Source organism: Paraburkholderia fungorum (assembly GCF_900099835.1).
Classification (GTDB): domain Bacteria; phylum Pseudomonadota; class Gammaproteobacteria; order Burkholderiales; family Burkholderiaceae; genus Paraburkholderia; species Paraburkholderia fungorum_A.
Map to the genome: position 1 here is coordinate 1,840,292 of NZ_FNKP01000002.1, position 56,232 is coordinate 1,896,523.

Sequence of the window (56,232 nt, forward strand, 5' to 3'; positions counted from 1 at the left end):
CAGAACATGGCACTTGCCTAGTGCGTGTGGGGGACGCGGCACATTATATTTTTTGCCGGTATCGCGTTCCCACCCGCATCGGTCATTTCCGTTACTGACCGAAATACACCTTGCATTGAGGCGCGGAACCGCACGGCTGACCAGGCCGGGTTCCCGATTCCGATTGCCCCGCCGCCACGCCTCCATACGACACGTTGCGGACCTGCTGGCCCTGCCCGGTGTCTCCCAACGGGATATCGGTCGTCGCCTGCGCCGATTCGTTGGCATTCTGCTGCATCATCGCGCGTCCCGACGCAGCCGCTCCTGGCTGGCCGTCAGATTCGGACGCGCTAACTGGCCGGGGCGCGAGAAACAGAACGGCGCTCGCCATTACCATCAATAAACGTAGTTTCATGGCCAGACTCCTCGAATCCGGCGCAGCAGTTCTCGCCCCCTGAAAAATTGATCCGCGAAAAAATTAGCTCGCCCAATCGGGTTGCCCGACGAGTTGATGCCGATGCGCAACTGCTGCGATGAGTCATCGAACTAAACAAGTAAGTAATTGACCAACCTGTAACCGATGGAGATACGTCCTTGCGGGTAACCGGAATCAGTCCCTCAGGTTGGCAACGCGGATTTCTGTTCCGCAATTTGGTTATAGTTCGCCGGCCTGGGAATTCAATCTCCGGTGCCGGGGCGTGTCGCATGAACCCCACATCGTTCGATAAACCTCATTTGCAAAGAAAATCCGTTAATCCGGCGCGTGCATTATCCGCACAGTGCGTTATGATGTTGCTATAACGTAAAAGAGCGGCGCGCAAGACACCGGCGAGAGACGGAAGGTGGACGTGAAACCAGCCAGTCGCAATCAAAGCAATGTCATCACAGTATTTCCCCCTGCAGCCGTGAGGCTTATCCAGCCTTACCCGGCACGCGGCGAAGTGCTGCCAGAGTGTGGCGGGCGTGGCATTACTCACTGATTGTTCCCGATTGGCGCATTTGGCACAGACTGTATTGCGATTTATGGAGCAACGTTTTCTAACGCGGCTCATGAAATTACCTTCAATCGATAACACCACCGCGAGCCGGCCCCAGTCAAATGGGCTCGATGCATCGCGACTTTCCCTTGCAATCTGTAATTGACAGAACGCTGGACGCTTTAGAAGGACGAATATCTTATGGACGAAAGGAAGCGAGATAGCATCATTGCGTATCTCCGCCATCGCATGGAAGAGTTTGGTATCGAACCAGAAGACCTTGCTGCCGTGCTGGCGTCCGAGCCATCTGCGCAAAAGGCGGAACGTTACCGCAGCGCGACCGGCGACAGTTGGGACGGCCAGGGCGAAATGCCGCAATGGCTTAAACAGGCAATCAGTGCGGGTCAATCAATTGACCACTTTGAAATGTCTGCTAAACCGGCCCCTGCCCCGCAGTCCAAAAAACAGGTCGACTGGAAAAACGATCCGTTTGCCGGCAGTCCGTTAGCGCGCCCGACCGGTCGCTAAAGTGCGGTATGGCGGAGTCCGTAATGAATTGCGACTGAGTTGACTGATTCGCTCAGCGTAAAAAGGTTTATCCCTGCATTCTCCGGTGCGATCCCTCTGGTCTGGCGTGTCCGTCAACACGCTTGCCGGACAGTGACTCGTGCGCGCCGCCAGTTTGCATCCATATCTTCTTGCTCGCCGTATATCCGGTAAGAGCAGCGCAATGACTCGCTGCTTCCCGAGAACCGGTCATGATTTCATGAGCGGCTTACGTCCAGCTCGCGGCAGCCATTACGCCCGATGAGCTCGCAAGGAGAATCGTGATGCGTCTATCAACGCTAAAAATCATCGCGGGTTGTGCGGCCGGTCTTTCCGCATTGTTATTCGCAAGCGGTCCGGCATTCGCGCAAGGCGGCGGCAACGGCCAGGGCGGTAGCGGCGGCGGCAACGCACACAGCGCAGCGACAGCGGGAATGACCCATTGGGGCGACCCCGCTCCGAGTCCGATGGACGCAATGCCGGGAAGCGGAATGAAGAAAATGGATTCGCCCGACAACAGCATGCCGTCGATGTCGCCGGGCGATCCGATGAATGGCGCTAAACCCGCACAATAAAAATAGTCCGATTTTCGTGGGCTAAACGCACGGATTTGAATCGGGTTCAGGCGCGGCCGGGTCGATCAAACACCGGTGACGCCGACCCGTCGCGCTTCATGACCGGCGTTGTCCTGATACTCGCCCACGCGGGCGGTGTCGCGCATGAGCAGCGCGTATTGCGGCAATTCGATAAAGCCGCTCACCTGCCGCACGATCTGCCAGAACACCTTGGCAAACAATCGCACGCGTTCCGCTTCGTCCAGATCGCCGGCGAGCGGATCGGCAAAGGTCCAGTTGCACAGCTCCGGTTCCCCGGGAAATGACGGCGCGTGATTAGCGTCGACGGATTCGTGCATGGAAATGACGAGATCCATGCGCGGCGCCCACTCGCCGGTGAATTCCAGCCAGCTCTTCGGACTGAGCACGCCCTGATCCGACACACCCGGCCGCAATTGCGCGATTGCATGCGGATGAACTCGCGCGGCCGGCTCCGGCCCCGCGCTGAATGCTTCGAACCGGTGTCCTGCCAGTTCTCGCAGCAAAGCCTCCGCCATGATGCTGCGCGCTGCGTTGTCCCTGCAAAGAAACAGCACTTTATATTTTCTGGTCACGCTCACCCCGTAGCCGTATTTTTTTGCTTCTGGGCGCTATTCTGCCGGCCCAGTCTTGCGACCCCGTGACACTACGATGTCTAAATTCCTCGCGCCACGGGAATTTCCACCAGGGCACTCACGCTTCCACTTACAGGCAGGACTTGCCACACGCGGCGGATCACGAAGAGGCCGAAGTGTACCAGCGCGACGCTGAGCCTTACATTTCGCTGTCTTTCACGTGGACGAGCGGGCACGCGGGTGAGCGAGCGCGCGCCGGCAGGTTGAGTCAGGTCGCACTTTCGCTATCGTGGCGCTCCGACAGGATCCGGTTGGCGGCATCGCTGCCATAGGCTGGCGTCGCCGGAGCGGGGTCGGACGATACGGCTGCGGGCGCGGGCGAGCTGATCGCCTTGACGCCGTTCACAATGCCCGGCGCGGCGACGTACGGAATAAACGCAGCAACCGCAACTACAACGATGAAGGTAAACATGGCCGTTGTACCTCTCGGGGAATCGATGCGTGGAGACGAGGCGAGCCAAAGCGTTCGCGGAGAAAGATGAGAAGAGAGCTCGCGGGAAATCGCCAGTCAATCGCGGGTAAATTAGCTGGGGAACAAACAGGAGAGAACGGTCGATAGCCGGTATTCAGAGTCGCCAGTTGCGCAAATCCGGGCCTCATGCAGAAGCGCCCGGCATCTGCCAACGCAGCGGCAAATGAAGCTATCTGGCAATCAACTGACCACGTTCGACCGACATCCATCGCGAACGCAATACTGATTCTAGAAGCGCAAAATCGAACGCTAAAGACTACGGTCTATATCAATTCGGTCTAGGTCTATGGTCTACCGGCCAGGCGCTTATTCGTCACACGGCTGCGGATTGCACGACTTTGCGCGGCGATTGGTCGGACTGATCGTCCTTCGAGCCCGTACGACTCAGAAACGCAAAAGACGCGAGCGCCGACATAAGCGTGATCGCGATCAGCACATGTAGCAGGCGCGTGAACGCATGCGTATAGCTCAGCACCAGTTCGTGCCGCCCGATTTGCGGCAGGCTCGCGGCAGCTTGCGCGAGGTCGCCGGTGGTCAGACGCTGCGATGCTTCGGCAATCCGCGCGATCGTCGCGGGTCCGGCGTGCGGCACGATGCGCGCGAGACTCGCGTTGACGAGGCCGGCAAGAATCGCCATCGCGATGGCTAGCGCAATGCCCTCTCCCGCCACCCGCGTCGTGCTGAAGATGCCAGATGCCATGCCCGCCCGCTCCTTCGGCACGACGCTCACGGAGAGTCCGTCCATCAGACCCCAGGGCACGCCCGCGCCGATGCCGACGACCAGCATCGGCGCAATCACCGACGCTCGCGATGCGCTCATGTCGACGAGGCTTAGCCAGTAAAGCCCGGCTGCGGCGACCAGAAAGCCGATGCCCGACAGGACGCCGGCCGATATCCAGCGGGTCAGCGACGCGGCCAGCATCGGCACGACGAGCATAGGCGCGGAGAGCGCGATCATCAGCAAACCGGCGTCCATTTCGCTCAACCCTTCTGCACCGATAAAACGCAGCGGCAGCATCACGATGAGCACGATATAGCAGTAGCAGGTGCCGACCGGCAGCATCTGCACGCCGACGAAGCGCGGATAGCGGAACAGGCTCAGCGTCAGCATCGGCCGCGCGACGCGCGCCTCCACCACCACGAACGCCACCAGCAATCCCGCCGACGCAGCCAGCAGACCGACCACAGTTGCACTCGACCAGCCGTCCTGCGGCGCCTGGATCACGGCAAACGTGAACAGCGCGAGCGTGCCGGTGAAGGTGATCGTCCCCGGCCAGTCGAGCCCGCTGGCGGCCGGATCGCGGGTTTCGCGCATACGCGGTACGCCGAAGACGAATGCGATCGCGCCGATCGCCGCGATTGTCCAGAAGATCGCCCGCCAGCTCGAATTTGCGATCAACGCGCCCGCCATCAACGGACCGAACGCGAGGCCAATGCCGAAGCTAGTCCCCAGCAGACTGAACGCCCTGGTGCGCGCGTGGCCGTCGAATTCCTGCGCGAGCGCGGCGGTGCCGCTCGCCAGCGACGCAGCCGCCGCAACGCCCTGCAACGCACGCAGCGCGTCGAGCCAGGCCACCGACGGCGCGAAACCCAACGCGAGCGACGTCGCGATAAAGCCCGCCAGTCCGCACACGAAAATCCGCTTGCGACCGAACTGATCGGCGAGCGCGCCTGCGGCCATCAACAGACTGCCGAAGCTCAGCATGAATGCATTGGTGATCCACGTCAGCGCCGCCGCACTGCCGCCAAGGTCACGGCCGATTGCAGGCGTAGCGACTGCGCCGCCGGAAAATGCCAGTGGCAAGACGAGCGCCGACAGGCACACGGCGGCGAGGATAAGCGGCTTGTCGTGCTGCGCGTCGTGCGGCGTGGTGGTTTTCATTTTTCGAGCCCTCAGGTGGAGTTCCAGCGTTCGACGCGCAGTGGACAGGCATCACGCCAGCCGCGCGTCGCGACACACTCAGGCCGCTATTCTGTTGATGGATTCCTCGTGGATAAAGAGCGCGCATGTCGCGACTGAACGGCCTGAAACGCGGCAATCACGTCATGACGGCGCGCCAGGCGCCGATTGTCGCCACTCGGGCGACACACCGTTTCTGTCCGGCGGATTTATTCCCGCGATGCACTCGCTCATACTGCAAGCTGATTTTTGGCCCGCGCGAAGCCGTTCAACGACGGACGACGCGCGCCGCGCACCATGACGGGGCTTACCGGATGCTGAACAGAAACGCCATTTGCTCTGGCGCATACCTCGAAAGTTTTGATTCGCTGCCGGGCGAGATGCTGTGGACCCAGGCGCGGATCGACGCATCGCTCGCGCAGACGTTGCGGCAGCGTCCGTGCGACGGCGACATCTGGGTCTTCGCTTACGGCTCGTTGCTGTGGAATCCGGTCTCGGAGTTCGACAGCCGCCGCATTGCGACGCTGCATGGCTGGCATCGCAGCTTCTGTATCCGGCTGATCGCCGGGCGCGGTACGCCGGAGCAGCCGGGCCGCATGCTCGCGCTTGAATCGGGAGGCAGCACGGAAGGCGTCGCATTGCGCCTGGGCGGCGCCACGGTCGAGGAAGAGCTACGGATTCTCTGGATTCGCGAGATGGTGACGGGCGCTTATCGTCCGACCTGGGCGCCGGTCACGCTCGACGACGGCACGCAAGTGTCCGCAATCGCCTTCGTTGCCGAACCCGAGGATTCGCAATACGAAGGCGATTCACGGGCCTCGTCGATTGCTCCGTCGATGGCCGTCGCCACCGGCCTGTTCGGCACCAACGCCGACTATGTTTTCAAGCTGCAAAACGCGCTGGCGGAGTGTGGCCTGAGCGATCCCTACATCGACGAGATCGCGTCCGAACTGACGCGGATCGGCAGCCACCCCGCGTGACGCGTTAAAACCGCAAGCCGTTCAGAAACTGGAACCACAGGCCGCCGAGTGCGCCCGCAGGTTGGGCGTCGGCGGCGGGTTCGTCGCGCTTGCCTCTCGCGCGGTGCTCTGCAGCGTCTTCTTTCTTCGCCGACACGTCGGCTTGAGCCGAAAGATCAGGCGTGTCGGGTACGTCAGGCGTATTCGTCGTTTTTGCCGCTTCGCGGCGCGACGCCTGCAATGCCGCCACGCTGTCCGCGATCTGCGCGGCTCGCTTCGCCTCGCATTGCCGCCCCAGCAACACGCCGAACAGCACGTCGCGATTGTGGCCTTCGTCGGCGAAACGGATTGCGACCGAGACCATCTCCGCATACGCCGCCTCGTCGGCTGCGCGCGCCGCCGCCTCGCGTTTCGCCCGCGCCTGCTGCGCGCGCGTGCGTTGCGCCTCCCAGCCGCGCATCTGCTCGGCGTAGACCGCGTCGTACACCTTGCGCTGCTCGGGATCGGACAGGATCGCGTACGCGTCCTTGATCTCCTGGAAAGTGGCGCGCGCCACTTCCTCGTGCGCACCGTGATTGCGGTCGGGATGCCACTTCATCGCGGCCTTGCGGTACGCGCGCTTGATTTCTTCTTCGGTGGCGTGCGTTTGCACGCCGAGCGTGTCATATAGGGTTGCCATTTACTTGCTGACCTCGCCGGGAATCGTCGCGGACCATCGTAGCATGCACAAAACGGCTTTAGCGTGTCGGCCGGCGGGTCGGCTCGAGTGTCGCCCGATCACGCGCGTCGGGCGCAAAAAAAAGCCCCACCGCTTGCGCGGCGAGGCTTAACCCATGTCAAGGAGATGTCATGGAGGAGACGATTCGATGATAGCCACCTGTCATCGCGAGTCCAACCAATGGTTCGCCATATGCTTATCTGACACGGGGTCAGGTACATCGCATGCTGCGCGTCGAACAGCGCCTGGTTATATCGTTAGAACAAAAAGTCGCTTAGGTTCGTGCGCACGGGTCATTAAGATGACACTTCAAAGTCCGGTTCGCCCCGGCCCGTCGCTCACCTACCCGCATCAGCAGGCCGTGAGCCGCTACCGAAGGAGCATTTCGTTGACCCGATTCGATCATCACCGCCGGCCTCTCGTCATCGGCATTGGCGGCACGACACGCGCCGCTTCGTCGACCGAGCGCGCGCTCGGCTTCGCATTGCGCGGCGCGGAAGCCGCCGGCGCGAACACCCGCCTGTTCGGCGGCACGTTTTTGCATAGCCTGCCGCACTACGCGCCCGAACAGCCCAACCGTACCGACGAGCAGCTCGAACTGATCGAAGCCGTGCGCCATGCAGACGCGCTGATCATCGCCACGCCCGGCTATCACGGCGGCGTGTCGGGCCTCGTCAAGAACGCACTCGACACGCTGGAAGAACTACGCGCCGACGAACGTCCGTATCTCGACGGCCGCGCGGTCGGCTGCATCGTCACCGCCTATGGCTGGCAAGCCGCCGGGTCGGTGCTGACGTCGCTGCGCTCGATCGTCCACGCGTTGCGCGGCTGGCCCACGCCGTTCGGCGCGGGCATCAACACGCTGGAAACGCGTTTCGATTCCATCGATACCTGCTCCGACGCGAAGGTCGTCGACCAGCTCGCGACCGTCGGTCAGCAGGCTGCGCAATTCGCGCTGGCGTTCAACGCACATCGCGCCGCAGAAAGCGACTCGCTGAACGCGTCGACGCTCGCTTCCACACAGCCTGCCCGTCTGCTGCACGCGGTGTAATCCGCGTATCACGCGCTTCTTTTTCAGCGTTTTCCCCCGCTCCTGACACACTCGCGTGGCGCCGCTTCGGCGGCCCACGCGAGTGGCGTTTGCACGAACCGTGCGGCACATAACAGACTCGCCGCGCGAGGCTGGATAGTGTGATCGAACACAGCGCATATGATCCGATCCGGGCATCTGAATATCACTCCCGAAACCCGCTGATTTGCTTACGACGAAAGATTGGTTCACCCGCTGCGCAGCGCGCCCTACGCTTGACCCTGTCCACCGATTCGCCGCTTTCCAGACGCACGGCGCTACAGGGTTAGTCGCACGCACTGGATTTTCTGCAACGCACACGGGCACCTCTGTCGAGACCATGAATTCACATATTCGCTACAAGGGCTACGAAGTCGCGCCGGTTGCGCAACTGTTGCCCAACGGGCTGTTTGCCGCCAACCTCACGATCGAAAAAACCAGCGCGGACCACGGTAAGGCGTACTCGTTCGACGCGCTCGATTACTTCTTCGACGAAGAACATGCACTCGCCTACGCATTCCGATGGGGACGTATGTGGATCGATAATCATCAGTGAGTTTTTGATGGGCCTCTGGTGGCCTTTCAATAACCTGCGGTCGTTGAGAATGCGGTTGCGTCGAGCGCGGCGAGAGGGGTTTGACACCCTGCGTGTCGCGTTCGCCCGACTGCCGGTGCAGGTCTGCGCGGCCCAACCATGCGTCTGAAGCGGATGTGCCAGAATAGTCGGCACATCGAGTCCGCTCCCCCGACGCCACCATGCCCGACACCGATCTCCGTTACGCCCTCCCTGCAAGCGCACATTGCGCGAATACGCAACGACAGGGAGGCGCCCAGTCATGACATGGACCGTCGATGAACAACTCGCGCTGACCGCCACGCAAGCGGTCGATGCGATCCAGTCAGGACGTCTCAGCGCAACCGACTACGTCGCCACATTGCTCGCGCGAGCCGCATCGCTCGCCAATCTGAACTCGCTCACCACAATCGATCTCGACGGTGCGCTCGCGGCCGCGAAGCGCATCGACGCGTTGTCGCCCGCGCAGAAAGCGCAATTGCCGCTGGCCGGATTGCCGGTCGTCATCAAGGACAACATCAACACGGCAGGCTTGCAGACGTCAGCAGGTACACCCGCACTCGAAGGCTTCGTGCCGGCGACGAACGCACCCTCCGTGCAGCGTTTGATCGACGCCGGGGCGATCGTGCTCGGCAAAGCCAACATGCACGAACTCGCGTTTGGCATTACCAGCACGAATCTCGCCGCGCATGCAGGCCCGGTGCGCAATCCGTACGACCCGTCGCTGATTCCCGGCGGCTCGTCGGGCGGCACGGCCGTGGCGATCGCCGCGCGCATCGTACCCGCCGGTCTCGGCACGGACACGGGCGGCTCGACCCGCATTCCGGCCGCGCTGACGGGCATCGCGGGGTTTCGTCCCTCGGTCGGCAATGGCGGCAAGGAACGGCGCTATCACGATCCTGACGCGGTCGTGCCGATCAGCCACACGCGCGACACTGTGGGCCCGATGGCACGCACCGTCGCCGATATTGCGCTGCTCGACGGTGTGATAACAGGTGCCGGCGGATTGCCCGCAATCGCATTGAGCGGCCTACGTATCGGCCTGCCCGAGCCGCTTTGGGAAGGGCTCGAACGACAGGTGGAAGATGTCGCGCGTGCCGCGTTGAATCAGCTTGAAGCAGCGGGCGTCGTGTTCGTACCGGTAGCAATGAGCGATCTGGATTATCTGAACGCGATGGTCGGCAGTCCGATTGCGGTCCATGAAGCGCTCGGCGACGTGGGTGCCTGGCTCGTCGCCAATCACGCACCGGTCACGACGGTGGCGGAACTGGCCGCGCGCATTGCGAGCCCGGATGTGCGCGAGATTTACGACGACGTCCTCGCAGGAGTGCTCAGCGGCGAGTATCAAGCCGCGCTGAACCACTGGCGGCCGCGCTTGCAGCAATACATTGCCGCGACGTTCACCGATCAGCGTCTCGACGCACTGCTGTTTCCGACCACGCGCCTCGCCGCGACACCGATCGACGACATCCACGGCTCGTCGACGGTTTCGATCGACGGCTCTGCGCCGATCCCCACGATGAACGCTTACCTGCGCAACACCGATCCGGCCAGCACGTCCGGCATTCCGGGCCTGTCGCTGGCGGCGGGCATGACGGCGAGCGGCTTGCCGGTCGGTCTCGAACTGGACGGTCCGCTCGGTGAAGACCGGCGGCTGCTGGCTATTGGCGTCGCGTTCGAACAGTTGCTCGGCCTATTGCCCGCGCCCGTGCTTTGACGTTTATCCCCCTCTTTCGAAACCCCACGCCAACGTGCCGATGACCACACCGACACCCGCCCGCCCCGCCCAATCCCGCAGAAAATCTTTTCATTCGATTGCCCGTTTTGCCGCCGCAGTCACGGTCGTGTTCACGGCCACGGCCTGTGCGCGCCTTGCTACCGTCGATTCCAACGCGCTATGGAAGATCGTCGACATACGCTGTGTGCCGTCGCAGCAGAGCACTGGGACGCCCGGCCAATGCACGGTCGTGGATCTCGATAAACGCTATGTGATCCTGAAGGATATCGTCGGGCGCTCGCAACATCTGCTGATTCCGACCGACCGTATCACCGGAATAGAAAGTCCGTTGGTGTTGGCGCCTCGCGCGCAGGACTACTGGGTCGATGCGTGGGATTCGCGGCATTACGTCGAGAACGCAGTCAAACGTACGTTGCCGGACAATCAGCTCGGCCTCGAAATCAACTCGCCGTATCGGCGCTCGCAGAATCAGCTGCATATTCATATCGACTGCATGCGCGCCGATATCAGCGAAGCGCTCGCGCGCCACGCGAAAGATACGCCTGACAAATGGCGCTGGGACACGCTCGACGGCAATCGTTACCGGGTCATGCGCGTGACGTCCCTCGCTGACGCAAGCAATCCTTTCCGCATCGTCGCACGGGATAACCCGGATACGGTCGCGATGTCGCGGCAAACCATTCTGGTCACAGGTGCAGGACCTTCCGCCTCTGAAGACGGCTGGCTGATCGTGAATAGCGACATCGATCTGAAGAATGGCAGCGGCACGGCCGAAGGCCTGCTCGATCACGCTTGCCGCGTGGCGGACGCTCAATGAGCACCTGAAAAAAAGCGGCGTCCGCGTATTTGAGGCGGCCTATGCACGATTGCGCAGAAGCATTGCTCAACAAAATGGTTCTGGCATGACGCAATGATCCTTAGGATCGGTCCTGAACTTGCATTTTTCCGACCGATTCTATGGCTATTTATCTCGACGACACGCAGCGCAAGACTCTAGCCAGACTTGCGACTAGCTGGGCATGGCGCACGCAATGGCCGACGTGGTTGCTGATCGTCGTCATATACGGCGGGTGGTTTGGTGTGGCGTTGCACGTCCGCATGTTGGGGTTGCCGCTCACTGCGTTTCTGCTCGCGATACTCAGCACGTGGTACATGTCGTTGCAGCACGAACTGCTGCATGGGCACCCTACCCGTTCGCCATTCATCAACGCGCTGCTCGGTTTTGCGCCACTGGCCGTGTGGTTCCCCTATCGTATCTATCGCGATTCACATCTCCGCCATCACGACGATCCGCATCTCACGCACCCTGAGCAGGACCCCGAAAGTTATTTCGTCAGCGAGCGCGAATGGCAACGGGCCGGTTCGTCGATTCGTGCGTTGCTCGCTTTCCGAAATACGTTTATCGGTCGACTGCTGGTCGGGCCTGCGTTCTCGATTGCAGCGACCGCCGCCGACGCGCTCAACAAGATCAGACAAGGCGATTTGCGCGACGTGCCCGCGTGGTTCGCGCATTTCGTCGCACTGGGGATGCTCGCGGCATGGCTGCAGCAAGTCTGTGCGATACCGGTGTGGGTCTTTATTATCGGCGTCGGGTATGGAGCACTGTCGCTGGGTTCGATCCGCTCGTTTCACGAACATCGCGCCGCAAGCGAGCATGCGCACAGGACGGTGATCAACGAAGCGGCGTGGGGCTGGCGGATGCTGTTTCTGAACAACAACTACCACCTGGTTCATCATGATTTGCCGCATGTGCCGTGGTTCGCGCTGAAGGGTGTCTATCAGACATCTCGCCAGCAGTACATTGAACGCTCGGGCGATTTTCTGGTGGAGGGTTACAGCGAATGGATCAGACAGTATATGTTTGCCGTTGTAGCTCATCCGGCACATAGCGGCACTGCTGCCGGCGTGGATTTTCTTCCGGCGACTGGCGACGATTTTGCGGGTCAATCGCGAGGGAAACTCAGAGCGGCCGGATGGTTTGGCGACGTGACTAAAACTCACGTACCGACTATTACCGAACGCTAGACACCGGATTTATTTCTCTAACACAGACGTTCGGAGCGGGACCAGCGAACTTGCCGGTCCCGTTTAACGCCTCGTCTATAACGGTTAGCGCGGCCGGTCGCTACGCATCATCGCCGCCAGAATATATCCGGCGATTCGCGGATTCTCCTTGATTCGACGGGTACTGTAGCCATACCAGTCATGTCCGTATGGGACGTAGACGCGCACATTGAATCCCTGCGCCAGCAGTTCGTCGCGCAGCGGCTCGCAGACTCCCAGCAACATCTGGAACTCGAATCGCGATCTGTCGATGCGCTCGTGTTGCAGCCAGCCGATCAATGTATCGATCAGTTGTGCATCGTGCGTTGCGATACCTACAAACGATCCTGCCTGTATCGCGGTCGAAACGTGTCGAACGAAATGCGCGTTGATCGCGCTCCGGTCTGCCGACGCGCCGTCGACCAGATGCTCTTTTGCCTCGGCATAAATGCCTTTGCAAATACGCATGCGGCTCTTGCGAGTCTGCAACGAAACGATGTCATCGTAGGTACGCGTCAAATACGCTTGCAGCGCGATTCCGACTGGGTATGCATCGGCTTCGAGCATCGAGAACGCATCGAGCGTTTTCTGTGTGCAACCAAGGTCTTCCATATCGATGCACGCGGTGATCCCATGTGATGTCGCTGCTCGCAGGATCGCCGAGACTCGCGCCATGCAGGCCTTCTCGTCGAGATGCAAGCCTAGCGCGGTGAGTTTTATCGACAGTTCGGTACGCTCATTGTGTGAGCCGAGTGTCTCGACGAGATCGAGATAACTGCGAGTCATCGACTCGGCCTGAGCCGTCGACGAAGCCGTCTCGCCCAATACATCGATAGTGGTTCGCAAGCCTGCTGCATGGAGCACGTGCATGCGCTCGCGGACATCGCAAAGCGTTTCGCCAGCGATATAGCGGCGGGAGATCTTACGAATCAGCGAACGGGGAACGAGCGGGATGGCGTGAACCGCCATCGTATTGAGAATACGCATGTTGTGGTCTCGTGAAAATGCAGTCGCGCGAATCGGAATGCGAGATGAAGATTCGTGCGACATCGCCGGACTGTTGTGAGAACAGGCCCGGGAGGAATGCGAGCGTGGATGCAGTGGCTGCATCGACACAGGCTTTCAGTGCGTTTTCGAGGGAGGCCAGGCAGCTGCGTACATGGTTTGGGTGGAATCTTTTGTCTTGACTACGGGATGAAGCTTGCGCTTGTCGTGTCTCTCTTCAGGCGCTGCGCATCGTAGCATGAATGAACGAGGTTGGAGCTGGGGCGCGCTGCACTGTGATGGGACAGATTTCCTTCGGCAGCGCGGCGACATCAAAGCACGCGATAAGCGCGAAGCAGTCACTCAACCTGCTCGAAGGCGGCCTTGAGAAAAGAGGCAACTTCGTCAGGCGACTGCGCTTGCGCCTGAGCATCACCTCCCAGGGTGACGCCCCTCGTCAGGCAACGTTTCGATTCAGCGACAGCAGACGAACCAGTCAGCGCCTGACCATTCCGCATCATCGTGAACTTTCTGGTATCGAGATCGTACGATCCATGGCATTCGCGTGCGCTGGTCGCGAGTGGCATCGTGCGTAGAGGTGTGGGTCTGTCGAAACCGTGGTATGCATCCGGGTACTCTTTCAGCGTGACCTGGGCGCCTTTTGAACTTAACTTGTCGGCATAGGCAATGCACGGCGGCGCTGGCGTGTAATTGTCCTTACCGCCGACTAACATCAACACGGGTCCGCCATCCACATGCGCCGAATCATAAGAGATACCGCAAGACGGATAGAACGCGACATGCGCGGCGAAACGCAGATTGCCGTCCGTTGCGGCAATGTGAAAAGGCTCCAGCGATGAATAAAGGGCGGCGACACCGCCTCGCGAAAATCCCATGACGGCAATCCTCTGTTTATCGATGCGAGGATCCGTCGCCAACAAGCGCAGCGCGGCATAAGCATCGGCGATATCTGCTGTCATCGAAAGCTGTGCCTGGTCGTTTTCAGTATTTCTGATGCCACGCCCCGTAAAACTGTCGACGACAAAGCTGGCGTAACCCTGCGCATTCATGCGTCGGGCCCACACCCGCTCTCCCCGATTCACGCCGCTGCTTCCGTGCAGGATGATTACAGCAGGTACGGCGTGTGGATGGTTATCGGGAAGGGTGAGGTCGCCTTTAATGATTACCTTGTGGCCGGTGGCGTAGTGCGACAGAAAATCTGAAGTATTGACGGGCGTCACCGATTCGAAAGCGAGGACACCGCTGCGACCGTCCGCCAGCGAGGTCGTGACCGATGAACTGACCGGGATCGTCGAGGTACACGCCGCGACCAGGGGAGCCGTCATAACCGCAGACAGATTTCGAATGATGTGACGAAGCATCTTTTGCTTCATTGCTTGCGTTCTCCACCGCAATCATCCAATTGCGCAACGAGCGCAAACCACAACGCGTAGATTTTTCGCATGCCTCGAATATAGCTCGACCCTGCGCCGGAACTCGCGCTATCTGGCCCCGCCATCAAGCCTTTTATGCAGGTAGTGACGCTGATGTTTTCCGCTGAATTCATCGAGCTGGCCAAACTCGCTATATCCCAGCTTCTGATAAAAACCCAGCGCCTGAAAACTGAACGTATCGACAAGTACGTGCTTGCATCCCCGCAGACGGGCTTCGTTCTCTGCCGCCTTCAGCAGTCGAGAGGCGTGTCCCGCGTTGCGATACGCCTCGCTGACCCAGAGTTTGTGGACTTCGAGATATTGCCAGTACGTATCGGCCAACAAGCCACCGATGATGCTGCCGTCCGCGTTGCGTGCATACACCCGCAACGGTTTAAAGTCCCTTACCGCAAACGCGGCGTTATAAGCACCGAGTTGCGATGCTATGAAAGCATCATCGTGCTCATTGCGCGTGTCGGTGACTTCAATTTTCATGATTGTCCGATCGAAGACCGTACGCCAATTTTTCGTACAGCGACCAGACATAGCCGCCGGGCTCTGGCTCCGGATACAGTCCCACGCGGATAAAGCCGAGCGACTCATAGTAGCCACATAGCTTCGCGTTGTGGACAGCACAGTCGAGTCGAACCAGAGCCCGGTTCAGACTACCCGCCATTTCAGCGCACCAATCAAGCATGAAGCTGCCGAGTGCACGTCCGTTGAAGCCTTTCCGCACAGAAATTCCATGCACATAAACGGCGATGGGTTCTTGTGGTCCCCAGTGTTTTTCATCGTCGAGATCGAGCGAAAAGGTGCCGACCGGAGTGTCATCCAGGTCGAGGACATACACATCTTTTTGACAGACATGGTTTCGCACCCACTGCTCGGAAAAGCCGTCCCCTTGCTTGCCCCAAGCGTAATCGCGGTGCGCGACCTTCTTCGCATGCGCGTCGTTGCGAATCTGTGTCAGCGTCGGTACATCATCTGCCGTAGCGCGGCGGATGCTTCTGGAGGTCATCGCTTATTCCCCGTCGTGCAGCTTTCATGGACGACAGAGAAGATTAGCAGCGTGCCCTTACGTTGCGCCAACCAATCGCCAGAGTTCTAACTAACGATGTTGGAAAATTGAAAGACTGACCCGACCCGAACGCATTGGGCGACGAGTGCTGTTTGAGTGCTGTTTGAGTGCTGTTTGAGTGCTGTTTGAGTGCTGTTTGAGTGCTGTTTGAGTGCTGTTAATTCGCGCAAATGGTAACGACGTCGCACTAAACAGGCCGTGTGATGCCGGTCGACCTGTCACGACGTCGCTACCCGACTTAAAGGCTGTTACTGCCCCGCAGGCGACATTGTGGACGGTGTAGCCAGGGTGTTATGACTTCCGGGAAGGTTGGTAAGGGAAGTCGCACTGTTGGAGCTATTCTGCGGATTCGTATTCGACGCCCCGGCGCTCGTGCCGCTCTCCGAGTTGTTGGCGCCAGGTGTTCCGTAGCCGCTCGTTGCAGCGGCCGGCGACACAGTGGACGGAGTCGCCAACGTGTTGTTTTGTGCATAAGCACCGGCCGACAGCGTGAGTGCGGCAACTGCCGCGATTAATGTGCTGGTTGCCTTGATCATGACTCGCTCCTCCTTGATTGGACTGAAATTTCAACGCAAAACGGTCCATTGATGCTTCCGCATGGCGGTCGTTTTGCGCGTCATTCGTGACGATCAGACTCGCTCGCCCCTTCGCGGTGGCGCACGTGCAGCAATGCAGTGATCTCCACTCGGCAAGTTTAGAAAAGTGGTCGCTGATAATTAAGCGCCTTATTCGCAAGGATGAATTTCTATTTTTGAATCGCCGCTATGGGCCTGCTTGCGCAACTGTCACGCGTACTCATATCTTGAGACGGTCGACAACATCCCCCTGCTCCGATAACACCGGTTTCGCACTGCGAGTCACGAGTTCGTCCATCAGATTTAAGGCGAAGTAGTCCGGCGCGAAGGAAGATCAGAACTTCAAACAACTTTATTCATTACAAATTTTTTCAAACGGTTGCCGAGCACGATTAACTCCACCTGTCGATCGAAGAATGAATGTTCAAATCTCAAATTAACGATTGAAATCGCATAAGGCGTAGAACCTGGTATTACCGCACTCTTCGCGATTACTGACAGAACAAGGGCTCCCTGCTGACAAACGCTGTTGAAATGAAAGAGTTTTCAGCACTTCACCACGGGTGGCGTTGTGATTAACAAAACGCGATATTTATTCATCCCGCATTAATTTCAACAATTCCAAACTTTATTGCAGTCTTATTCTCACGAATTGAACAGCACGCGTAAAATCACAGCCTGTCTGAATAGAACAAAACATTTAGGAGATAGCAAAGTGCAAGCCGACGGAAAAGGTGCGGATGGGTCAGTGCTGTTTCCATTCAAGTTCGAGCAACCAGAATTCATCGGGCCACCGGCTCCGCGATATCGCAATCCATTCGCGTCGACACTGCTGTTTTTGTCCGGGGTTGGCCTGTGGGGTTCGGCGGCGCTTGGGGCAGGTGCACTGCTTTTTGGAGGCACTGGCTTCGGTGCGATCAACCAGCTGACCGATCTGTTCACGGTGGCAGCACCGGCTGCGGCAGGAGGCGTCGTTCTCCTCGTGCTCTACACGTTGATCCAGCAACCGTGGCGGGCGGGTCGCGGATCTCTCGCGTTTGCGCTGCAGGTTCCGTTTGCGCTATTCGTGTTGCTGATCGTGGGTCTTTTCGAACTCGATGCGCATCGAAGTGCAGCGCAAACCGAGCGGGAAGCCGCGCACCAGATCAGGCTCGCCGCCGACACCGACACCATGAACCGGGCCATTGCGAAAGACGATGTAATGGCCTTCGCGCCCGCCTATGCCGAGTGTGACGACTCTAGCATCTGCGGCGACTCGTGGGTGACTCAGGCGATACTTCTGAACACGCCGCGCATCGCCGCAGTGACCCTGCAAGGCGTCACGCCCGCCACCTACTCCCAATTCGACAATCACAACATTCCGAAGATTTGCCGGTCAGGCGTGCTTTACAACGGGCAGGATTCATTGGCGTACCTGGTGGGGTTCAGGAACAGCCCTGCGATTACCGCACTCTTCGCGTCGCTGTGGGGACCGGCGGATCGCGACAAGGCGTTTCTGGGCGCCGTCACGAGTGGATCGACCGATCTGATGGACACGCTCGTCACTCAGGGCGTCGACCCGCGCGCAATGCAGGCGAAAACGCCATCTGACGATCCCTATGCGAGCGCGGCTGCCGGCGGTGCATTCAAATCGATCCATTGGCTCGAGTCAGCGGGCGTCAAGGTGCAGACAGCCGCGTCGGCCCAAAATATGTGGACTAGTTTCGCCGACTGGGCAACTCGCGCGCCGCCCGAACTCGGAGCAAAAGGTATCGACGAGTGGCTCGCCGAAAGCAGCCGCATTCCGTACGCGCCGGGCGCGAAGCTCAGCCCTTCGGATGAACTGACGGCAGCGGTGCAGGCGCGCAGTCCGGCACTCGTCGCGGCGATGCTTCAGCGGGGCTATAGCGTCAAGGATCTGGCCGCCGGGGATCAGGCAAGCCTCAAGAGCGCTCAACCGCTGGCGATGCTGAAAAACCAGTGGGACCGGGGCCGATATTGCGACGAAGGAGACTGGAAAGCTGCGTGGTCGCTGAACTAGCGGTAACACAGGGGGCACGAACTTTCAGCGATACCGGCTGATCTCCAGACCCGCGCCAACCGCCAGCGATAAACTCTTCAGTCCCGGTTTCGCGCGCACGGTCGTGAGATAGCGCTTCGCGTCGTCATCGTGTGGCCAGTTCATTTTGGCCGCCACGATAATCGCGCCTGAATTGAGCTTCGGATAAACCGCCTCCAGGCACGGCTCATACAGATTCTTCCAGACATCGATCAGCACGAAATCAGGCTGGAATCGTAGATCCTCGATCAGAACGACCGCGTTGCCGATCTGGAAATCGACATACGCGGCGAGACCTGCCTGGGTGGACATGTCGCGTGCGTATGCCGACTTGTAGTCGTGTAGCTCGATCGTCGTGAGCCGCCCACCGGCCGCTCTTGCGGCATCCGCGAGCCAGATCGTCGAATAGCCGAACGACGTGCCGAGTTCGAGGATTTTCGGCGCACGCTGGCTTCTGGCCAGGATGTTGATCAGGCGCCCTGTTTCCTGCTCGGTTGAATACCGGCGGCGATTCGATTCCACCCGCGGCTGCTGTTGCAACTGCGAAGACTGCAACTGCGCCTTGCGCTGGGGCCGCGATGTCTTTCCGTCCGCATTCGCGCTGTCGATGGGCCCGTGATACGCGTCAAGCACAGCCAGAACGGCCTGCTCCATCTATTGCTCTCCCGCTTCGCTCACCGGCAACTGATCGCGCAGGTCAGCAGCCCGACCGCACCGGCAACGCCGATCCCCGCTCCAAGGCCGAGCGTTTCGAGCGACGTCGCGCAGCCCTGCAGACTGCCGACACATACCAGGGTAATAGCCAGTAAGAAGTGCCGGCCACGGTTGCGCATCGCCGTTCGGGGTCTACTGTCAAGGATCATTTTTTCGCCGTCCATCGTGGGTCTATCGTTTGTTCTGAGCCAGGTAAAATTGCTGGAGCGAGTGTAGCCAGCACCCTCACGCTCAAAACGGACGAATACCGGGGCGAAAAGCGAATCCACTTACCAAAGGTTCCCCCTTGTATTCATTTGCCAGAAAGGCGGCTCTGCACGCCGCGCGCGGCTTTTTATCGCCAATGCCGGTTCTCCCACATACCTGATGCTTACAACTCGTCATCCTGTGGACTTAGACGTGCGAGGGGAGATCGCCATGTCGGTTTATGTCGATGAAGGGTTCCGGCCCTGTGTTACCGAGTGCAGGACGGTTGCGTTCCGCGTGTGCTGCGACGATCGTGCACAGATTTTCGAGGTCAGCGCCGAGGCGCTGATGACCTTCTGCGGCGCCGCGAGCCAGCGCAAGCAGGACCTGCTGGTCGCGTTCGAAGACGCGCAGCAGGAAATTCTCACCGTGGCCGCCCGAAAGTGGACCTTCAGACCGACCGAGCCGGTGCGGCTCGATCTGGATGAATTCCGAATGGTCAGACATTAGGTATGCAAGAATTGCGTCCATGACCTGGATCGCCGCGCTGCCGATGTACAACGTGACGCCCGCCCTCGCGCTCGAGTGGCGCGGGTGGCTCAGCGACGTGCTGCACGCGGTCAAGCCAACGTGCCGCATCGTCGAGCCGGATGAAGAACTGCACGGCTTCTGGCGGCGGCCCAATCTTCTGATTTCGCAAACCTGCGGCTTCCCGTTGATGCACGGCTTGCACGAGCAGGTTCAACTGATCGCGACACCGCGTTTCGACGCGCCTGGCTGCGAAGGCGCGCACTATTCGAGCGTGCTGGTGACGCGCGCGAACGCGCCGTTCGATTCGCTGGCTTCGTGCCGTGGCGCGCGCGCCGCCTACAATCAGGACGATTCGAATAGCGGTATGAACGTGTTTCGTCACGCGGTCGCGCCGCACTCGCGGGCGGGGATGTTTTTCAGCGCTGTGCTGCGCACCGGTTCGCATCTCGGTTCGCTACAGGCCGTTGCCGGTAATCGTGCGGACGTGGCCGCGATCGACTGCGTGACGTTCGCCTTCGTCTGCGATGAATTGCCGGAACTGGCCCGCCAGGTTCGGCCTATCGGCATGACGGCGACGTCGCCTGGATTGCCTCTGATCGCGTCGGGCACGGTGCCGCAAGCCACGATCGAAGCGTTGCACGACGCGCTGAACGAGACGCTCGAAATTCGTCCCGAGCGTGCAAAACGCCTGCGTTTGCAGGGCTTTTCCGTTCTCTCACTCGCCGACTACGAGCGGATCCGGCAACTCGAAAGCGAAGCGCGCTCAGCCGGTTATCCGCGCCTCGCCTGACCGGCGCTTCAGTGCTGCACGTCGAGCACCAGAAGCTGCGCACCGTCGCTGACCTGATCGCCAACGGCGTACAGCACCTCCGACACCGTACCCGCCGTCGGCGCGCCGATCGTGTGCTCCATTTTCATCGCTTCCATCACGATCAGCGGCGTGCCTTTCTCCACGACGGCGCCCGGTTCGACCAGCACTGCGATCACCTTACCTGGCATCGGCGCGGTTAAACGGCCCTCACCGCCTTCCACGTCGGCCGCATGAGCGAGCAGGTTCTGCCACTCGAACGCGAGCGCCTGCCCGAGACAGAACACGTGGAACGTATCGCCATCGACGAACACGCGGCCGGTTGCCCGCGCGTCGCCTATCGTCGCGCAGAACTCGTGTTTGCCCGTGCCGTTCGACCAGGTGAAGCCTTCGCTCAGGCCGTCGTGTTCAAGTGTCTGCGAGCCGCCGTTGCGCGCGAATGTGACGGTAAACACGTTGTCATCGTCGAGGTTGCGCCAGCCCAGTGTCTGCGTGTAGCCGCCATTCAGACGCCAGTGCGATAGCGCATCCCAAGGCGAAGCACCGTGTGTGCTGCCGCCCTCGCGCGTGAGCAACGCGGCGCAGGCCAGCGCGAGCGCCTCCCTGAAGGGCTTTTTTGCCGGCGCGAACAGCGCGTCGTGATGACGTTCGATCAAGCCCGTGTCGAGATCGCCGCTCGCGAACGGCTCGCTCGTCACGATACGCTGCAGGAATTCGACGTTGGTATGCAGTCCGACCACCTCGCACGCGTGCAGCGCGCGACTCATGCGCGCCAGCGCCTCTTCGCGCGTCGCGCCGTGAACGATCAGCTTGGCGATCATCGGATCGTAGAACGGCGTGATCGCGTCGCCTTCGCGCACACCGCTGTCGATCCGCACGGGCGCCTTGCGGCCCGATTCGCCCAGACCGGCGGCATCGATTGAAAATTCCACGCCTTCAGGCATGCGCAAATGCTTGAGTGTGCCCGTCGACGGCAGAAAACCGCGCGCCGGATGTTCGGCGTAAATGCGGGCTTCGATCGCGTGTCCGTCGAGTTTCAACTGCTGCTGCGTGAGCGGCAACGGTTCGTCCGCGGCAACCCGCAATTGCCATTCGACGAGATCCTGGCCGGTCACCATCTCCGTCACCGGATGCTCGACCTGTAGGCGCGTGTTCATTTCCATGAAATAGAAATCGCCGCTGCCGGTCATGATGAACTCGACCGTGCCCGCGCCGACGTAATCCACCGCGCGCGCGGCAGCGACCGCCGCCTCGCCCATTTCACGTTTGATTTCAGCAGAAAGTCCCGGCGCAGGCGCTTCTTCCAGCACCTTCTGATGACGCCGCTGCACCGAGCAATCGCGATCGAACAGATACACCGCGCCGCCGTGACGATCCGCGAAAACCTGCACTTCCACGTGACGCGGCCGTGTCAGATACTTTTCGATCAGCACGCGATCGTTGCCAAAGCTGCTCGCAGCCTCACGCTTGCAGGACATCAGCGCGGCGGCGAAGTCCTCGCTGCGTTCGACCACGCGCATACCCTTGCCGCCGCCGCCGGCACTCGCTTTGAGCAGCACCGGATAGCCGATTGCGTCGGCCTCGCGATGCAGCAGTTGCGGATCCTGATCGTCGCCGTGATAGCCGGGCACGAGCGGCACTGCGGCTGCATGCATCAGCGCCTTGGCCGCAGCCTTCGAACCCATCGCAGCGATAGCCGCCACCGGCGGTCCGATGAAGACGATACCGGCCGCCTCGCACGCGTGCGCAAAGTCTTCGTTTTCGGACAGGAAGCCGTAACCCGGATGCACCGCCTGCGCGCCGGTAGCGCGCGCGGCTTCGATGATCCGTTCGATGCGCAGATAACTTTCCGCCGCCGACGAGCCGCCGATATGCACCGCTTCATCGCACGCGGCGACGTGTTTCGCCTTGGCGTCGGCGTCGGAATAGACGGCCACGCTGGCAATGCCGAGCCGCTTGCAGGTCGCGGCGACGCGGCACGCAATCTCGCCCCGGTTCGCAATCAGGATCTTGTTGAACATGAGTGTCTCGATGAATTGGGCCGTACGGAGTGGTTGTTCTGATGTGAGGGCGACTCGCGTTTCAACGTCGGCTTTCGCGTCAGTTGCGCCAGCCTGGTGCGCGTTTTTCGAGGAACGAGGCCACACCTTCGCGGCCTTCCGCGCCGGCCCGCGTACGTGCGATGCGCGCGGCCGTGTCTTCGATCAGCGCATCGTTCAACTCGCGGCCCGCGACATCCTGCACGAGTTGCTTGCAGGCTCGCACTGCTTGCGGTCCGTTTGCGCAAAGCGTCCCGGCGATCTGCTTCACAGTCGCGTCCAGTTGATCGACCGATACCGCTTCGCTGACAAAGCCGAGACGCAACGCCGTCGCGCAATCGAAGGCTTCCGCCGTGGTGAAATAGCGGCGCGACGCCTGCTCGCCCAACGCGCGAATCACGTACGGCGCGATGGTTGCGGGGATCAACCCGAGCCGCGCTTCGGACAGGCAAAAGTGCGCGCTATCGACAGCGACCACGATATCGCACGCCGCGATCAGGCCCATGCCGCCCGCGTAAGCGTCGCCGTTCACGCGGGCGATCACCGGCTTGTTGCAGCGATAAACCGACGACAACATGGTCGCCAGCCGCATCGCATCGGCGCGATTTTCATCGTCCGAATAGGCAGCCATTTTCTTCATCCAGTTCAGATCGGCGCCCGCACAAAACGCCTTGCCATTCGCCGCGAGCACGACCGCGCGCACGTCGTCGCGCGAGTTCAGCGACGTGAACGCCGAGGTCAGATCGGCGATCATCATTTCATTGAACGCGTTGCGCACGTCCGGGCGATTCAGCGTGATAGTGGCGACCTGTGCGTCGAATCCGAATTCCAGCGTCTCGTATTGCATACGTTGCGGCTCCTTCGAATGGCGCGCAATCACATTCTGAACACGCCGAAGCGTGTGTCTTCGATCGGTGCGTTCATGCTTGCAGAAAGGCCTAAACCGAGCACGTCGCGGGTTTGCGCGGGGTCGATCACGCCGTCGTCCCACAGACGCGCGCTCGCGTAATACGGGTGCCCCTGGTGTTCGTATTGCTCGCGGATCGGCTGCTTGAACGCCTCTTCTTCTTCGGCGCTCCACGAACCGCCCTTGCCTTCGATGCCGTCGCGCTTGACCGTGGCAAGCACCGACGCGGCCTGCTCGCCGCCCATCACCGAGATGCGCGCGTTTGGCCACATCCACAGGAAGCGCGGCGAATACGCGCGGCCGCACATGCCGTAATTACCCGCGCCAAACGAGCCGCCGATGATCACCGTGAACTTCGGCACCTTCGCCGTTGCCACAGCCGTCACCATCTTCGCGCCGTTGCGTGCAATGCCTTCGTTTTCGTATTTGCGACCGACCATGAAGCCGGTGATGTTCTGCAGAAACACGAGGGGTATCTTGCGCTGGCAGCACAGTTCGATAAAGTGCGTGCCCTTTAGCGCCGACTCCGAAAACAGAATGCCGTTATTCGCGACGATGCCGACCGGGTGTCCCCAGATATGCGCGAAGCCGCACACCAGGGTCGTGCCATAACGGGACTTGAATTCGTCGAACGCGGAGTCGTCGACGATACGCGCGATGACCTCGCGGATATCGAAGGGCTTGCGCGTATCGACGGGAATCACGCCGTACATGCTTTGCACGTCGTAGCGCGGCGGCTTCGGTTCCTGCAACACCACCGGCACCTGCTTCGCGCGATTCAGATTGCCGACGATACTGCGCGCAATTCCCAGCGCATGCGCATCGTTCTGCGCGAGATGATCGACCACGCCGGACAAACGCGTATGCACGTCGCCGCCGCCGAGATCTTCCGCGCTCACCACTTCGCCGGTCGCGGCTTTGACGAGCGGCGGTCCGCCGAGAAAAATCGTCCCCTGATTCTTCACGATGATCGACTCGTCGCTCATGGCCGGCACATACGCGCCGCCCGCCGTGCACGAGCCCATCACGACGGCGATCTGCGGAATGCCCGCAGCGGACAGATTCGCCTGGTTGTAAAAGATGCGGCCGAAGTGATCGCGATCGGGGAACACGTCGTCCTGATTCGGCAGATTCGCGCCGCCCGAGTCGACGAGGTACACGCACGGCAAGCGATTTTCCGCCGCGATTTCCTGTGCGCGCACGTGCTTTTTAACGGTGACAGGATAGTAAGTGCCGCCTTTGACCGTTGCGTCGTTGCATACGATCACGCATTCCTGCCCCGCGATCCGGCCAATGCCTGTGATGACGCCCGCGCCGGGCGCATCGTTGTTGTACATGTCGTACGCGGCGAGTTGCGAGAACTCGAGAAACGGCGTGCCCGGATCGAGCAGTTGCGCAATCCGGTCGCGCGGCAGCAGCTTGCCCCGGCCCGTATGTTTGTCGCGCGCCGCCTGGCCGCCGCCGAGCGACAGTTGCTCGACCTTCGCCCGCAGATCGGCGACCAGCGTTTCGAGCGCCGCCGCGTTAGCGCGAAAGTCGTCCGAACGGGGATTCAGCTTTGATTCGATGATCGGCATTTGGGTAACGTCTCCGGTTCGCCGCTTTTTATAGGCCGGTTTTTTAACGCGTGTTCTATGCGTGTTTTGCGCGTGTTTCTATACATCAAGCCGTTTCGGCAAACAGTTCGCGTCCAATCAGCATCCGGCGAATTTCGCTCGTGCCCGCGCCGATTTCATAGAGCTTCGCATCGCGCCACAACCGGCCGACCGGGTACTCGTTGATATAGCCGTTTCCGCCGAGAATCTGGATCGCTTCGCCCGCCATCCACGTGGCTTTTTCAGCGGTGTAGAGAATCACGCCCGCGCAGTCCTTGCGCACCTGGCGCACGTGCTCCTTGCCGAGCGTGTCGAGTTGACGGCCCACCGCGTACAGATACGCGCGGCACGCCTGCAACGTGGTGTAGAGATCGGCCACCTTGCCTTGAATCAGCTGGAATTCGCCGATGGACTGGCCGAACTGCTTGCGGTCGTGGATATACGGCACGACCGCGTCCATCACCGCGACCATGATGCCGGTCGGGCCGCCCGCGAGCACCGCGCGTTCATAATCGAGTCCGCTCATCAGCACTTTTGTGCCGCCGTTCAACTGGCCGAGGATATTTTCTTCCGGCACTTCGACGTTCTCGAACACCAGTTCGCCAGTGTGCGAGCCGCGCATGCCGAGCTTGTCGAGCTTCTGCGCCACCGAAAAGCCCTTCATGCCCTTCTCGACGATAAACGCGGTAATGCCGCGCGAATTCGCTTCGGGATCGGTCTTCGCGTACACCACCAGCGTGTCGCAATCGGGACCGTTGGTGATCCACATCTTGGTGCCGTTCAGCACATAGCGGTCGCCCTTTTTCTCCGCGCGCAGCTTCATGCTGACCACGTCGGAACCCGCGTTCGGCTCGCTCATCGCCAACGCGCCGACATGTTCGCCCGACACGAGTTTGGGCAGGTACTTCTGCTTCTGTGCATCGGTGCCATTGCGGTGAATCTGGTTCACGCACAGATTCGAATGCGCGCCGTACGACAGACCGACCGACGCCGACGCGCGCGAGATTTCTTCCATCGCGATCATGTGCGCGGTGTAGCCCATGTTCGCGCCGCCGTATTCTTCCGACACCGTCATGCCGAGCACGCCGAGATCGCCGAATTTACGCCACAGGTCCATCGGAAACTGATCGGTGCGATCGATTTCCGCCGCACGCGGCGCGATTTCTTTGGCAGCGAATCCCGCGATGCTGTCGCGCAGCATTTCGATTTCTTCGCCGAGCGGGAATTGCAGACCGGGCAGATTGGGCATTGCGGTGTCTCCAGAGTTCGTTGGCGGCCGGTTCGCTCCGATGGGCGCCGGCTTGTCCCGTGGCGGCTTCGCGGACGGCCGTTGCTTTATGAGCTTGGCGCGTCCCGCTCGAAGCGCAGCAGGTTCCACACGCATTTCACGCCAGATTGACGTAAGCGTCAATAGGTATTTTTGAGTGTTACTCAGAAAACGTTTCCCAACGGTCCACAGGCTTGCTGACGTGCTAGGATCGCCTCCATCGGTCCTGAATGGCCGAATTTATCGAAGATAATCTGAATCTTACTCATATGACGGTTGCATCGAACCCCGAGTCACCTGTTTCGCGTCGTCAGCCGGCCGGGCGCAAGTCGCAGCAACGCGTGAAGGAAATTCTTCAAGCGGGGCGCGACGTGTTCTCCGAGAAAGGCTACGAGCGCGCGACGACTGCGGAAATCGCGCAGCGGCTGGGCATTTCCGAGGCCACCGTGTTCAGCTATTTTCGCGGCAAGCGTGAGTTGTGCGCGCGGGTGATCGGCGACTGGTACGACGAGATCATCGAAGCGATCGAGTCTGGCCTGCCGCGCGACGGCAACGTGCGTCAGCAGTTCGCGTTCATCGTGCGAACGCATTTGCGGCTGATGCTGGTCAACGGCACCGATCTGTGTGCGTTGGTGTTGTCCGAGGGACGGGCTCGCCATCACGAATTGAGCGAGGCGCTAACCGAATTGCAGCGCCGCTACACGGCTCCTCTGATGCGGGTACTGGCGCAGGGTCAGGAGAGCGGCCAGATCCGCGCGGATGTGCCTCTGCGGCTGTTACGGTCGATGGTGTTCGGTCCGATGGAGCACGTGCTGTGGGACGCCACGCTGACGAACCGCCAGATCGATATCGACGCGACGGCGGATCAGTTGATCGACGTATTGTGGAGCGCGCTCACGCCGCCGGATCTGGCGGTGAATGCGTTGCAGCAGTTCAGGGTGGAAGTGGCGGAGGCGAGCCGGCGGTTTGAAGAGAACGCGCGACATGTGCAGGACGCAAGTCGCGACCAATAGAGAAATGCGTTTCCGGCTCTTCGTAGTGGTGATGGGTTGCATCTGTTTGTCGGGCAAAATCCATCGGGCAAAAAGAAGCTAATCTACAACTTCCCCGATGCCGCCAGATGGAGAGCTAACGTGTCTGAAGCGAAACCCGCCAAGCCAGCGAAACCCGCGAAATCCACCAACATCCGTATCGGCATCGGCGGCTGGACCTACGCCCCGTGGCGCGGCACCTTCTACCCGGACGATCTCACGCAAAGCCGCGAACTCGAATACGCGAGCCGGAACCTCACGTCGATTGAAATCAACGGGACGTTTTATGGTTTGCAAAAGCCCACGAGCTACGAGAAGTGGTATCAGGAAACCCCCGACGATTTCGTCTTCTCGCTGAAAGCACCGCGTTACGCGACCAACAGAAAAGTACTCGCCGACGCAGGTGAAACGATCGAACGGTTCTTCGCGAGCGGCGTATTGCTGCTCAAACAGAAACTCGGCCCGGTCAACTGGCAGTTCGCGCCAACCAAAAAATTCGATCACGAAGACTTCGAGGCTTTCCTGAAACTGCTGCCTGCAAGCATCGAAGGCCAGAAACTGCGGCACGCCATCGAGGTGCGCAACGACACGTTCAAAACGCCGGAATTCATCGCGCTGGCGAGAAAATACAAGGTCGCCGTGGTGCTCGCGGGCGACAGCGAGTACCCGCAAATCGCCGATATCACCGCGCCCTTCGTGTACGCGCGCATCATGGGCACGACCGACAAGCAGGCCAAAGGCTATTCAACCAAAGCACTCGATGCATGGGCCGAACGCGCGAAGCAACTCGCGGCAGGCACGACGCCAGACGATCTGGAAACGTCAGCGGAACCATCGGGCAAAGCGGCGGCACGCGACGTGTACCTGTATGTGATCAGCGGCTTCAAGGAGCGCAACCCCGCTGCGGCGATGGCGTTGATCAAGAAACTCTGAGCACGCACGATCCCGGGGCCACACGCGAGTGTCATAATCGCGCCAGTGAAGTGACGCACGCAGGATGCAAACATCACGCAAGCGCAATCCAAACGCACCGCAAAACAAGCGCGAAATCGACCCATCGACACTCGCCTAACCAGGCCACGAGGCCACCCCACTACCAAGGTCCCGGAGAACATTTTGAGCGCCATCGACAATCCTTTGCACGATCAGGAAGTCGGCTCGGCCGACGCCACCCAGGACACCACGCGCATCGACGACGTACGGATCGGTGCGGTACGTCCGCTGATTTCCCCCGCGCTGCTACAGGACGAATTGCCGGTGCCGCCCGCCGTGCAGACGCTGGTCGAGAAAACCCGCGCGGAAATCGCCGACATTCTGCATGGCCGCGACGACCGGCTCGTGCTGATCGTCGGCCCGTGCTCGATTCACGATCACGATCAGGCGATCGAATACGCACGCAAACTGAAAGCCGCCGCGGACACCTATAAAAACGATCTGCTGATCGTGATGCGCGTCTACTTCGAAAAGCCTCGCACCACCGTCGGCTGGAAAGGCTATATCAACGACCCGCGCCTGGACGGCAGTTTCCGCATCAACGAAGGTCTGCGGCTCGCGCGGCAACTGCTGCTCGATATCAACGGACTGGGGCTGTCCACCGCCACTGAATTTCTCGACCTGCTCAGTCCGCAATACATCGCGGATCTGATCGCGTGGGGCGCAATCGGCGCGCGCACGACCGAGAGCCAGAGCCATCGGCAACTGGCGTCAGGGCTGAGCTGCCCTATCGGCTTCAAGAACGGCACCGACGGCGGCGTGCAGGTCGCGGCGGATGCGATCGTCGCGGCGCGCGCAAGTCACGCGTTCATGGGCATGACGAAAATGGGCATGGCGGCGATCTTCGAAACGCGCGGCAACGACGACGCTCACGTGATTCTGCGCGGCGGCAAGAAAGGACCGAACTACGACAGCGCGTCGGTGGACGCCACCTGTGCGTCGCTCAAGTCAGCGGGACTGCGCGAGCAGGTGATGATCGACTGTTCGCATGCGAACTCGGGCAAATCGCATTTGCGTCAACTGGATGTCGTGCAGGATATTGCGCAGCAATTGTCGCAGCGTGAGAACCGCATTGTCGGCGTCATGCTGGAAAGTCATCTGGAAGAAGGCCGTCAGGACCTGAAAGCCGGGGTGCCGTTGCAGTACGGCGTATCGATCACGGATGCATGCGTGAGCTGGGCGCAAACCGAACCGGCACTCGCCACACTCGCCGACGCAACCCGCAAACGGCGCGCGGCTTAAGCGCACCCGCCTGGAGTCGAATCTGCGGAGCCAGGCAAGCCTGGCGACACGGAGCGAGGGTCGCTCCACTTCGCCGCTCAGGCACACGCGCCGCACCAGCCGCCGATGCTTGCTGCTTACCGGCGTTGGGCAGCGCGTGACTCCTCACGCCCGAGACATCGCCTTGCGCGCGCCAGACAGCGCGCGTGGATGCTCCAGCGTGAAGCGCGTTGCATTACGACGCGTTGACGGCTTCCTTGAACGCCTTGCCGGCCGTGAACTTCACCGTCTTGGCTGCCGCGATCTGGATCTCTGCACCCGTCGACGGGTTGCGGCCCACGCGTGCTGCGCGCGCGCCGGTCGAGAAAGAACCGAAACCGACGAGTTGCACCGTATCGCCGCTCACCACAGCTTTGGTGACCGCTTCGACGATTGCGTCGATGGTCTGGCCGGTGGCCGCTTTGCTTTCGCCCGTCGCTGCAGCGACTGCATCAATCAGTTCCTGTTTGTTCATAGCACTTCCCGTATGGTAATCATGGAACCGGCGCCACATCTGAGGCGCCGGGACCGACACACTAACGCATAGGCGAGCATTCGCGCAAACTGTCGGTGTAAGGCTTGTATCTCCCGCCCAGAGCCAATTTGACGTTTTTTTGCTGCAAAGTGCCATAAGAATCGCGCGCTTACGCGTTTATCCCGCTTTACGCGCTCGTTCAGCAGATCACAATCCGTTGCAATTTCAGTGCTTTAGCACGACGCAAAGCGCCGCTGGCCGGCTTTCTGGCCGCCTCAGGGTCGAGCGCGGCGAGTGGGAACTGCCGCTCCCGGCGTCTGACAAGTTAAGAATCCGGGAGGAATAAAAAAATGAAATTTCGCCATATTGCAACATGCGCGCTGCTGGCTTCACTGCTTGGCGCGATGTCCGCCAGCGCTTTCGCCGGGGATGCAGACGGCTGTGCGACCCTGGTCGGCGCCACCTCGCCGGACACACCGCAAGGCTTTCATCTTCGTGACGGCGAGCCTGTCGATCTGGTTGGCGGCGGCAAAACGGTTCACGGCAAACTGCTGGTCTTCGCCGACAACGGCGTGTTTCGTGCGTACTGGCAGCCTCAGAACAGCCCGGAGAAATATGTGCTCGCGAATGCAGGCACCGACGCCGTCCGGCTGGTATCGACCCCCACGCAAGGCACACCGGCCAAAGATGGCGAACCCGGCACGCCGCTTGCACCTCAGCGCGTGCTGTCGTGTCCGGCGCTGTAACGCGAGCGCTGGACCCTACGGAAAACCCTCTCCGGCACAAATGACATAGACGAGCGGCGGCAGGTCGTAGTTACCGGCTGCCCATCGTCCTATGGAATCCCATTGAATTTCCCACTGACGAGCTATCAAGGTCGCGCCCACGGTGCCGTTATCACTGCGTGTGGCACATAAACGTTAAAGGGATGTGAATGGTTCGGCTAGCCAGATTCAGGGAAGCGCTATCGATCGCACAAGGCGATCCCGATCTCGTGCGCTCGCAGCTCCAGGCATTCAGCCGTCAGATCCCGCTCATCTATTTCATGCTGGTGGTCAACACGCTGGCGGTCGCGGTCACGCATCTGCAGAGTGCGCCGGCGTGGCTGTCCATCTATATGCCCGCCGCGTTCTGCGTGCTGTGCATCGCGCGCGGCGTGCATTGGTGGAAGCTGCGCCATCGCGTCATCACCGACGATCAGGCCGTGCCCGAACTGCGTCGGCTGATTGCTTTCGCGAGCCTGTTCGGCATCGCCTTCAGCTGCTGGTCGCTTTTGCTGTTCCCGTACGGCAGCGCCTTCGAACAGTCCCAGGTCGCGTTCTATATGGCGACCACGATGGTGGGCTGCGTGTTCTGCCTGATGCATCTGCGCGCGGCTGCGCTACTGCTGTTATCCATCGTCATCCTGAGCTTTTCGGGCTTCCTGATTTACACGCGCTCGCCGGTGTTCATCGCGATGACGATCGACATGGCGCTGGTTGGCTTCGCGCTCGCGGTGATCATCCAGTTGTATTACCGGACCTTCGCAGGCGTGGTTCACGCACAGCGCGAATTGCAGTTGAGCCAGCAGAAAACCCAGCGTCTGAGCGACGACAACTTCCGGCTCGCGAGCATCGACAGCCTCACTGATCTGCCTAACCGGCGCAGCTTTTTCGCGTCGTTGCGCGCGATGTCGGAGCAGGCGCTCAGCACCGGCGACGGCTTCAACGTCGGGCTGATCGATCTCGACGGCTTCAAACAGGTGAACGATATTTATGGCCACGCCTGCGGCGATCTCGTGCTCCAGGAAGTCGGCTTGCGGCTACTCGCGCTCGCGGAACCGGGTCTGTTCTTCGCTCGTTTGGGGGGCGATGAATTCGGCATCCTCGTGCAATACAAACTGTCGAACGAGAGGTTGGTGGAATTGGGGCAGCGCATTTGCGACGCGCTCAGCTACCCCTACCGGGTGGCGGGCAACGTCGCGGAACTGTCGGGCACGATCGGCTGGGCCGCGTTTCCCGAAGCAGGCGTGACGGTCGCGCAGGTGTTCGAACGCGCGGACGCCGCGCTGTACGTCGGCAAGGAAGGCCGTCGCGGCACGCCGGTGATCTTCTCGACCGAACACGAAACCCGCATCCGCCGGTCGAGCCTCGTCACTCAGGAACTACGTCACGCCGATCTCGAGTCCGAACTGTTCCTGGAGTTCCAGCCGATCTACGATCTGCACACTCATCGTCCGACCGGCCTTGAAGCGCTCGGGCGCTGGCATAACGAGCGGCTCGGCGCGGTCAGGCCGGAGGAGTTCATCCGCATCGCGGAGCGCACCGAACTGATTCTGCGCATCACCGAAATACTGCTGCACAAAGCGCTCGATGAAGTCGCGCGCTGGCCGTGCGAGCTGTATCTGTCGTTCAATCTGTCGGCGATCGATATCTCCACCTCGGCGCGTGCCCGGCGTCTGATCGATATCGTCACGCAGAGCGGCGTGCCGCCGCATCGCGTGTCGTTCGAGATTACGGAGACGGCCGTGACGCGCGATTTCGAACAGGCTCACAGCGCGCTCACGATGATCAAACAGGCAGGCTGCCGCGTCTCGCTCGACGACTTCGGCACCGGTTATTCGAGCCTCAGCTACGTGCACCGCCTGCCCTTCGATACGATCAAGATCGACCGCAGTTTCGTGACCGACGTCGACACCAACAGCGCGTCGAAGAAGATCGTCAAGTCGGTGCTCGACCTGTGCCGCAACCTCGGGCTGGAATGTGTGGTCGAAGGACTCGAAACGGCGACGCAAGCCGAGGTCGTCAGGACGCTCGGCGCGAGCGCGGTGCAAGGCTATCTGTTCAGCCGGCCGATGCGTGCCAGCGCTGTGGCCGGTTATCTGCAGACGGCGCTCGCGCAGGCTTATGCGGTGGAAGCGCAGCCTTGAGCGGCCTCGGCTGCGTGTTGTATCCCGCGTATCCCGCATGCCCATGACGTGACCGGGACCGCGCCCTAACGCGGCCCGGCGCCATATTCCAGCTTCGGATACCAGTCCGGAGCGCGTCCTTCGGGCGTCGTGTCGAGTATCGTCCACAGTGGATTCAGATCGGGCGCACCACGCGGATCTTCGCCTGGATCGGCGGTCGACGGCCCCATCTCCTCACCCCAAAAATGGCGGATCGTGCCGTCCGAACGCCTGAAAACATTCAGCGCCGGCACGTCGTCGCCGGTCGGGTCTTCGCCCGCGTAATCGCGATTGAACGTGTTGCCGCCCGACGAATAAAGCTTCAGATACCGCCAGCCCCGCTCTTTCGCAAAGGCCGTGAGCTTGCCGATCGGCGCGCGGCCGATCACGGCAAACGCGACGCGTTGCAGGATGTCGGGCATGCCGCCGTCATAGGCACTCAATAGAGACACGCACATCGGGCAAGGCCGCGTGCGCTGCGGTCCGAACATCCAGTTATAGGTGACGAGCGTGTCGTGCTCGCCGAACATGTCAGACAGCGTGACCGGTCCGGCCTCGCTGTCGAAACGGTAATCCTCGGGGACGACGCCGCCGGGCGGCAACGCGCGCCGCTGCACGGCCACCCGTTCGATGTGGCGACGCAATTCGATTTCCTCGGCGAGCAACGCGTTGCGCGCACTGCGATAGTCGGCGCTCTCGCCGGGGAAGCGCGGCGGCAGGTCGGCGAGTTGCGCGGCGGGTATCAGGGTCTGTGCGGATGTCAGTACATCGGTCATTGGCCATCTCCTCGATCGGTGAAGGATAAGGGCGCGAGTGCGGCGCAGCACGGCGGCGCTGGCGTTTTATCTCGTCCCCTATCTAGCCACGACGAATGGGGAGACGGCAAATCGACAGACGGTCAGTCTATTTTCCGGTGCATGTCGGCATCCTTAGCCGCCTTCGCCCATCAAGGTATGCTCTCGCAAAACAGCGCACACCGTCCCTGGGGATGCCACATGCCGCTTCGTCTGCCGCCGCTGCCCGCACTTCGCTTTTTCGAAGCGGCGGGACGGCATCAAAGTTTCAAGCTCGCCGCCGCCGAACTGAATGTCACGCCGAGCGCCGTCAGTCACGGCATCGTCGGACTCGAGCAGGCGCTAGGCGTCGAACTGTTCGTGCGCGAGCCGCGCGGCATTTCGCTGACCGCGACCGGCGCGGATTATCTGTCGTATGTGTCCGAAGCGTTTTCGCTGATCGCCATCGGTACGCAGCGTCTGCCGAACCATCGCGCGGATCGCCCGATCGCGCTGAGTTGCGCGCCGACCTTCGCGTCGCGCTGGTTGTTGCCGCGTCTGGCCGGTTTTCGCGCGCGCTGGCCGAACGTGAACGTGAGCGTGGACACTTCGCATCGGCAAGTCGGTTTTCCCGTCGATGGCTTCGATTTTGCGATTCGCCTGAGCCGTGCGCCGGTTGCGGGCGCTGCGTGGACCCGCCTGTTCGGCGAGCGTTTCGTGCCCGTGTGCAGCGCGGCGTATCTCGCCACGCTGCGTGCGGATCGCGACGAAAGAAGCGGGATCGACTGGCGACGCGCGACGCTCATCCACGTCAATGCGGCGAGCGAGGACTGGCAAAGCTGGCTGGATACAGCGGGCGTCGAAGGAATCGATCCCGCGAATGGACTGCGTGTCGACACGATTCAGCTTGCATTCGAGGCGGCCACAATGGGTCTCGGTATCGCGCTCGGCAGAAGACCGCTGGTGGACAGCGATCTGGCCAGCGGCGCGCTGGTCGAAGCCTGCGCGCCGACGCTGGCGTCCGCCGGAGCGTACTGGCTGGTGAGCGCGGACAACGTGGAGCGACGCCCGGAACTGTTCGACTTCAGACGCTGGTTGATCGGCGAGGCGGAGCATGTCGACACCTCCCTCGAAACACCCGACGTAGCCACGCGCGACGGCGCCAATTAATCGCGCTTCGACATACGCACAGGTGAGCCACGCTCACCTGTCGTCGCCATCTTTTCCTTTGCCGCGCCCGACGCTCGCTGCGACCATTCCGGTCAAAGGAGATCAAACCATGTCGAGCGCAAACAGCAGACGCTTCACCCCCGCCTTCAACACGACGACCGTCGTGATCCTTGCCGGTGCGCTGATCCTGAGTGCGGCCATGGGCATCCGGCAGACCTTCGGGCTGTTCATCGGCCCGTTCTCGTTCGACCGCGGCCTGCCGGTCACGCTGATCGCCTTCGCGATCGCGCTGCACAACCTGGTATGGGGCTTCGCACAACCGTTCGCGGGCGCGGCGGCGGACCGCTACGGCTCGGCGCCCGTGGTCGCGTTCGGCGCAACCACCTTCGCCGCCGGCCTCGGCCTCGCGGCGGTGGCGCCGGGGGGCGCGCTGCTGATCGTCGGCATGGGGCTGCTGGTGGGCATCGGCGTGAGTTGCACGACGTTCGGCGTGGTATTGCCGGCAGTCGGCCGGGTGGCGTCGCCGGAACAGCGCAGCATGGCGATGGGGCTGGTCAGCGCGGGCGGCTCGGCCGGGCAGGTGCTGATGATTCCGCTGGTCCAGAGCATCCGGCTCGGGTCGGGGATTGCCGCGTCGCTGTTCGCGCTGGCCTTCCTGATGCTGCTGGTCGCGCCGCTCGGCATCGTGCTCGACCGACGCGCAAAAGTCGGCGCTACCGTTCGAGAAGCCCCGGCCGTGCCGCTGCGCGAGGTGCTTGCGCAGGCGAGCCGGCATCGCGGCTACCGTCTGCTGACGCTCGGTTTCTTCACCTGCGGATTCCAGCTTGCGTTCATCTCGACGCATCTGCCCGAATATCTGACGCTGTGCCATATGCCGCTCGGACTCGGCGCGACCGCGCTCGCGCTGATCGGCCTGTTCAACATGGCGGGCAGCTGGGGATGCGGATGGCTCGGCGGACGCTTCCGTCAGCATCATGTGCTCGGCTGGCTCTATCTGATCCGCAGCGTGACGATCGGCGCGTTCTTTGTGCTGCCGAAAAGCGCGACGTCGGTGGTGATTTTCGCGGCGATCATGGGGCTCACCTGGCTCGGCACCGTGCCGCTCACCAGCGGGCTGGTCGCGAAAGTATTCGGCACGCGCCACCTCGGCAGCCTGTTCGGCGTGTGCTTTCTGAGCCATCAGATCGGCTCGTTCCTCGGCGCGTGGCTCGGCGGGCTGGTGTTCGATCTGACGGGGTCGTATTCGTTGCTGTGGGAAGCGACGGTGGTCAGCGGACTCGTCGCGGCGCTGCTGCATTTTCCCATCGACGACTCCGCGGTGAGCACGCCCGGGTTGCGCTCCCAGCCCGCGGTTGCCTAAGTTTTGTCGCATCGCGGGAGACGCTAATGCAGCCGCTATCGTCTAGACTTCCCTGATTCTCAGGGAGCATGAGCCGAACCACGACGACCGGCGTCGACCCAATCGACACCACTGACATCACCAACCCGATCGCGGCGGCGGCGCTTACGGCAGGAGCAATCATGTCAGACGTTTTGCACGACGCGCGGGCACCGGTCGTCAAGGTGCGTCCCGACCGGGAAATGGCGACCACCCAGCGGCTGCCCTACTTTGTCGGCATCTCCGCGAGCACCGCGGGCAGCACCGGTTTGTCGATGTACATGGTCGTGGTGCCGCCGGGCGGCCACGCTGAACCGCATTTCCACGCCGACTACGAAACCGCGATCTATCAGTTAGAAGGCCGGATCGAGACCCGCTACGGGCCCGGTTTGCGCGAATCGGTGATTACCGAGCCGGGAGATTTCCTGTTTATTCCGCCGGGCGTCCCCCATCAACCGTTCAATCTCGACGCCACCACCGCCGCGCGCGCGATCGTCGCGCGCAACCATGCGGACGAGCATGAACGCGTCACGCCCTACGATCCCGCGACGGATGCGTGAGTTGAAAAAAGCACACGTCCCAGCCGAGCCGCCAGGTCACTGAGCGGCATCTTTTTTAGAGGCTCGCCCGCCCCGGACGGGCCCGGTTCCCGCTTGCACGCGTCACTCGCGCCTGCGAGAATTCGCGCCGCGTCAAGCCCTCCTCGCAGCGGCTTTTTGCCACCTGTGCTTAAATCCGCTTTCCGCACCGGTTTCACGAACTGTTCCGGCCATTCCGACATGGGAACCGGCTGACGACATGCTCGCGTCACCTCGGGAACGGAACATGCGCTGCGTGTCCGCAACGCAGCGACCCGACGCGGACTTATTTCAATCCCTTATTGCATTCTCAGGAGCGCGGTTGTGTGGCATTTCCCTGTTGCGATTCCACCCTCTCTGGGCGTCTGGGCCGTCTTCATGAGCGTGCTCGTCACCCAGCTCGGCCTGCCGGTTCCGGCCGCGCCGATGTTGATCTTCGGTGGAACCATGGCAGCCATGGGACAAACCTCGTATGCCAACGTCGTCTTCGCCGCCGTCGCCGCGACGCTGATCGCCGACTCGCTGTGGTTCTTCACCGGCCGCGCGTATGGGCGGCGTCTGCTGAACTATCTGGTGCGCTTCTCGTTATCGCTGGACACCACGGTGCGTGTCGCGCGCAATACTTATGAGCGCCACGGCGCGCCGATCCTGACCATCGCGAAATTTTTGCCGGGCCTCGGCCTGATCTCCGCACCGTTGCTCGGCACGACCGCGATCAGCGTCGGCGTGTTTCTGTTGTGGGATCTGATCGGTGCAACGTTATGGGCGAGCGTGTGGGTGATCGGCGGCGCTGCGTTGCATGATCAGATCGTGCAACTTGTCCTGCTCGTTCGACAGAACGGCGGCACGATCTTCGACGCGTTCGCGGCCATCTTCGTTGCGGCTTTGCTGTATCGCTGGGTACGTCGCCTGCAATTTCGCCGCTGGCTCGCGCATACGCGCATCACGCCGGATCAGCTCGATGCGTTGATGAAGTCCAACGAACCGCCGCTGATTCTCGATGCGCGTCCGCACAGCGTGCGCGAAAAGGAATCGCACCGGATTGCGGGCGCGCGTCCGCTCGATCTCGATTCGCCCGATCCGATCCATCCCGAGCTGCTGAAGCGGCCGATCGTCGTCTATTGCGTGTGTCCGAACGAGGCCACGGCCAAGCGGATCGTGAGCCAGTTGCATCGCAAGAACATTCATCATATTCGTGCGCTGAAGGGCGGCCTCGATGCGTGGGAAAAGCGCGGCTATCCGGTCGAACCCTTGCCGGCCGACTTCAATACCGCGATGGCGCATATGATCGAAGATAAAGGCAATGAAGGCGAATACACGGTGCGGGCGAGCGTGACCGAGTAGTTAAAAAGGCGGGCGCAATGCCCGCCTTTTTCATGCGCTTTTACCCGTGCGCCGAATGCAGAAATACGCCCGATCCAACGTTGTGGGCAAGCATCTGCTCTACCGCTGCTGCACTTTCCGCTGACGCCACAGACACAGCAGATCGCACGCGATATGAGCGGCGGCAATCGCGGTAATCTCGCTCTGATCGTAAGCGGGCGACACTTCGACGACATCCGCTCCCACCAGGTTCAGCGCACCGAGTCCGCGCACGATCGCGAGCCCTTGCGCCGACGACAGACCACCTGCCACCGGCGTACCCGTTCCCGGCGCGAACGCAGGGTCGAGACAGTCGATGTCGAAGGTCAGATAGGCAGGACGTCCCCCCACAATCGACGTAATCCGCTCAATGGCCGCACGCGCGCCGTGCTCGTGAACCCACGCGGCATCGAGAATATTGATCCCCATGAAATCGTCGTTCCATGTGCGAATGCCGACCTGCACCGAGGTTGCCGGATCAATCAGCCCGTCTTTCACCGCCTTGTAGAACATCGAGCCGTGATTCAGACTGTCGGGGCTATCGTCGGCCCAGGTGTCGCAATGGGCATCGAAATGAATCAGCGACAGCGGCTTGCCGTACTTCTCCGCATGCGCGATCAACAGCGGATACGTGATGTAGTGATCGCCGCCGAGCGTCAGCATCTTCGCATCCGAGCGCAGAATCGTGCGCGCGTGTTCGACGATCGACTGCTTGATGGTCAGCGGATTGTGCGCGTCGAACCAGCAGTCGCCGTAGTCGATCACCGCGAGGTCGTCGAACGGATTGAAGCCCCAAGGGTACGGATGCAACTCCGACAACTGCACGCTCGCCGCGCGCACCGCTGCGGGACCGAGACGCGCGCCCGAGCGGAACGTCGTAGCCAGATCGAGCGGCACGCCGGAGACAACAACATCGACGCCGTCGAGTTCGCGGGTGTAATTGCGTCGCATGAACGACAGCACGCCCGCATAGGTGTTTTCGATCGATGAGCCGTAGAGCGAGGACCGACGGACAGCCCCGTCGCCATAGATAAGTTCAGTCATGGATGACCTGATACCAGATAACGTACCGGCGCCGCGCGCAAAGTTTCCGGTAGCGCGCGCGACATCCGGCTTCGGATTCATTGGGAACGCGGCGGCGTGCATTACACCCGCCACCGCGCTGGCTTGCGAATCCTTTAGCGCAGCCGCACCAGCGTAGACTTCAGCTCGGTGTACTTCTCCAGTGCGTGCAACGACTTGTCACGGCCGTTGCCCGATTGTTTATAACCGCCGAACGGGAAGTTCATGTCCCCTCCCTCGTCATAGCAATTGACCCACACCGTGCCCGCGCGCAACTTGCGCGACACGTCGTGTGCAGTGGTCAGGTTCGAGGTCCATACGGCAGCGGCGAGTCCGTATTCGCTATCGTTAGCGATACTGATCGCCTCGTCGACCGTATCGAATGTAATCACCGACAGAACCGGCCCGAAGATTTCCTCGCGCGCGATCTTCGCGCCCGAGGCCGGAATCTCGAAGATAGTCGGCTCGATAAAGAAACCGCCGCTTTCTTCGTCGACACGTGAGCCGCCCAGCAGCAGCTTTGCTTCAGCGCGGCCCGCTTCGATATAGCCGAGCACGCGTTCGAGTTGAACCTTGTCGACGATTGCGCCCATCGACGTGGCCGGATCAAGCGGATTGCCCGGTGTATAGCTGCGCGCGGACGCAATCAGCTTGTCGATGAAGATATCCTTGATATCGCGGTGCACGAGCAAACGCGAACCCGCCGTACACATCTCGCCCATGTTGTAGAAGATCGCACCGGCCGCCGCGTTCGCCGCGCGATCGAGGTCCGGGCAGTCGGGCAACACGATGTTCGGCGATTTGCCGCCGAGTTCGAGCCACACGCGCTTCAGGTTCGACTGCCCTGCGTATTGCATGATCAGCTTGCCGACCTGGGTCGAACCGGTGAACGCGAGGCAGTCCACGTCGTGATGCAACGCAAGCAGTTTGCCCGGCTCGCCCGCGCCCGGCACGACGTTGAACACGCCCGCCGGAATGCCTGCGTCGAGTGCGAGTTGCGCGAGGCGGATCGCCGTGAGCGGCGACTTCTCGGACGGCTTCAGCACCACGCTATTGCCTGCGGCCAACGCGGGCCCGAACTTCCACGATGCCATCAGGATCGGGAAATTCCACGGCACGACCGCTGCCACCACACCGATCGCCTCACGCGTGACGAGTCCGACCAGATGATGATCGGACGGCGCGACTTCGCCGCCGATCTTGTCGATCGCTTCGGCGAACCACTCGACGCAATACGCCGCGCCCGGCACGTCCACCGACGTGGTGTCGCCGATCGGCTTGCCTGCGTCGAGCGTTTCGAGCAACGCGAGTTCGTCCATGTGTTCGCGAATCGACGCCGCCCAACGCAGCAAAATCGCTTTACGTTGACGCGGATTCAGACCCGACCATACGCCGGAATCGAACGCGCGGCGTGCAGCGGCGACGGCGGCGTCGACATCCGCTGCGCCGCTGTCCGCGACCTTCGCCAGCAACTTTCCGTCGATCGGGCTCAGGCAGTCGAAAGTGCGACCGCCGGCGGCGTCACGATATTCGCCGTCGATAAACGCGCGGCCTTCGATCGACAGCGTGGCGGCCTTGTCTTGCCAGAATGCGAGAGATTTGTTTTCCATCAGGATGCCTCAATGTTGTGCGAGCGACGTCAACCGGCTTTCGTATCGTGCGGCCTGGTATGGGTCGCCGCGCGTTGGCGCGAAGTTGTCAGAACGTGGGCGGCGAATTGGCCGACACGATCTCGCAGACATGCTCCGCGCTGGGATTGCGAAAACGGTGCGGAAGACGGCTTTCGAAGTAATAGCTGTCACCGGGGTCGAGCAGCCAGGTCGCGCCGTCCACCGTCAGTTCGATCTGCCCGCTCACTACCACGCCGCCCTCGTGCCCCTCGTGCTCCAGCATCTCCGGGCCCGTATCCGACAGCGGCTGATAGACCTCGCGCAGAATGCCCATGTTGCGGTCCTTCACACTCGACCCGGCGAGGTAAAGCTCGATCGACCCGTTGCCGAGGTTCGGCATGGTCGCGCAGCGCGATACCACCGAACGCTCTTCTTCGACTTCGAATGTGAAGAACTCGGCAAGACTCATCGGAATACATTCGAGCAGTTTTTTCAGCGAACCGACTGACGGACTCACACGGTTCTGCTCGATCAGCGAAATCGTGCCATTGGTCACGCCGGCCCGTTTCGCCAGCTCACGCTGCGACAGGCCATGCCGCTTGCGGATGTATTGCAATCGCGTTGCTACTTCAATGGACATCGACAGGCTCTCAGATGTGGCATGCAACCGGATGCCGATAACGCAGCATGCGGCGGATAGCGAAAACGGCAACCTGAACCGCGTCTATTTCAGTGCCGGGTACTCAAGAGTGTTGAATATTCTAATCACTTTGGGTATTGCGCCGCTGGGGGAAACCCTGGTGATCGACGAATATGCGTACTGCACCACTCGTGCTGCGAGTGCAAAATTCTATCCGCAACACTTGGGGAAAGCCTCGGTAAATCTTTTATAAAAATGATTTGACGGCTTTTTTGGTTCGTATATGCTGGTTCTCAGGCGATTGTCGTACCACCACACAAAGTCAGCAATATGACTTGATGGCGAGACGAATTCAGTTGCCGAGGTTCGAGACGATCATCCCCAAACGTGCTGTTTCTTTAAACGCCCTGTGCGGATTCTGAAAAGCCCGTTCAATAATTTCAACGTCGCTAGTCGAGTCTAATCGTGAGAGTCCGAGGCCCTTTGGTGAGATGGAATCGTAGTCAGACGGGTTGTCCCCGCGCTGACGGCGTCATCGCCGACGGCAGCAACGGCAGCCTTGCGTTTCGCCGCTTCCTGTCCGTCTTCACGATCCTCTCCCGCCGTTCCGTTCGACGTCACAACTCCATCTCCGCGCGCGCCTTCATTGCGGTGCGCACGGACGAAGTCGCTTCGCTGCTGCCGTAGCGCCTCCCTCCTTTTCGTCGTTCGATTCATCCGTTTGCGTCAGCGCGCTCTTTCGAGCCGTGTGAAACACGCATGTGCGGTGCTATGTGCCGCCTGTGTGTTTCGTCCGGATCAGCCTGCGGACCGACGCACACGGATCGAATCGAACGACTCGACAATTTATCCGGTTCAACGCGTTACGTAGTCGGTAAAAACCGGCTGCCTGTATTCAGCGGCTTCGTGCATTGCGCGACGCTGCCGGGTCGTGCCGCGTTGCGCCTGAACGTTATCCAGCGTTGTTCATGTCGCGTCCCGCGATGAACACTCACGTCTATTCGTTATGCGAAAGAAACCCCTGGTAGGCGTTACCGCCGATAGAACAATGATGGGCGTCCACCCATCGCACACGGTCGGCGAAAAGTACATTGCTGCCATCGTGGACGGCTCGCAGGCGCTGGCGATGTTGTTGCCCGCGCTCGGCGAACGGCAACCGGTCGACGACGTGCTCGCAACAGTCGATGGCCTGCTGTTCACCGGCAGCTATTCGAATGTCGAGCCGCACCACTACAGCGGTCAGCCGAGCGCACCCGGTACGCTGCACGACGCGGCTCGCGACGCAACGACGCTGCCGTTGCTGCGCGCCGCGATCGCCGCCGGCGTGCCGGTTCTCGCGGTCTGCCGTGGCTTCCAGGAAATGAACGTGGTGTTCGGCGGGACGTTGCATCAAAGCGTTCACGCGGTGGCCGGTCTGAACGACCATCGCGAGAACAAGGAAGACGACCTCGACGTGCAATACGCGCCGTCTCATTCGATCACGCTCGCGCAAGGCGGCCTGTTGCAGCGCCTCGCCGGCGGCGTGAATGAAGTGCGCGTGAATTCCTTGCATGGCCAGGGCGTCGAGCGGCTGGGCGTCGGCCTCACGGCCGAAGCCTTTGCGCCGGATGGCCTGATCGAAGCGGTCAGCGTGAACGACGCGCGCGCCTTCGCGCTGGGTGTGCAGTGGCACCCGGAGTGGAAGCACGCGAGCGATGCGCTGTCTACCGCGATCTTTCGGGCGTTCGGCGACGCCTGCCGCGATCGAATGCGGACCAGAGCCGGCTATGGCGCGGCATCCGCCGCCGCCACGCATGCCTGAGCCGGTCACGCACCAAAACTGAGAGAACCAACATGCATGACATCGACGAATTTCTGAAGAAGAACCGTGTCACCGAAATCGAAGCGATCATCCCGGATATGGCCGGGATCGCGCGCGGCAAGATCATTCCGCGCAGCAAGTTCGAGTCGGGCGAATCCATGCGCTTGCCGCAGGCGGTGATGATCCAGACCGTCACAGGCGACTACCCGGAAGACGGCACCCTTACCGGCGTCACCGACCCGGACATGGTGTGCGTGCCCGACGCCAGCACCATCCGCATGATTCCGTGGGCGGTCGATCCCACCGCCCAGGTGATCCACGATTGCGTTCACTTCGACGGCACGCCGGTCGCCATTTCGCCGCGCCGCGTGTTGCGCCGCGTGCTCGAACTGTACAAGGCCAAACGCTGGAAGCCGGTGATCGCACCCGAGCTCGAGTTCTATCTGGTCGATATGAACAAGGACCCGGACCTGCCGCTGCAACCGCCGATCGGCCGCACGGGGCGCCCGGAAACAGGACGTCAGGCGTATTCGATCGAAGCGGTCAACGAATTCGACCCGCTATTCGAAGACATTTACGAATATTGCGAGGTGCAGGAACTGGAAGTCGACACGCTGATTCACGAAGTCGGCGCGGCGCAGATGGAAATCAACTTCATGCACGGCGATCCGCTGAAACTCGCCGACAGCGTGTTTCTGTTCAAGCGCACAGTGCGTGAGGCCGCGTTGCGTCACAAGATGTACGCGACTTTCATGGCCAAGCCGATGGAAGGCGAACCGGGCTCGGCCATGCATATGCATCAAAGTCTGCTCGATGAGGAAACCGGTCAGAACGTTTTCACCGCAGCAGACGGCAAGCCGACCTCGCTGTTCACCAGCTATATCGCGGGCCTGCAGAAATACACGCCCGCGCTGATGCCGATCTTCGCGCCGTACATCAACTCCTATCGCCGCCTGTCGCGCTTCATGGCTGCGCCGATCAACGTAGCGTGGGGCTACGACAACCGCACCGTGGGCTTCCGGATTCCGCATTCCGGGCCGGCCGCGCGCCGTATCGAGAACCGCATTCCGGGCGTCGACTGCAATCCGTATCTGGCAATTGCAGCAACGCTGGCTGCTGGCTATCTCGGCATGACGCAAAACCTCGCCGCCACCGAGCCGCTCGTCAGCGACGGTTACGAATTGCCCTACCAGCTGCCGCGCAATCTGGAAGAAGGTCTCACGTTGATGGGCGCGTGCGAGCCGATTGCAGAAGTACTTGGCGAGAAGTTCGTCAAAGCATTTCTCGCGCTGAAAGAAACCGAATACGAAGCGTTTTTCCGTGTGATCAGTTCATGGGAACGCCGGCATCTGCTGCTGCACGTTTGAGAACGGCAGCCGCATCCGCAAAACTACTGGAGGCAACAATGAGCTACAGAACAGAAGAAGTCGCGTACGTGCAGCCGGTGCTCGCCGCACAAACCGCAGCGAGCGCGAAGGCCGCGCAACGCAGCACCGCCGACTATCGCGCGCTCGACGCCGCGCACCACATTCATCCGTTCTCGGACATGGGCTCGCTCAATCGCAGCGGCAGCCGCGTGATCGTCAAGGCCGAGGGCGTGTACCTGTGGGATTCGGACGGCAACAAGATCATCGACGGGATGGCGGGCCTGTGGTGCGTGAACGTGGGTTACGGACGCAAGGAACTGGCGGACGCCGCGTTCCGGCAGATGCAGGAACTGCCCTACTACAACACCTTCTTCAAGACCACGCATCCGCCGGTGATCGAGTTATCGGCGTTGCTCGCGGAACTCGCGCCCGAACCGTTCAATCACTTTTTTTATTGCAATAGCGGATCGGAAGGCAACGACACGGTGCTGCGTATCGTCCATCAATATTGGGCCACGCAACGCAAGCCCTCGAAGAAATTCGTCATCTCGCGCAAGAACGGTTATCACGGTTCGACGATTGCGGGCGGCACGCTCGGTGGCATGGGTTACATGCACGACCAGATGCCGTCGAAAGTCGAGAACATCGTGCATATCGACCAGCCGTATTTCTTCGGCGAGGCGCAAGGCGACCTGACGCCGGAAGAATTCGCACTGGCTCGCGCGCAACAACTGGAAGCGAAGATCCTCGAACTCGGCGCGGACAATGTCGCCGCATTTATCGGTGAGCCGTTCCAGGGCGCGGGTGGCGTGATTTTCCCGGCTTCGACGTACTGGCCGGAAATCCAGCGCATTTGCCGCAAATACGACATTCTGCTGGTCGCCGACGAAGTGATCGGCGGCTTCGGCCGCACCGGCGAATGGTTCGCGCATCAGCACTTCGGCTTCGAACCGGATCTCATCACGCTCGCCAAGGGGCTCACGAGCGGCTATGTGCCGATGGGCGCAGTGGGGCTGCATGACCGCGTCGCCAAAGCGATCATCGAGCATGGCGACTTCAATCACGGCCTGACGTACTCCGGTCACCCGGTGGCGGCTGCCGTCGCGGTCGCCAACCTCAAACTTCTGCGCGACGAGAAAATCATCGAACGCGTGAAGACCGATACCGGCCCCTACTTCCAGAAAAAATTGCGCGACACCTTCGCCAATCATCCGATCGTCGGTGAAGTAGCGGGCGCAGGCATGGTGGCGGGCGTCCAACTCGCACAGGACCCGGCATTGCGCAAGCGCTTCGCCAATGGCGGCGACGTCGGCACGATCTGCCGCGACTTCTGCTTCAACGGCAACCTGATCATGCGCGCCAGCGGCGACCGGATGCTGCTGTCGCCGCCGCTCACCATCAGCAGGCTGGAAATCGACGAAATCATCTCGAAGGCCAAACAGGCTTTCGATGCAACAGCACAACAACTCGGCATTTCGTAACGGCGGTTCGTTTCCGGCATGGGCACACCCACACATCGCGCTCATGCCGGCTCTTCACATCAAGGGAAAAAACCATGAGCGTTAGTCATCTTCGTCATGCGGTCGCGGGGGCCGCGCTTCTCGCCTTTACCGGTTTTGCGGCGTTATCGGTTACGCCGGCCCTTGCGGCCGACACGGAACTGAATGTCTATAACTGGTCCGATTACATCGCGAAAGATACGATTTCGAACTTCGAGAAAGAGGACAGCATCAAGGTCAAATACGACAACTACGATAGCGACGACACGTTGCAGGCAAAACTGCTAGCGGGTAGCTCGGGCTATGACATCGTGGTGCCGACCTCGAACTATATGGCCAAGCAGATTCAGGCCGGCGTCTATCAGAAGCTCGACAAGTCGAAGTTGCCGAATCTCGCGAATCTCGACCCGGTGCTGATGAAAATGATCTCGGACGCCGATCCTGGCAATCAGTACGGCGTGCCGTGGGCGTACGGCACCGACGGTATCGGCTATAACGTGCAGGCCGTGCAGAAGGCTCTCGGCGCGAACGCGCCGGTGGATAGCTGGTCGCTCGTGTTCGATCCGGCCAACCTCTCGAAGCTGAAAAGCTGCGGCGTGTCGATTCTCGACCAGGCCGTCGACGTTTTCGCCGCCACGCTGCAATACATGCACAAAGACCCGAACAGCACGAACCCCGCCGACTATCAGGCCGCTTTCGAAGTGCTCAAGAAAATCCGCCCGTATATCACGCAGTTCAATTCGTCGGGTTACATCAACGATCTCGCGAACAACGATGTGTGCGTCGCACTCGGCTGGTCGGGCGACGTCGGTATTGCAAGCCGCCGTACCGAAGAAGCCAAGCGCTCGTATCAGATCAAATTCTCGAACGTGAAGGAAGGCGGGCTGCTGTGGTTCGACGTGATGGTGATTCCGAAAGACGCGCCGCACCCCGAAGCCGCGCTGAAGTGGATCAACTACATCTCCGACCCGAAGGTCAACGCGGCGATCACCAACGAGGTGTTCTATCCGACCGCGAACAAGGCCGCGCGCCAGTTCGTGGTTCCGGCTGTCGCGCAGGACAAAACCGTTTATCCGGGCGACGAAGTACTCAGCAAGATGACGCTGATGAAGCCGATGCCGACCGACATTCTGCGCCTCGAAAACCGGCTTTGGGCACAGCTTAAAACCGGCCATTGATCAATTAAACCGCCTGACAGAAATAGAAATCCGATCCCGCGCTCAGGGATCGCTCGAAACCTGAGCGCATGAAATGCAGTCACGGTAGTCAGCCTGCGCGCTTTCAAAGTCCGATTCGCGCGCAGTCCCATGTTTTCCAATCGCAGCGCACGTTGCGAGACGCGTCCCGCGCCTCGTAGGGAGACACTTGCGCCCGCGATTCGCAAGGAACGGTTACATCATGAACTCGACGGCCTCACACAACACTGCCAGCGTCACCCAGATGACCCGGCCCGCAGTGGCGACAAAATCGAAACCGGACGAATTCGTCCGCATCGAAAACGTCGTGAAGAAATTCGGCGACAGCACCGCTGTCGACAACGTCAATCTGAGCATCGCGAAAAACGAACTGTTCGCGCTGCTAGGCAGCTCCGGCTGCGGCAAGTCCACGCTGTTGCGGATGCTCGCGGGGCTCGAAACAGTCACGTCAGGACGTATTTTCGTCGACGGCGAAGATCTCGCCGCGATGCCGCCCTACCGGCGGCCGGTCAACATGATGTTCCAGTCGTATGCGCTGTTCCCGCACATGAGCGTCGAGGCGAATGTCGCCTTTGGTCTGAAGCAGGAAGGCACGCCGAAGAACGAGATCAAGGAACGCGTCGCCGATGCGCTGAATCTCGTGCAGATGAGCAAATACGCGCAGCGTAAGCCGCATCAATTGTCGGGCGGGCAGCAACAACGGGTGGCGCTTGCGCGTTCGCTGGTCAAGCGTCCCAAGCTTCTTCTGCTCGACGAGCCGATGTCGGCACTCGATAAAAAGATCCGCCAGAAGACCCAGCTCGAACTCGTCAACATCATCGAGAAGGTCGATGTGACCTGCGTGATGGTCACGCACGATCAGGAAGAAGCGATGACGATGGCCGGCCGTCTCGCGGTGATGAGCGAAGGCCGCATCGTGCAGATCGGCTCGCCGAGCCAGGTCTATGAGTTTCCGAATAGCCGTTTCTCGGCGGAATTCATCGGCTCGACGAATCTTTTCGAAGGCACCGTCGTCGCCGATGAACCGGATCACATTTTCGTCGAAAGCGAGGATCTGGAATCGCGCATTTACGTGAGCCACGGGGTAACGGGTCCGCTTGGCATGCCGGTGGGTATCTCCGTGCGTCCTGAGCGCGTGAAGGTGTCGCTCGATAAACCGGCCGCTCCCTATAACTGGGCGCGCGGCGTGGTCTCCGATGTCGCGTACATGGGCAGCTACTCGCTGTACCACGTGCGTCTGCCGAGCGGCAAGACGGTGGTGTCGAATCTCTCCAGCTCGCATCTGATGAGCGAAGGTGCGCCCTCCTATAACGACGACGTGTTCGTCTACTGGTCGCCCAACAGCGGCGTGGTGCTGACGCAATGAAAAATCCCGCCACCTCCTCCAGCGCGGCGCTCGCTGCGCCATCCGCGAGCGGCTTGTTGGGCGCGTTGAAAAAGCGCATCGGCATGCTGCTGCCCTCCGGCCGCACGACTGTCATCGGCGCGCCGTTCCTGTGGCTCGTGGTGTTCTTCGCGTTGCCGTTCGTGCTGGTGCTGAAAATCAGTTTCGCCGATCAGCGCATGGGCATTCCGCCGTACACGAATCTCGTGACGATCGAAAACGGCATGGTGCATTTCGCGATGCAGCTCAGCCACTACGCGTTCCTGCTGCAAGACGATCTGTACATCGCTACGTATATCAGCTCGCTGAAGATGGCCGCCGTGTCGACCTTCTTCTGTCTGCTGATCGGCTATCCGATTGCGTACTACATCGCGCGCTCGGAACCGTCGCGCCGCAACCTGCTGATGATGGGCGTGATGCTGCCGTTCTGGACATCGTTCCTGATTCGCGTCTATGCATGGGTCGGCATTCTGAAAGACGACGGCCTGCTCAATCACACGCTGATGTCGATCGGTCTGATTCATTCGCCGTTGCGTCTCTATCACACGGATATCGGCGTCTATATCGGCATGGTCTATTCGTACCTTCCGTTCATGGTGATGCCGCTTTACGCGCACCTCGTGAAGATGGACCTGACTCTCCTTGAAGCCGCATACGACCTCGGCTGCAAACCGTGGACCGCCTTTACGCGCATCACGTTGCCGTTGTCGAAGAACGGCATTATCGCCGGCAGTTTGCTGGTGTTCATTCCGGCAGTCGGCGAATACGTGATTCCGGAACTGCTGGGCGGCGCCGACACGCTGATGATCGGCCGCGTGATGTGGGATGAATTCTTCAACAACATGGACTGGCCGATGGCGTCCGCCGTGACCGTCGCGATGGTTCTGCTGCTGCTCGTGCCGATGGCCGTGTTCCAGTACTACCAGGTCCGGGAACTGGAGGGCACGAAATGATCAAGCCTAATAGAACGCTTTCCAACGGCGTGCTCACATTCGGATTTCTCTTTCTCTACATTCCGATCATCAGCCTGGTGGTGTATTCGTTCAACGAGTCGAAGCTCGTCACGGTGTGGTCCGGGTTCTCGTTCAAATGGTACGGCGCGCTGTTGCAGGACGGCGAATTGCTGAGCGCCGCATGGCTCTCGCTGAAGATCGGTTTGCTGACCGCGTGCGCATCCGTCGTGATCGGTACATGGGCGGGTTTCGTGCTCGCTCGCTTCGGGCGCTTTCGCGGCTTCACGCTATTCGCCGGCATGATCAACGCGCCGCTCGTGATTCCCGAAGTGATTCAGGGCATCTCGCTACTGCTGCTGTTCGTCGCGCTCGAACAGATGCTCGGCTGGCCAAAGGGTCGCGGCCTCTTCACGATCTGGATCGGTCACGTGATGCTGTGCGTGTCGTATGTCGCAATCATCGTGCAGTCGCGTGTCAAGGAACTCAACAAGTCGCTCGAAGAAGCCGCGCTCGATCTCGGCGCAACCCCATTCAAGGTGTTTTTCCTGATCACATTGCCGCTGATTTCGCAGGCGCTGATGTCGGGCTGGCTGCTGTCGTTCACGCTCTCTTTCGACGACCTCGTGCTGTCCGCCTTCCTGTCCGGCCCCGGCTCGACCACGCTGCCGCTGGTGGTGTTTTCGCGAGTGCGCCTCGGTCTGAACCCGGAGATGAACGCGCTCGCGACGATCTTCATTACCACGGTGACGATCGGGGTGATCGTCGTGAACCGCTGGATGCAGTTGCGTGAACGCAAACGCAATCGCGACATGCAGATGGCTTTCGCGATCGCCGAATCCGCCGACCCGTTGCCGTCATCCCTACAACACACCACCGCTCGAAAACCGCTCGACGCCGCTCGCGCATAAGCATTTTTTTGCAATACGACCAATAAGGAGAATTTGCATGAGAAAGAAGCTCATCTGTCTGTTGGTGGCGGGGAGTCTGCCTGGCATGGCCTTCGCAGATACCACCAGCGACCAGATCAAGGCGCTGCAGGCCCAGTTGAATGCACTGCAAAAGGAGGTGAAGCAGTTGCGGGCCGAAGTCGCTACCAAGCCGAAGGCGGCCACGGCGGCAGTACCCGTGGCCCCAGCGGTAGCAGCCGCGCCAGTGGATATTTCGTCGCCTGATTATGGCCGCGCGCAGGCCACGTTGACCAACGACGAAGTCACCACGATGAAGCAGCAGATCGCCAATCAGCAACTGAAGGTGGACTCGCTCGAAGACGCGGCGCAGACCGGGCCGATCGCGGGCCTGTCGGTAACAGGCTATATCGATCCGACCTACATCTACAACCGCGCGCAAAGCAGTTCGTCGTTCCTGTTCGCGAACCACGAAAACGCGTACACGTACTACAACAGCACGTTCGGCGATCTGTACCTCGACATCAAGAAGACCTTCGGTGTCGGGCCGATGGCGCCGTCGGCGGAAGTCACGCTGATGCCGAACCGCGGCAACGGTATTACGCTGCTGCAAAACTCGCACGGCGATATCGGCAACAACATCCTGAACACGGCTGTCGTCAACGTGCCGTTGACGGCGACGACTACGCTCGTCACCGGTTTGATTCCGAGCTTCGGCGGTTATGAAGTGCAGCAGTCGAACCAGATGCTCACGCTCACGCACAACCTGCTGTATGACTTCTCGGACCCGGGCAGCTACGTCGGGATCGGCGCGAACTATACGAAGGGTGACTGGGCGTGGAAGTTCTTCCTCGGCAACGAACAGTACCGCACGTTCGGCGCGATCACGCAGACCGGCACGAATGCGCTGGGCGATCCGATCACCACCAGCAACAAGATTCCGAGCTTCACCGCGCGCACCGACTACACGTGGTCGAGCGCACTGGATATCGGCGGCTCGTTCAATATCGGCCGTCAGACGCTGCCGAGCGCGATCAATGCGGATACGGGTGCGGTTTCCTATGGTGTAGGCGGACAGTCGCCTAGCTCGGGCGGTACGTTCTTCTTCACCGAAGCCGACCTGACCTACCTGCTCGCCGACGTGCAGTACAACGCCGAAATCGACTACGGTCAGCAGCAGAACGCGGCGTTCAACGGCGGCCAGGCGCAGTGGTACGGCCTGTCGCTGCTCGCGCACCGCAAGTTCAATCTGCCGATGCTGGGCCGCATGGGCATGACTGCGCGTTATGACGTGCTGGTCGATAGCAAGAATGGCGGCGGCGGTGGCGGCATTGCGCTGAATTCGAACGGCATGGACACGTCTAACGGTTTCGGTATCGGCGCGGACTGTCTCGCCGCTTCGAAGGCCGGCGGCGGCTTCGGCTTCGAGTGTAAAGGCGCTACGCGTCAGGACGTTGCACTCGATCTGCTGTTCTTCCCGACCCAGCAGATCACGGTCAAAGTCGAATATCGCCATGACTGGGCCAACAAGCAGGTGTTCCTGAAGAGCGACGGTTCGTACGGCAAGTCGAACGACCTGCTCGCGACACAGTTCATCTACTCGTTCTAACCCGTATTGCCTGACGCGCGGCCTGTTTGATGACAGGCTGCGCATTCAGGCTCTTTTGTATTCGCGCCTATGCTCCGATTCTCGAATCAGTCACACGTCCCCTCGTATTATGCGGCCACCGCCAACGACGCCACTCGCCATCCCTCGCTAGAAGAAACGCTGAACGTCGACGTTTGCGTGATCGGCGCGGGGCTGACCGGCATTTCTACCGCTTTGAATCTGGCCGAGCGCGGCTATTCGGTCGTGGTGCTCGAAGCGTCGAAAGTGGGATGGGCGGCCAGCGGACGCAATGGTGGACAGTTGATCGGTGGCTTTGCCTGCGGTATCGATACGTTCGCGAAGTTCATGCCCGAAGAAGACGTGAAGCGCGTCTGGGATATGGGCATAGAAACGCTAGACATCGTGAAGGAGCGCGTGGCGAAACACCGGATCGATTGTGATCTGAGCTTCGGTTATCTGACCGCCGCGAACAAACCGCGTGACGCCGATGCGCTGAAGCAATGGCGCGACGAAGCGCAACAGCGCTTTGGCTACAACGGCTTTCATTACGTCGATGCGGACGAACTCGGCAACTACGTGCAATCCGATCGCTATCTGGGTGGTCTGTTCGATGCGCAGAGCGGTCATCTGCACCCGCTCAACTACACGCTCGGTCTTGCGCGCGCGGCACGTGAAGCGGGTGTGCGCATCTTCGAAGATAGCTGCGTGAACGCGTTGCGTGAAGAAAACGGCCTACAGGTCGCGCAAACTACGCGTGGCAGTGTGCGTTCCCGATTTGTCGTGCTGGCCTGCAATACCTGGCTCGGCAAGCTCGCGCCCGACGTCGCGAAAAAAATCATGCCGGTCGGCACCTACGTCATCGCCACCGAGCCGCTCGACGCCGACCGCGCCGAAGCACTGATGCCCGCCAAAGCCGCCGTGTGCGACAGCCGTTTCGTACTCGACTATTTTCGCCCCGCGCCGGACAACCGCTTGCTATGGGGCGGCAAGGTCAGCTATTCGACGCTCGCGCCGCGCGACCTCGGCGAAGCGATGCGCCGCGATATGCTGAAGACCTTCCCACAACTCCACGATGTCAGAATCGACTATGCGTGGGGCGGTTTTGTCGATATCACGATGAACCGCGCGCCGCATTTCGGCCGCCACTCGCCTACCGTTTATTTTGCGCAGGGATTCTCAGGGCACGGTGTCAACACGACCGGACTCGCGGGCAAACTGATTGCCGAAGCGATCGACGGTCAGGCATCGCGCTTCGATCTGTTCGGCAAGATTCGTCACCGTGATTTTCCGGGTGGCGCTATGCTGCGTACCCCTGCCCTCGTGCTCGCGATGGCCTGGTATCGAATGAAGGATCTGCTTTGATGAATGCTTCGACTTTCCGCTTCAACTCGACTGTCTCGCTCGACCAGCGCGCCGATGCGCTGGTCGCCAACTCCTACTATGAAGCGAGCGCAACGCGCCCAGCCGCCGACGATCCGGTTCTGTCCGGCGCGCTGGAGGCCGATGTCTGCGTGATCGGCGCGGGCTTCTCGGGCCTCTCGGTGGCGCTGGAATGCCGCGCGCGCGGCATGTCGGTGATCGTGCTCGATGCGCACCGGCCGGGCTGGGGCGCGTCGGGACGCAACGGCGGACAGACGCTCGTGGGATTCGCAAAAGACGATGTCATCGAGCAGCAACTCGGCAATGACGGCGCGCGCGCCGCGTGGGCGCTGTCGGTGGAAGGCGTGGCGCTGGTGCGCGAGCGTATCGCGCGGTACGGCATCGATTGCGACTTCACGCCAGGCTATCTGACGGTCGCGACCAAACCCAAACGCGTGCCCGATCTGCGTGCGTGGATGGAGTCGGCGTCGCGGCGCTGGGGCTACGACAAACTCGCCTGGCTCGATACCGACGAGATCCGCTCGCGGGTCGCTTCGCGGCGTTACCTCGCGGGCGTCTACGATCCGCTGTCCGGGCATCTGCATCCGCTGAAATATTGCCTGGGTCTCGCTGACGCCGCTCGCCGTGAAGGCGCGCAATTGTTCGCGCATTCGCCGGTCGTCGAAGTGGTGAGAGGCACGCGTCCTGTCGTGCGGACAGCGGCTGGCGAAGTGCGCTGCCGGTTCGTCGCGGCTTGCGGCAACGCGACCATCGGCGACGTTTTGCCCGCAACCGTAGCCGCCCGGATCGCACCCATCGCGTCGTACATCGTCGCGACAGAACCGCTCGGCCAGGAGCGCGCCGATGCGTTGATCCGTCAACGCGAGGCAATCTGCGACAACAACTTCTTCCTCGATTATTTTCGTTTATCGGCGGACCATCGCGTGCTGTTTGGCGGACGCGCCAGTTCGGGCGGCGCATCGCCGATGCAACTCAGCGACCAGATTCGCCAGCGGATGATCGACGTCTTTCCGCAACTCGGCGATGTGCGGATCGACTATGCGTGGGGCGGTTTTGTCGACGTCACGCGTAATCGCGCGCCGGACTTCGGTTCGATCGATCCGAACTACTTCTACGTACAGGGCTTTTCGGGGCACGGTGTCGCGTTGACGGGAATCGGCGCGCGCAGCGTGGCAAAAGCCATGGCTGGAGACACCGGCACGTTCGACCTATTCGCGCGATTGCGGCATGCACGCTTTCCGGGCGGCCCTGCGCTGCGCGGTCCGGCACTGGAGCTTGGGATGATGTATCACCGGATCATGGAACTGTTCTAGAGCACTATCCGGCGCCGCGTGCACGGCTAACGCACGCGCGCCGCTCCGACGAGTCATCGCGGCAGTCTCCCGGTTTAAGACTTAAAAAAGCCCTTCTCCGTCACTCACACCGCTCCCTCTCCCTGTTTCGCCCCTGTGCCTGGCGTTTACCCGGAATCAATAATTTACCGACTATTTATCGATAAATTATCGTGTTAGATTTCGTCGCCCGTGCGGCAGAAACCACGCGGCAACGGATCGCCACGACATGGCAAGGAGAACGGGATGTGGGTTTTGATTGGCGTGCCGATCGTCGTACTCGGCTTCGCATTGCGTTTCAACGCGCTACTGGTCGTGACCATCGCGGGCATCGCGACCGGCGTGGCTGGCGGTCTGAATCCAGTGGAGATCGTCAGCGCTTTCGGCAAGGCGTTCGCGGATAACCGCTACATGGGCCTCATCTGGCTCACGTTGCCGGTCATCGCGCTACTCGAACGCAATGGTCTCAAGGAACAGGCCAGGCACCTCATTTCACGCCTGCATGCCGCCACCACCGGCCGCGTGCTGATGCTGTATTTCGTGATCCGCCAGGTCACCGCCGCGCTCGGCCTCACGTCGCTCGGCGGTCATGCGCAGATGGTGCGACCGCTCATCGCGCCGATGGCCGAAGCGGCCGCCGCGAACCGCTACGGCGAATTGCCCGACGCGGTGCGCCAGCAGATTCGCGCGAATGCGTCGGCAGTCGACAACATCGCGGTGTTTTTCGGCGAGGACATTTTCATCGCGATCCAGTCGATCCTGCTGATCAAGGGCTTTCTCGAACAGAACGGCATCGTGGTCGAGCCGTTGCACGTGTCGGTCTGGGCGATTCCTACCGCCGTGGCCGCACTCATTATTCATCTGATCCGCCTGATGCTGCTCGACCGTAATCTGTCGCACAAGATGAATGCACTGGGACGAGGTGCCGCGCGATGATGATCAAACTCGAATCCCTCTACGTATTGGCCGGTTTGATGTTCGCCGCGTTCGCACTATTCAATCTGCAGGACCGCACGAATCCGCGCCGCGTCGTCAACTTTCTGTTCTGGGGCATCTACGCGATTACCTTCATGTTCGGCGGAGAATTGCCGCACTTCGTGATGGGCTGCCTCGCGATTGCGCTCGCGTTGATCGCCGGGTCCGGCAAACTCGGCAAAGGCAAAACGGACAGCACGAGCGAGGCGGCCGCCG

At 61.0% G+C, this 56,232-nt stretch carries 56 protein-coding genes (2 of these 56 only partly in view); 35 read left to right on the forward strand and 21 right to left on the reverse strand.

Annotated elements, in window-relative coordinates; all coding sequences use genetic code 11:
* On the forward strand, nt 1-21 hold the end of the coding sequence (locus BLS41_RS24030; protein ID WP_074769350.1) for a hypothetical protein. Its footprint begins 261 nt before the window's first position; only the last 21 of its 282 coding nucleotides appear in the window; its start codon lies beyond the left edge, outside the window; it ends in the stop codon at nt 19-21.
* Nucleotides 22-91: 70 nt separating this feature from the next.
* Here the strand turns inward: BLS41_RS24030 and BLS41_RS24035 are convergent, their stop codons facing one another.
* Complete coding sequence (locus BLS41_RS24035; RefSeq protein WP_074769352.1) at nt 92-394, reverse strand: hypothetical protein; 303 nt, start codon at nt 392-394, stop codon at nt 92-94.
* Between the two features lie 763 nt (nt 395-1,157).
* Here BLS41_RS24035 and BLS41_RS24040 point away from each other — a divergent pair.
* Together BLS41_RS24040 and BLS41_RS24045 are read left to right on the forward strand one after the other, a co-directional pair.
* Nucleotides 1,158-1,484: an H-NS histone family protein gene (locus tag BLS41_RS24040; protein WP_074769354.1), complete on the forward strand. Its 327-nt coding sequence runs from the start codon at nt 1,158-1,160 to the stop codon at nt 1,482-1,484.
* 302 nt (nt 1,485-1,786) lie between these two features.
* A complete protein-coding gene (locus BLS41_RS24045) occupies nt 1,787-2,077 on the forward strand; it encodes a hypothetical protein (RefSeq protein WP_074769356.1) in 291 nt (96 codons plus the stop codon).
* 65 nt (nt 2,078-2,142) lie between these two features.
* Here the strand turns inward: BLS41_RS24045 and BLS41_RS24050 are convergent, their stop codons facing one another.
* The 3 genes from BLS41_RS24050 to BLS41_RS24060 form a co-directional block, all read right to left on the reverse strand.
* Nucleotides 2,143-2,670, reverse strand: a complete 528-nt coding sequence (locus tag BLS41_RS24050; protein ID WP_083380132.1) for an arsenate-mycothiol transferase ArsC — start codon at nt 2,668-2,670, stop codon at nt 2,143-2,145.
* Between the two features lie 268 nt (nt 2,671-2,938).
* Nucleotides 2,939-3,142 (reverse strand): hypothetical protein, encoded by a 204-nt coding sequence (locus tag BLS41_RS24055; RefSeq protein WP_074769358.1) that lies wholly within the window; start codon nt 3,140-3,142, stop codon nt 2,939-2,941.
* A gap of 373 nt (nt 3,143-3,515) precedes the next feature.
* Nucleotides 3,516-5,084 (reverse strand): MFS transporter, encoded by a 1,569-nt coding sequence (locus BLS41_RS24060; protein WP_074769360.1) that lies wholly within the window; start codon nt 5,082-5,084, stop codon nt 3,516-3,518.
* 332 nt (nt 5,085-5,416) lie between these two features.
* On the opposite strand from BLS41_RS24060, the gene BLS41_RS24065 reads away from it, so the two are divergent.
* On the forward strand, nt 5,417-6,082 hold the full coding sequence (locus tag BLS41_RS24065; RefSeq protein ID WP_074771155.1) for a gamma-glutamylcyclotransferase: 666 nt from the start codon (nt 5,417-5,419) through the stop codon (nt 6,080-6,082).
* Between the two features lie 4 nt (nt 6,083-6,086).
* Here BLS41_RS24065 and BLS41_RS24070 read toward each other — a convergent pair whose 3' ends face one another.
* Entirely contained in the window at nt 6,087-6,740 is a 654-nt protein-coding gene (locus BLS41_RS24070) for a J domain-containing protein (RefSeq protein WP_074769362.1), read from the reverse strand.
* Between the two features lie 427 nt (nt 6,741-7,167).
* Between BLS41_RS24070 and BLS41_RS24075 the strand changes: the two genes are divergently transcribed.
* From BLS41_RS24075 to BLS41_RS24095, 5 genes are all read left to right on the forward strand, one after another.
* On the forward strand, nt 7,168-7,830 hold the full coding sequence (locus BLS41_RS24075) for an NADPH-dependent FMN reductase (RefSeq protein ID WP_074769364.1): 663 nt from the start codon (nt 7,168-7,170) through the stop codon (nt 7,828-7,830).
* A 358-nt stretch (nt 7,831-8,188) separates the two neighbouring features.
* The gene (locus BLS41_RS24080; RefSeq protein ID WP_074769366.1) at nt 8,189-8,404 is read left to right on the forward strand and encodes a transcriptional regulator; all 216 of its coding nucleotides are present in this window, start codon (nt 8,189-8,191) and stop codon (nt 8,402-8,404) included.
* Nucleotides 8,405-8,684: 280 nt separating this feature from the next.
* On the forward strand, nt 8,685-10,139 hold the full coding sequence (gene iaaH / locus BLS41_RS24085; protein WP_074769368.1) for an indoleacetamide hydrolase: 1,455 nt from the start codon (nt 8,685-8,687) through the stop codon (nt 10,137-10,139).
* Between the two features lie 40 nt (nt 10,140-10,179).
* Complete coding sequence (locus tag BLS41_RS24090) at nt 10,180-10,977, forward strand: CDP-diacylglycerol diphosphatase (RefSeq protein WP_083380068.1); 798 nt, start codon at nt 10,180-10,182, stop codon at nt 10,975-10,977.
* Between the two features lie 140 nt (nt 10,978-11,117).
* Nucleotides 11,118-12,185 carry a fatty acid desaturase gene (locus BLS41_RS24095; protein WP_074769370.1) on the forward strand — a complete coding sequence of 356 codons (1,068 nt, stop codon included), beginning with the start codon at nt 11,118-11,120 and terminating at the stop codon, nt 12,183-12,185.
* 84 nt (nt 12,186-12,269) lie between these two features.
* On the opposite strand, the gene BLS41_RS24100 is transcribed toward BLS41_RS24095, so the two are convergent.
* The 5 genes from BLS41_RS24100 to BLS41_RS24120 all read right to left on the reverse strand — a co-directional run bounded on the left by BLS41_RS24100 (nt 12,270) and on the right by BLS41_RS24120 (nt 16,234).
* A complete protein-coding gene (locus BLS41_RS24100; RefSeq protein ID WP_074769372.1) occupies nt 12,270-13,190 on the reverse strand; it encodes a proline dehydrogenase family protein in 921 nt (306 codons plus the stop codon).
* 356 nt (nt 13,191-13,546) lie between these two features.
* The gene (locus BLS41_RS24105) at nt 13,547-14,581 is read right to left on the reverse strand and encodes a dienelactone hydrolase family protein (protein WP_074769374.1); all 1,035 of its coding nucleotides are present in this window, start codon (nt 14,579-14,581) and stop codon (nt 13,547-13,549) included.
* A 108-nt stretch (nt 14,582-14,689) separates the two neighbouring features.
* Nucleotides 14,690-15,115, reverse strand: coding sequence for a GNAT family N-acetyltransferase (locus BLS41_RS24110; protein ID WP_074769376.1), 426 nt, complete (start codon nt 15,113-15,115; stop codon nt 14,690-14,692).
* The gene (locus tag BLS41_RS24115) at nt 15,105-15,638 is read right to left on the reverse strand and encodes a GNAT family N-acetyltransferase (RefSeq protein WP_074769378.1); all 534 of its coding nucleotides are present in this window, start codon (nt 15,636-15,638) and stop codon (nt 15,105-15,107) included. Before BLS41_RS24115 ends, BLS41_RS24110 begins: the two co-directional genes overlap by 11 nt.
* Nucleotides 15,639-15,946: 308 nt before the next feature.
* A complete protein-coding gene (locus BLS41_RS24120; protein ID WP_074769380.1) occupies nt 15,947-16,234 on the reverse strand; it encodes a hypothetical protein in 288 nt (95 codons plus the stop codon).
* A 754-nt stretch (nt 16,235-16,988) separates the two neighbouring features.
* On the opposite strand from BLS41_RS24120, the gene BLS41_RS24125 reads away from it, so the two are divergent.
* Entirely contained in the window at nt 16,989-18,293 is a 1,305-nt protein-coding gene (locus tag BLS41_RS24125; RefSeq protein WP_074769382.1) for a hypothetical protein, read from the forward strand.
* Nucleotides 18,294-18,317: 24 nt separating this feature from the next.
* Here the strand turns inward: BLS41_RS24125 and BLS41_RS24130 are convergent, their stop codons facing one another.
* Both BLS41_RS24130 and BLS41_RS24135 read right to left on the reverse strand, forming a co-directional pair.
* A complete protein-coding gene (locus BLS41_RS24130; RefSeq protein WP_074769384.1) occupies nt 18,318-18,965 on the reverse strand; it encodes an O-methyltransferase in 648 nt (215 codons plus the stop codon).
* A 20-nt stretch (nt 18,966-18,985) separates the two neighbouring features.
* A complete protein-coding gene (locus tag BLS41_RS24135) occupies nt 18,986-19,189 on the reverse strand; it encodes a hypothetical protein (protein WP_143026356.1) in 204 nt (67 codons plus the stop codon).
* A gap of 253 nt (nt 19,190-19,442) precedes the next feature.
* Between BLS41_RS24135 and BLS41_RS24140 the strand changes: the two genes are divergently transcribed.
* Together BLS41_RS24140 and BLS41_RS24145 are read left to right on the forward strand one after the other, a co-directional pair.
* Complete coding sequence (locus tag BLS41_RS24140) at nt 19,443-19,721, forward strand: DUF1488 family protein (RefSeq protein WP_074769388.1); 279 nt, start codon at nt 19,443-19,445, stop codon at nt 19,719-19,721.
* Nucleotides 19,722-19,740: 19 nt separating this feature from the next.
* Nucleotides 19,741-20,532, forward strand: coding sequence for a phosphate/phosphite/phosphonate ABC transporter substrate-binding protein (locus BLS41_RS24145; protein WP_074769390.1), 792 nt, complete (start codon nt 19,741-19,743; stop codon nt 20,530-20,532).
* 8 nt (nt 20,533-20,540) lie between these two features.
* On the opposite strand, the gene BLS41_RS24150 is transcribed toward BLS41_RS24145, so the two are convergent.
* The 4 genes from BLS41_RS24150 to BLS41_RS24165 form a co-directional block, all read right to left on the reverse strand.
* Nucleotides 20,541-22,571, reverse strand: coding sequence for an acetyl/propionyl/methylcrotonyl-CoA carboxylase subunit alpha (locus BLS41_RS24150; RefSeq protein WP_074769392.1), 2,031 nt, complete (start codon nt 22,569-22,571; stop codon nt 20,541-20,543).
* A gap of 79 nt (nt 22,572-22,650) precedes the next feature.
* Complete coding sequence (locus BLS41_RS24155) at nt 22,651-23,436, reverse strand: enoyl-CoA hydratase/isomerase family protein (RefSeq protein WP_074771157.1); 786 nt, start codon at nt 23,434-23,436, stop codon at nt 22,651-22,653.
* A gap of 29 nt (nt 23,437-23,465) precedes the next feature.
* Nucleotides 23,466-25,073 carry a carboxyl transferase domain-containing protein gene (locus BLS41_RS24160; protein WP_074769394.1) on the reverse strand — a complete coding sequence of 536 codons (1,608 nt, stop codon included), beginning with the start codon at nt 25,071-25,073 and terminating at the stop codon, nt 23,466-23,468.
* A gap of 85 nt (nt 25,074-25,158) precedes the next feature.
* Nucleotides 25,159-26,340, reverse strand: a complete 1,182-nt coding sequence (locus tag BLS41_RS24165; protein WP_074769396.1) for an isovaleryl-CoA dehydrogenase — start codon at nt 26,338-26,340, stop codon at nt 25,159-25,161.
* 287 nt (nt 26,341-26,627) lie between these two features.
* On the opposite strand from BLS41_RS24165, the gene BLS41_RS24170 reads away from it, so the two are divergent.
* From BLS41_RS24170 to BLS41_RS24180, 3 genes are all read left to right on the forward strand, one after another.
* The gene (locus BLS41_RS24170) at nt 26,628-27,371 is read left to right on the forward strand and encodes a TetR/AcrR family transcriptional regulator (RefSeq protein WP_074771158.1); all 744 of its coding nucleotides are present in this window, start codon (nt 26,628-26,630) and stop codon (nt 27,369-27,371) included.
* 120 nt (nt 27,372-27,491) lie between these two features.
* Nucleotides 27,492-28,322, forward strand: coding sequence for a DUF72 domain-containing protein (locus tag BLS41_RS24175; RefSeq protein WP_074769398.1), 831 nt, complete (start codon nt 27,492-27,494; stop codon nt 28,320-28,322).
* 183 nt (nt 28,323-28,505) lie between these two features.
* Complete coding sequence (locus tag BLS41_RS24180; RefSeq protein ID WP_074769400.1) at nt 28,506-29,624, forward strand: 3-deoxy-7-phosphoheptulonate synthase; 1,119 nt, start codon at nt 28,506-28,508, stop codon at nt 29,622-29,624.
* Between the two features lie 214 nt (nt 29,625-29,838).
* Here BLS41_RS24180 and BLS41_RS24185 read toward each other — a convergent pair whose 3' ends face one another.
* The gene (locus tag BLS41_RS24185; RefSeq protein WP_042324988.1) at nt 29,839-30,117 is read right to left on the reverse strand and encodes an HU family DNA-binding protein; all 279 of its coding nucleotides are present in this window, start codon (nt 30,115-30,117) and stop codon (nt 29,839-29,841) included.
* A gap of 350 nt (nt 30,118-30,467) precedes the next feature.
* Between BLS41_RS24185 and BLS41_RS24190 the strand changes: the two genes are divergently transcribed.
* Nucleotides 30,468-30,863, forward strand: coding sequence for a hypothetical protein (locus BLS41_RS24190; protein ID WP_074769402.1), 396 nt, complete (start codon nt 30,468-30,470; stop codon nt 30,861-30,863).
* Nucleotides 30,864-31,051: 188 nt separating this feature from the next.
* Nucleotides 31,052-33,025 carry a putative bifunctional diguanylate cyclase/phosphodiesterase gene (locus tag BLS41_RS24195; RefSeq protein WP_074769404.1) on the forward strand — a complete coding sequence of 658 codons (1,974 nt, stop codon included), beginning with the start codon at nt 31,052-31,054 and terminating at the stop codon, nt 33,023-33,025.
* Nucleotides 33,026-33,090: 65 nt separating this feature from the next.
* Here the strand turns inward: BLS41_RS24195 and BLS41_RS24200 are convergent, their stop codons facing one another.
* The gene (locus tag BLS41_RS24200; protein ID WP_074769406.1) at nt 33,091-33,819 is read right to left on the reverse strand and encodes a DUF899 family protein; all 729 of its coding nucleotides are present in this window, start codon (nt 33,817-33,819) and stop codon (nt 33,091-33,093) included.
* Between the two features lie 219 nt (nt 33,820-34,038).
* On the opposite strand from BLS41_RS24200, the gene BLS41_RS24205 reads away from it, so the two are divergent.
* The 4 genes from BLS41_RS24205 to BLS41_RS24220 all read left to right on the forward strand — a co-directional run bounded on the left by BLS41_RS24205 (nt 34,039) and on the right by BLS41_RS24220 (nt 38,286).
* A complete protein-coding gene (locus BLS41_RS24205; RefSeq protein ID WP_074769408.1) occupies nt 34,039-34,986 on the forward strand; it encodes a LysR substrate-binding domain-containing protein in 948 nt (315 codons plus the stop codon).
* A 109-nt stretch (nt 34,987-35,095) separates the two neighbouring features.
* A complete protein-coding gene (locus tag BLS41_RS24210) occupies nt 35,096-36,346 on the forward strand; it encodes an MFS transporter (protein WP_074769410.1) in 1,251 nt (416 codons plus the stop codon).
* Nucleotides 36,347-36,507: 161 nt separating this feature from the next.
* Nucleotides 36,508-36,924, forward strand: coding sequence for a cupin domain-containing protein (locus BLS41_RS24215; protein ID WP_074771159.1), 417 nt, complete (start codon nt 36,508-36,510; stop codon nt 36,922-36,924).
* A 342-nt stretch (nt 36,925-37,266) separates the two neighbouring features.
* Nucleotides 37,267-38,286 carry a VTT domain-containing protein gene (locus BLS41_RS24220; RefSeq protein ID WP_074769412.1) on the forward strand — a complete coding sequence of 340 codons (1,020 nt, stop codon included), beginning with the start codon at nt 37,267-37,269 and terminating at the stop codon, nt 38,284-38,286.
* Between the two features lie 99 nt (nt 38,287-38,385).
* On the opposite strand, the gene speB is transcribed toward BLS41_RS24220, so the two are convergent.
* The 3 genes from speB to BLS41_RS24235 form a co-directional block, all read right to left on the reverse strand.
* Nucleotides 38,386-39,348 carry an agmatinase gene (gene speB / locus BLS41_RS24225; RefSeq protein WP_074771160.1) on the reverse strand — a complete coding sequence of 321 codons (963 nt, stop codon included), beginning with the start codon at nt 39,346-39,348 and terminating at the stop codon, nt 38,386-38,388.
* 134 nt (nt 39,349-39,482) lie between these two features.
* Nucleotides 39,483-40,976, reverse strand: coding sequence for an aldehyde dehydrogenase (locus BLS41_RS24230; RefSeq protein WP_074769414.1), 1,494 nt, complete (start codon nt 40,974-40,976; stop codon nt 39,483-39,485).
* 88 nt (nt 40,977-41,064) lie between these two features.
* Nucleotides 41,065-41,616 carry a cupin domain-containing protein gene (locus tag BLS41_RS24235; protein WP_074769415.1) on the reverse strand — a complete coding sequence of 184 codons (552 nt, stop codon included), beginning with the start codon at nt 41,614-41,616 and terminating at the stop codon, nt 41,065-41,067.
* Between BLS41_RS24235 and BLS41_RS24240 the strand changes: the two genes are divergently transcribed.
* The 14 genes from BLS41_RS24240 to BLS41_RS24305 all read left to right on the forward strand — a co-directional run.
* Complete coding sequence (locus BLS41_RS24240) at nt 41,609-41,869, forward strand: hypothetical protein (RefSeq protein ID WP_143026357.1); 261 nt, start codon at nt 41,609-41,611, stop codon at nt 41,867-41,869. The two genes, BLS41_RS24235 and BLS41_RS24240, sit on opposite strands and share 8 nt — an antisense overlap.
* Nucleotides 41,870-42,081: 212 nt before the next feature.
* Nucleotides 42,082-42,303 (forward strand): hypothetical protein, encoded by a 222-nt coding sequence (locus BLS41_RS40305; RefSeq protein WP_429251214.1) that lies wholly within the window; start codon nt 42,082-42,084, stop codon nt 42,301-42,303.
* 319 nt (nt 42,304-42,622) lie between these two features.
* On the forward strand, nt 42,623-43,417 hold the full coding sequence (locus BLS41_RS24250; RefSeq protein WP_074769421.1) for a gamma-glutamyl-gamma-aminobutyrate hydrolase family protein: 795 nt from the start codon (nt 42,623-42,625) through the stop codon (nt 43,415-43,417).
* Nucleotides 43,418-43,449: 32 nt separating this feature from the next.
* Nucleotides 43,450-44,784: a glutamine synthetase family protein gene (locus BLS41_RS24255; RefSeq protein WP_074769423.1), complete on the forward strand. Its 1,335-nt coding sequence runs from the start codon at nt 43,450-43,452 to the stop codon at nt 44,782-44,784.
* Nucleotides 44,785-44,822: 38 nt separating this feature from the next.
* Nucleotides 44,823-46,265, forward strand: a complete 1,443-nt coding sequence (locus BLS41_RS24260; RefSeq protein WP_074769426.1) for an aspartate aminotransferase family protein — start codon at nt 44,823-44,825, stop codon at nt 46,263-46,265.
* 74 nt (nt 46,266-46,339) lie between these two features.
* Entirely contained in the window at nt 46,340-47,461 is a 1,122-nt protein-coding gene (locus BLS41_RS24265; RefSeq protein ID WP_074769428.1) for a polyamine ABC transporter substrate-binding protein, read from the forward strand.
* Nucleotides 47,462-47,681: 220 nt separating this feature from the next.
* Nucleotides 47,682-48,845, forward strand: coding sequence for an ABC transporter ATP-binding protein (locus BLS41_RS24270; RefSeq protein ID WP_074769430.1), 1,164 nt, complete (start codon nt 47,682-47,684; stop codon nt 48,843-48,845).
* Complete coding sequence (locus BLS41_RS24275; protein ID WP_074769432.1) at nt 48,842-49,816, forward strand: ABC transporter permease subunit; 975 nt, start codon at nt 48,842-48,844, stop codon at nt 49,814-49,816. Before BLS41_RS24270 ends, BLS41_RS24275 begins: the two co-directional genes overlap by 4 nt.
* Nucleotides 49,813-50,724 (forward strand): ABC transporter permease subunit, encoded by a 912-nt coding sequence (locus tag BLS41_RS24280; protein WP_074769434.1) that lies wholly within the window; start codon nt 49,813-49,815, stop codon nt 50,722-50,724. The genes BLS41_RS24275 and BLS41_RS24280 overlap by 4 nt, the downstream gene beginning before the upstream one ends.
* A gap of 37 nt (nt 50,725-50,761) precedes the next feature.
* On the forward strand, nt 50,762-52,330 hold the full coding sequence (locus BLS41_RS24285; protein WP_074769436.1) for a DUF3138 family protein: 1,569 nt from the start codon (nt 50,762-50,764) through the stop codon (nt 52,328-52,330).
* Between the two features lie 69 nt (nt 52,331-52,399).
* The gene (locus BLS41_RS24290; RefSeq protein WP_074769438.1) at nt 52,400-53,692 is read left to right on the forward strand and encodes an NAD(P)/FAD-dependent oxidoreductase; all 1,293 of its coding nucleotides are present in this window, start codon (nt 52,400-52,402) and stop codon (nt 53,690-53,692) included.
* Nucleotides 53,692-55,023, forward strand: a complete 1,332-nt coding sequence (locus BLS41_RS24295) for an NAD(P)/FAD-dependent oxidoreductase (protein WP_074769440.1) — start codon at nt 53,692-53,694, stop codon at nt 55,021-55,023. The genes BLS41_RS24290 and BLS41_RS24295 overlap by 1 nt, the downstream gene beginning before the upstream one ends.
* Nucleotides 55,024-55,287: 264 nt before the next feature.
* Entirely contained in the window at nt 55,288-55,977 is a 690-nt protein-coding gene (locus BLS41_RS24300; protein ID WP_074769442.1) for a DUF969 domain-containing protein, read from the forward strand.
* Nucleotides 55,977-56,232, forward strand: the 5' end (the start) of a protein-coding gene (locus BLS41_RS24305; RefSeq protein ID WP_074771161.1) for a DUF979 domain-containing protein. It continues 695 nt past the right edge of the window; only the first 256 of its 951 coding nucleotides appear in the window; its start codon is at nt 55,977-55,979; the stop codon falls past the right edge of the window. Before BLS41_RS24300 ends, BLS41_RS24305 begins: the two co-directional genes overlap by 1 nt.

What these genes read in the sequence shown, in the direction of transcription:
- BLS41_RS24285 (WP_074769436.1), top strand. Translation starts at nt 50,762, where the DNA reads ATGAGAAAGAAGCTCATCTGTCTGTTGGTGGCGGGGAGTCTGCCTGGC.
- BLS41_RS24255 (WP_074769423.1), top strand. Translation starts at nt 43,450, where the DNA reads ATGCATGACATCGACGAATTTCTGAAGAAGAACCGTGTCACCGAAATC.
- BLS41_RS24250 (WP_074769421.1), top strand. Translation starts at nt 42,623, where the DNA reads ATGCGAAAGAAACCCCTGGTAGGCGTTACCGCCGATAGAACAATGATG.
- BLS41_RS24045 (WP_074769356.1), top strand. Translation starts at nt 1,787, where the DNA reads ATGCGTCTATCAACGCTAAAAATCATCGCGGGTTGTGCGGCCGGTCTT.
- BLS41_RS24140 (WP_074769388.1), top strand. Translation starts at nt 19,443, where the DNA reads ATGTCGGTTTATGTCGATGAAGGGTTCCGGCCCTGTGTTACCGAGTGC.
- BLS41_RS24120 (WP_074769380.1), bottom strand. Translation starts at nt 16,234, where the DNA reads ATGATCAAGGCAACCAGCACATTAATCGCGGCAGTTGCCGCACTCACG.
- BLS41_RS24260 (WP_074769426.1), top strand. Translation starts at nt 44,823, where the DNA reads ATGAGCTACAGAACAGAAGAAGTCGCGTACGTGCAGCCGGTGCTCGCC.
- BLS41_RS24300 (WP_074769442.1), top strand. Translation starts at nt 55,288, where the DNA reads ATGTGGGTTTTGATTGGCGTGCCGATCGTCGTACTCGGCTTCGCATTG.
- BLS41_RS24185 (WP_042324988.1), bottom strand. Translation starts at nt 30,117, where the DNA reads ATGAACAAACAGGAACTGATTGATGCAGTCGCTGCAGCGACGGGCGAA.
- BLS41_RS24035 (WP_074769352.1), bottom strand. Translation starts at nt 394, where the DNA reads ATGAAACTACGTTTATTGATGGTAATGGCGAGCGCCGTTCTGTTTCTC.
- BLS41_RS24290 (WP_074769438.1), top strand. Translation starts at nt 52,400, where the DNA reads ATGCTCCGATTCTCGAATCAGTCACACGTCCCCTCGTATTATGCGGCC.
- BLS41_RS24210 (WP_074769410.1), top strand. Translation starts at nt 35,096, where the DNA reads ATGTCGAGCGCAAACAGCAGACGCTTCACCCCCGCCTTCAACACGACG.
- BLS41_RS24040 (WP_074769354.1), top strand. Translation starts at nt 1,158, where the DNA reads ATGGACGAAAGGAAGCGAGATAGCATCATTGCGTATCTCCGCCATCGC.
- BLS41_RS24155 (WP_074771157.1), bottom strand. Translation starts at nt 23,436, where the DNA reads ATGCAATACGAGACGCTGGAATTCGGATTCGACGCACAGGTCGCCACT.
- BLS41_RS24150 (WP_074769392.1), bottom strand. Translation starts at nt 22,571, where the DNA reads ATGTTCAACAAGATCCTGATTGCGAACCGGGGCGAGATTGCGTGCCGC.
- BLS41_RS24070 (WP_074769362.1), bottom strand. Translation starts at nt 6,740, where the DNA reads ATGGCAACCCTATATGACACGCTCGGCGTGCAAACGCACGCCACCGAA.
- BLS41_RS24190 (WP_074769402.1), top strand. Translation starts at nt 30,468, where the DNA reads ATGAAATTTCGCCATATTGCAACATGCGCGCTGCTGGCTTCACTGCTT.
- BLS41_RS24110 (WP_074769376.1), bottom strand. Translation starts at nt 15,115, where the DNA reads ATGAAAATTGAAGTCACCGACACGCGCAATGAGCACGATGATGCTTTC.
- BLS41_RS24060 (WP_074769360.1), bottom strand. Translation starts at nt 5,084, where the DNA reads ATGAAAACCACCACGCCGCACGACGCGCAGCACGACAAGCCGCTTATC.
- BLS41_RS24165 (WP_074769396.1), bottom strand. Translation starts at nt 26,340, where the DNA reads ATGCCCAATCTGCCCGGTCTGCAATTCCCGCTCGGCGAAGAAATCGAA.
- BLS41_RS24160 (WP_074769394.1), bottom strand. Translation starts at nt 25,073, where the DNA reads ATGCCGATCATCGAATCAAAGCTGAATCCCCGTTCGGACGACTTTCGC.
- BLS41_RS24145 (WP_074769390.1), top strand. Translation starts at nt 19,741, where the DNA reads ATGACCTGGATCGCCGCGCTGCCGATGTACAACGTGACGCCCGCCCTC.
- speB (WP_074771160.1), bottom strand. Translation starts at nt 39,348, where the DNA reads ATGACTGAACTTATCTATGGCGACGGGGCTGTCCGTCGGTCCTCGCTC.
- BLS41_RS24280 (WP_074769434.1), top strand. Translation starts at nt 49,813, where the DNA reads ATGATCAAGCCTAATAGAACGCTTTCCAACGGCGTGCTCACATTCGGA.
- BLS41_RS24200 (WP_074769406.1), bottom strand. Translation starts at nt 33,819, where the DNA reads ATGACCGATGTACTGACATCCGCACAGACCCTGATACCCGCCGCGCAA.
- BLS41_RS24090 (WP_083380068.1), top strand. Translation starts at nt 10,180, where the DNA reads ATGACCACACCGACACCCGCCCGCCCCGCCCAATCCCGCAGAAAATCT.
- BLS41_RS24235 (WP_074769415.1), bottom strand. Translation starts at nt 41,616, where the DNA reads ATGTCCATTGAAGTAGCAACGCGATTGCAATACATCCGCAAGCGGCAT.
- BLS41_RS24270 (WP_074769430.1), top strand. Translation starts at nt 47,682, where the DNA reads ATGAACTCGACGGCCTCACACAACACTGCCAGCGTCACCCAGATGACC.
- BLS41_RS24295 (WP_074769440.1), top strand. Translation starts at nt 53,692, where the DNA reads ATGAATGCTTCGACTTTCCGCTTCAACTCGACTGTCTCGCTCGACCAG.
- BLS41_RS24115 (WP_074769378.1), bottom strand. Translation starts at nt 15,638, where the DNA reads ATGACCTCCAGAAGCATCCGCCGCGCTACGGCAGATGATGTACCGACG.
- BLS41_RS24195 (WP_074769404.1), top strand. Translation starts at nt 31,052, where the DNA reads ATGGTTCGGCTAGCCAGATTCAGGGAAGCGCTATCGATCGCACAAGGC.
- iaaH (WP_074769368.1), top strand. Translation starts at nt 8,685, where the DNA reads ATGACATGGACCGTCGATGAACAACTCGCGCTGACCGCCACGCAAGCG.
- BLS41_RS24230 (WP_074769414.1), bottom strand. Translation starts at nt 40,976, where the DNA reads ATGGAAAACAAATCTCTCGCATTCTGGCAAGACAAGGCCGCCACGCTG.
- BLS41_RS24215 (WP_074771159.1), top strand. Translation starts at nt 36,508, where the DNA reads ATGTCAGACGTTTTGCACGACGCGCGGGCACCGGTCGTCAAGGTGCGT.
- BLS41_RS24205 (WP_074769408.1), top strand. Translation starts at nt 34,039, where the DNA reads ATGCCGCTTCGTCTGCCGCCGCTGCCCGCACTTCGCTTTTTCGAAGCG.
- BLS41_RS24095 (WP_074769370.1), top strand. Translation starts at nt 11,118, where the DNA reads ATGGCTATTTATCTCGACGACACGCAGCGCAAGACTCTAGCCAGACTT.
- BLS41_RS24080 (WP_074769366.1), top strand. Translation starts at nt 8,189, where the DNA reads ATGAATTCACATATTCGCTACAAGGGCTACGAAGTCGCGCCGGTTGCG.
- BLS41_RS24135 (WP_143026356.1), bottom strand. Translation starts at nt 19,189, where the DNA reads ATGGACGGCGAAAAAATGATCCTTGACAGTAGACCCCGAACGGCGATG.
- BLS41_RS24275 (WP_074769432.1), top strand. Translation starts at nt 48,842, where the DNA reads ATGAAAAATCCCGCCACCTCCTCCAGCGCGGCGCTCGCTGCGCCATCC.
- BLS41_RS24130 (WP_074769384.1), bottom strand. Translation starts at nt 18,965, where the DNA reads ATGGAGCAGGCCGTTCTGGCTGTGCTTGACGCGTATCACGGGCCCATC.
- BLS41_RS24065 (WP_074771155.1), top strand. Translation starts at nt 5,417, where the DNA reads ATGCTGAACAGAAACGCCATTTGCTCTGGCGCATACCTCGAAAGTTTT.
- BLS41_RS24240 (WP_143026357.1), top strand. Translation starts at nt 41,609, where the DNA reads ATGGACATCGACAGGCTCTCAGATGTGGCATGCAACCGGATGCCGATA.
- BLS41_RS24170 (WP_074771158.1), top strand. Translation starts at nt 26,628, where the DNA reads ATGACGGTTGCATCGAACCCCGAGTCACCTGTTTCGCGTCGTCAGCCG.
- BLS41_RS24105 (WP_074769374.1), bottom strand. Translation starts at nt 14,581, where the DNA reads ATGAAGCAAAAGATGCTTCGTCACATCATTCGAAATCTGTCTGCGGTT.
- BLS41_RS24100 (WP_074769372.1), bottom strand. Translation starts at nt 13,190, where the DNA reads ATGCGTATTCTCAATACGATGGCGGTTCACGCCATCCCGCTCGTTCCC.
- BLS41_RS24265 (WP_074769428.1), top strand. Translation starts at nt 46,340, where the DNA reads ATGAGCGTTAGTCATCTTCGTCATGCGGTCGCGGGGGCCGCGCTTCTC.
- BLS41_RS24055 (WP_074769358.1), bottom strand. Translation starts at nt 3,142, where the DNA reads ATGTTTACCTTCATCGTTGTAGTTGCGGTTGCTGCGTTTATTCCGTAC.